Origin of the sequence: Glaciecola sp. MF2-115, from assembly GCF_047250385.1 — a bacterium.
Lineage (GTDB): Bacteria > Pseudomonadota > Gammaproteobacteria > Enterobacterales > Alteromonadaceae > Glaciecola.
The window spans coordinates 57,672-115,185 of record NZ_JBLBVM010000042.1; the positions used below are offsets into that span (position 1 = coordinate 57,672).

The following is a 57,514-nucleotide window of genomic DNA, read 5'->3' on the forward strand; positions in this document are numbered from 1 at the left end:
ACGAAGGTTCGTTCACATACATCATATGGCCGGCTGGATAATACGTCATCGTGACCTGAGATTTTCTTATACCGTGTCGCGCAAACGTATATTCAGCGTCGAAGAAAGGAGTAATCATATCGAAGTAGCCATTGGCAACAAGAATATTGAGGTCCTTATTGCGGCGCATTTGCTCACTCAGAATGCGTGATACGTTAACAAACTCTGGTTCACCATACGCATTATCTACAATCGGCGACCAATCCCAATGGCGCCCAACTTCTGGGGAGTTAATATTGTAGTTTCTTTCCAAATCAACTTTCAGCTTTGCTTGGAAGTACTCGTTAATTGCAACTGCATATGCACTGCTTATGCTTTCGCTGGCAGCATCACCAGAGGGTCTACCGGCAACTTGGTCAATTTCAGAGCTAACATATCGTCCATCCAAAAAGCCAACGGTTTTGCCTTGCTCCCTTAACAACTCTTTTGAAAAGCGTGAAGTTAAAACTCGTAAGTCTGAACGCAGAATATAATCTTTATTGAGCCCAATGAAAGTAGCCATTTTCTGCGCTATATCGTTTTTTTGCTGTTCGCTTAATTGGTTACCTTTAAATAGTGCAGGCAAATATTCGTCAGTAGCAAAGACTCTACTTTTATCAACAAAACTTTCCAGTGATTCACCAGCTCCTGCTTTTCCATGGTAATGCGCAATAGCAGCAAGTGTGGGGAAAAACGTAACGTAGGCAATTAAGTTATCATCGATAGGCGTACTGCCCGTATAGTCCATAGCTTGGGAGATCATAACGATGCCATTTAGCGCTATATCTATGCCATTTTTTCGAAGTGCTCTCGCAACGCCGGCCGCTCTAGGACTACCATAGCTCTCACCAACGATATACTTTGGTGAATTCCAACGTTTATTTTTCGTTATCCAAATTCGAATAAACTCCGCGACAGAGTCGGTGTCAGCTTTAAGGCTCCAATAGTCTTTCGGCTCCCCCTTACCGACTAGTCTGCTGAATCCAGTTCCGATAGGGTCAATGAAAACCAAGTCCGTTTGATCGAGCAGGCTGTCGGGGTTATTCGACATCGAATAAGGGGCCGCACCATCATCTTCGTCAGCGGTGCTATTTACATCAACTTTCATCGGCCCCAACAATCCCATATGTAACCACATAGATGATGAGCCCGGCCCGCCGTTGAATATAAACGTCACCGGCCTTTTCGAGCCTTGTTTATGGTTGGTACGTAGGTAAGTTGTAGAGAAAAGGTGGCCCGTTACATCCCCATCTTTGTTGGATAATGCAATTTCACCCGCTACAGCGTTATATTTAACCGATTGACCACCAAATGTGCCTTTGTGTTGGCTTTTAAATTCAACGAGTTTTGGTATTGCCTTGTCGCTAGTCGCTTTGCTTTCGTCTTTATTTGCGGCTGAAACCTGTAAGGCAACAAGAGAAAGCAACAGTATCGAGAAGCGAAAAAAACTTTGTTGAAAATGGCGCATGAAGGTGTTCCAAATCTGAGATTAATTAGCGTATTAATAACACACAAACCAAGCGTTTGCACCAGAGCCAAACACGGGTTCTCGCAATCATTATATTTAAACTAGCTAGCTTTATTGCTTCTTTATTCGTCTTAATTCCTTTCGCTTGAGTAGGTGCTCCGGTAGGGTAAAATTCTAAACAAGCCCTATCGCAGCCAATTTACCCATTTAATATCCTCATTAAGCCCTCAAGATATAGCTCTGGTAAATCCGGACCGTTAAATCGTTTAATCAAATCTTCTTTCTCAGTGACTAATTTACGCATCACAAAAAAGCATTGATATTCGACTTCATCAAGTACCAATGAAAATTCTTCAATTTCGATAAAATCCGGTTTGCGCAGATTTGTTTGTAAATGGGTCAACCAGTCATGCTGAGCTTTACTGAGCACGCCGGATGCAATTACAGTTTGTTCCAATTGATGCAGTAAGGATAATGGTTTGAAGTCGCTGGAGTCAGCCATTATGTCTTTGTGGTTTTTGTATATTTTAGCAAACTCCTTAAACCATAAATTTAGTCTTTCGCGTTTGAGAATGCATACCTGAATTAATTGCTTGAATTCATCTTCAGAAAAGGCAGGTTTATATTCAAGGGGAAAGCGCTTAAACAAACGCATGAAAGCTCTATGGATGTTGGGATCGTACGCGGAACTGGGCACTTGCATAACCGCTAAGACAGAAGTCCATGAATATGGGCCATTCTTAACCAGTTTGCGATAAAGAGCACTGGCTTGATCAACTATAGCAATGATTTTACCCTCTTCGCACAATTGGCTGCCTTGTTTTCCAAAAGGATAGCCAAATCCATCCAGTCGTTCGTGATGCTCTAATAATGCTCGGCTGACGATGCTGGGTAGGTTAGGCACCATATCAGCAAAATGTTTGGCGATCACAACATGCCCCTGCATCATTTTCCATTCCTGCTCGTTGTATTGACCCTTCTTGTTTACTACATTGGGATCGATATGCAGGAGACCAATGTCGGAGAGTAGGTTAGCGAGAAATACATTTTCTATCGTCGTTGTGGGCTTCTTAAGCTCTTTGCACAATGCAAAAGCGAGTACTGACGTAGATAAACAACGCCCAAATACATCTGGCAAGCGCTCCGCTAAAACCGTCAGTTTTTGTGTGATTAAAGGATAGCGATTTAGTAAATGGAATATATCCTGAGCGTCGCTCAACAGACCACTTTGGCGAACAATGTCTGATACTTGCATACTTTCTAAGTGCTGCTTAAAGAAATCAAACGAAGTTCTTTGGTTCAAATTTGATGAAAGGACGATGGACTGTTCTAAAGGCTTGAGTAATTTGTGTTTAGCAATTTTTTGAGCAAGGCTATAATCAAATTCAAGGCCTTTATTTGCAACAAGAGAGCCCCGCTGATTGTATATATTTTCAGCTAAAATAACTTTGTTATTTTTACTCACCGCAGATAAGTGATTTAAATAATGCTCGTCGAACGTTTCCTTTAATAGAAGCTAATTCAATTTAAGTTTGTCAAAGATAATAAAAGGAACAACCCGTTTTGTTAAACGTTTCTTGTAATAGGGAAAATTCTTGCAGAGGACCAAAGTACCAAGCAGGATCTAAAAACCGATGATAAACAAAATCCACGCGCTGTTTATCACCGGCTACAAAGACAACATCAAAGATGCCAGATCACTCTTCGAAATATTTATTCTGAAGTTGCTGCGCTAGACTGCTCATCCGGCTTTGTTTCAGACGTATTATTCTGAACATATTTATCGAGCCAAGTATATTGCTCCCATAGTAGATGTAAAAGCGACTCGCGCGCACGATAACCGTGCTGTTCGTGAGGCAACATAACTAATCTCGCGTTAGCTCCAAGTCCTTTAAGTGCGGCAAACATTCGCTCGGACTGCATTGGGAATGTACCTGAATTTGGATCATCACTACCGTGGATCATTAGCATAGGCTCATCGATTTTTTCAGCATGGAAAAACGGCGACATATTCGCATACACATCTTGTCCCTCCCAAAAACTGCGCTCCTCACCTTGAAAACCAAAAGGTGTCAGCGTGCGATTATAAGCGCCACTTCTCGCAATTCCTGCCTTGAACAAATCACTATGCGCCAGCAAATTAGCCACCATAAACGCACCGTAAGAGTGGCCAGCTATCGCGATTCGATCTTTATCTGCTATGCCACGTTCAACGAGCACATCAACCGCCGCCTGAGCGCTAGACACAAGCTGCTCTCTAAATGAGTCGTTAGGTAAGCTCTCTCCACTACCAATAATAGGCATTTTCGGATCGTCAAATACCGCAAAACCTTGGGCTAAATGCGGCATTGGTCCCCAATAACTTACACGCACAAACTCAAAGGGCGACTCTGTTACCTGACTGGCTACAGCCGCATCTTTATATTCAAGAGGATATGCCCACATTAATACGGGCAACGGCCCTTGTGATTTGTCATAACCAGGGGGTAAGTAAAGCGTTCCAGATAGTTCAACTCCATCCGCACGGGTATAGTTTATTTTTTCTTTTTCTATTCCTACAAACGCTGGCGAAGGGTGAGGAAATTGAGTGAACTGCTCAATCTCACCAGACGCGATATCACGAATGAAAAAATTAGGTTGCTGAGTTTGTGACTCTCTTATAGTTAGCACTTTACTCGCCATATCATTTAAGGGCTGAATCACTCTTTCATAGTACGGTGCTTCCGATTCCCATAGACGCGTCTTTTCTTGTTTATTGAAGTCGTATTCATCCATAAACGGTATATTGCCCTTAGGCGATGCTCCGCGCCCAGTTAACAATACTTTACCGTCGACCTCTTTAATCACATCTACGCCAAACTCGTTAGTGTGGTAGACAAAGTCACCCGGATCTTTGTAGCGGTCGTTGTAGGAGCGTTCCTGAAACAGCACTTTATCTTGCTCTGGCTGACTTGGGTTGAACTTCCAAGAGCGTAGTTTACGATCGCTGAATCGCCAGTCACTTACCATGGCAAAATCATCATCACCCCATTCAATCCCTGCAAAACGACGCTCAATTTTCATCATCAATTTTGGTTCTGCATTGAAGGGTGCTTGCAATGAGTAAAGCGCGTCATGAAATTCGACATCTGCTTCCATTGTCCCACCGTCTTGAGCTTCAGCCCATACTAAGGTTGCGCCTTTATCTGAGCGCCATCCAATACTCCGACGACCTTCTTGAGTTGAGTCGAAACCCTTTGGAATACTCTCACCAGAAGGCTGATCCGCAATGGTTTTAACGAGCTTACCTTCAGGTGTCCACACTTGTGTTAACAGTGGAAAGCGGCTCGCAGGCACTAAATAAGAGTAAGGTTTCTTGTACTGAGCGACGAGTAAATATTTGTCATTTGGAGAATATTGATACCCTCTGATTATGCCAGGTTTGCCTAACTTAGTTATCTCACCATTTAAACTGATGTCGGCTAGTTGTGAAGTCGTCAAAAACGTAAAAAGCGCTTCATCATACGGCGTTTTAAGTAAATTAGAATATGTACGTACCGCTGCTTTTTTGCCATCACTAGTTTGTATAATAGGCTGTGGTTTAGCTTGTGTCTGGCTAGGCTTATCCTCTGGTTTGGCTATTGCTAAACGAGTAATGAAACCGCTAGAGTCTTTTTTCCAAGTATAACGAGCACCGCCAAGCGACGCGTTGATAGCTGCCGAGCTTACTTGCATCACCTGCTTTTTTTGTAGATCGTAGCGCCACAGTGTTAGCTTATCCGGCGTTTCCAATATAAATGCGAGATGCTTTGCATTTGGTGAAAACGAAACGCTCATTATTTTACCTTCAGGTAAACCCTCGATATCTATTTTGGTGTCACCGTCCATAGATCTTAGTTCTATACCGGTATAGCCCGTGCTTCTTGCGGGCGAAAAGTTAGCAGGATTGATTCTAAGCCCGGCGAGTGTTTCTTCCTCCTGAGCAAGCTCAATGATCGACTGAGCGCCTGGACGTTTTAAGAAGGCTATCCATTTGCGATCATCAGATAAAGTTGCGCCAGGCTGCCGAGGAGCATCCACTAAATCAGCCATCATTTTAGGTGGTGTTTGATATTCCGTTGCGTAGGCAAGTGGGCTGAGTGCACTACTCAGGAGTAGAGCCCCAAAAGTAATAACAGACGTCGCTTTAAAGATAAGCGTTGAGGATTTTACGGACATGCAGACTTCCTTTTCAGTTATTTAACTAAACAAAGTAATATTGCGAAAGCGAATTTTCTAGCCCAATACTTTAAGGTAAATGCACAGATTACACAATGCGGTTTAATTGAACTGCTTGATGCCAATGCTAAATGTCTTTCTCACTTCATAAACAAGCACAGTCCAAGTAAAGAAGGGGCTAAACTGGAGAGATAAGGATAACCAACTGTACCTTTTTTATGGTTAAAATAAATACCTCAAAGTCACTCAACCTTTGTCTTAACCTGTCAATTTTGATAGTTTCACTTAAGTCCAACAATGTTTGCCTTTAAGAAGCCCTCTTGCATGAGTTCAGTTACGTTAATCCAACCACAAATCAAAGAACAAATCGAAGCGTGGTATCAGATCTACCAAAAACTACCTGAGTCTCAGAAAGCAGTTCTGATGATACTGGCTGTAATATATAAACCAATTGGTATTAAAAGGTTGGAGCAAGTTGTTAGCATTTTGAGAGAGCGAGAGTTCTTGCCAAAATCAGCCAAAGACTACCAATTAAACGCCGAAGAAAGGAATAAGCTAAGTAAGCAGTCACTATTGATAGTCACTAGAGAGGGATTGCAATTAAACAAAGCGCTCGCCAATCGACTGATTGCAGATATTGGTAGTTGGCAAGTACCTTTTGAATGCACTGCAAGAGAAAAGCTACTCGAAATTATCATGGTCTGCGAAGAAGTCGCACCAAATAGCATTGGTCACGCGTGGCAGCCGAGAATAGAAGATAAACAACGTGCAATCAGAGATCTATATGTTTTAGGCCACATAGCGCAGGTAGAAGAAGCACTGGCGTTCAACAAAAATCCACAGATTATTGATCACAGTCTCAACAATATTTTAGTTGAGCTACTGTTTCTGCCTTTCGACTTAGCTCAATTTCTAACTTTACCGAGAACGATCCAATATCAATCATTCGCGACGCTGTTCCGATCTTTCCAAAAGCACGGCCTGAGTTGTGATTATCCGATTCAACTATTGGAAGAGTTTTGCGTCGCGATGCAAAGCAAGAGTGATACATACAAAGGATTTTCATCGCCAAATTTAGAATGCCAACATCTACTTGCCGAGCAGTACCTATATCAGATGCGCTTTGATGATTTCGAGCGTGTGCAAGTCGATAACGATAACAGCACGTATGGTTTACAACTCAAGGGAGCTTATAGCTTTCTCAAAGGTGAGAACCTGCAATCGATTCGCTTTTTCGAACAAGCTATTGTTGCCAAAAACAAACTGACAAAACGAAAAAAACAATACCTAAACGAGACCTTAGGCTATTTTTATAAACTCGCATTGATGGTCCAGGGAAACCAAGACAATGTGAGCTACTTTTCAAGCGCGCTGCAACAAGTTGAGTTTGAAGATAGTGACCGCAAAGTCAGTAGTGATTTTTTTATCTTAAGTCGCGGCGTGGTGAAGCCAGCACAGAGTCTATTGCACGGCGAAAAATATAATATCCATATTGAATTCGCTAGCGCCGATGAAGAAATTGATTTTTTCTGTCATGCCTTAGGCTACTTCAATTATTTACTGGCGCATATTTGGTGCAACCAAAGTAAAAATGAAGGTATGGCTACATTGGCACTTAAATACCAAGCGAAATTTGATCAACTCGCTTACCCACTATTTGCGAAGATGTGCGAGCAAATGGCAAGCAATTTTAACAACCAGGCTGTTGTTACAGAATATGGCTTAGTTGATGTTACTGCACTAATAAAAATCAAATCACAATGGGATCTAGCCCTAGATAAACTGATTGCACTGAATCCTAATGCCGAAACGAAGCAGTCATCAGTTACAAACACCGCGTCAAAGCCCGTTCGATTGATCTGGGAACTCGTTGACCATTATGGTTACAGCTTAGTTGCGCGAGAACAGAAACTCAACAAATCTGGCTGGAGCAAGGGCCGTGTCGTATCACTAAAACGTTTAAAAGAAGAAACTGAACTCTTCGACTATTTAAGCGAAAGTGACAAACGTATTTGTCGGGCAATAGATGTTTACCAAAGCTGGGGCTACTACTCCAAAGTCGAATATTCCTTACAAGGACTATCGGCGCTAAATGCTGCGGTTGGCATAGAAAACCTATACAAAGAAACTGACGAAACGCATACTCAGCCAATCGAAATAGTGAAGCGAGAGCCTGAATTATTGGTTAGCCAACAAGGCGATCAACTTTGTTTAAGCATTGCCGATTTATCCTCTGATTTTGATAATTACGAGGATGAGGATGGACCTGAGCATCAAACGAGCTATAACCTAAAGGCAATTTCTGAGCACACTTATCAACTCACCGTTTTTTCTGCAGACCATCTCAAGGTCGCCAAGATTATTGGAGAAGGCGGTTTATTAATACCAGTGAGTGCAAAACAAAAAGCGCTGGATGGTATTTCCGCTGTAGCGCCATTTTTAAATATTCAATCAGATATAGCTGAACTTGATACTGGGCTTGAGAGCCAAGACTGCGACCCCAATTTAATTGTAAACATTCAACCTAGTCAGCATGGCTTAGCATTCACTTGCGTAGTGATGCCATTTGGTGAAAATGGACCGGCTTATAAACCAGCCGTTGGCAATGCAAGTTTGAGCACTGAAATTCAAGGAAAGCGTGTCGCCATACAGCGAGATTTACTACGCGAAGAAACCTTATTGGACATGCTCGATCAAACTTGCCCGGCCTTCTTAGAAATGCCCGATAACGTGTTGTTGTTGGATGACTTACAAAGCGCACTCAGCGCCCTTGAACAACTCGAAACTGCGGTTAGTCAAGAAGACTTTGACTTGGTGCTGCGTTGGCCGAAAGGTAAAAAAGTCACTTTGAGTAAGGCCCTTGAAAGTAAGCACTTACAACTAGCCTTCACTAAGAGTAGTGAGTGGTTTGATATTACGGGTGAGTTACAAGTAAACAACGAACAAGTCATTGAACTGCGTAAACTACTGGAACTGGTGAAAACGAGCCACGGTCGCTTTATCGCGTTAGACACAGATCAAATACTCGCCTTGTCAGACGATTTACGTCTTAAGCTCGATCAACTCAATCAAGTCACCGACGAAGGTAAATTCCATCCCCTCGCGAGCTTTCAAGTAGAGGAAGCCACCGCTGGTATGCGCATGAAAACAATTCACGCGTGGGACGAACAAACCAAAAAAATGCACCAAGCGAATACCATACAGCCGAGGGTGCCATCGACTTTTCAGGCACAATTACGCGACTATCAACTAGTGGGCTTCGATTGGGCTTCACGTTTAGCACATTGGGGAGCTGGCGCTTGTTTAGCGGATGACATGGGGCTAGGTAAAACTCTGCAAGCACTCGCAGTTCTGTTATCTCGTGCGAACGAGGGCCCAAGTTTAGTCATTGCGCCTACTTCTGTTTGCTTTAATTGGCAACAAGAAGCCTTGAAATACAGTCCAACGCTGAATATTAAATTGTTCGCAGACGCAATTAATACTGAACAACGAAGCGAATTATTAAATAATTTACAGCCCTTCGATTGCGTGATCATCACGTACGGATTGTTGCAGCGCGAAAGTGAAATATTAAAAGCGGTGCATTGGCACACAATAATTGCTGACGAGGCACAAGCCTTAAAAAACCCTCTTGCCAAACGAACGAAAGCGGCGATTGCCCTAAAGGGTGATTTTAAGATGATCACAACTGGCACGCCCATAGAAAATGATTTAACTGAACTGTGGAGTTTATTTCGTTTTATTAATCCCGGCTTACTTGGTAATTTAAAACGCTTTAGCGAGCGATTCTCCCAGCCAATAGAAAACGCCAAAGAAGATAAACTAGCAGCGCGCAAAGCTAGCCAGGCGCTAAAAGCTTTGATTCAACCTTTTATTCTAAGACGAATGAAAAACCAAGTGTTGACTGAACTTCCGCCACGCACCGACATTAATATTCAGGTAGAAATGAGTGCGAAAGAGCGCGATTTTTATGAAGCCTTAAGGCTCAATGCAATTGATAATATTAGTAAAAGTGGGCAGCAAGCCAATGCGGGAGAGCAACGCATTAGAATGCTCGCTGAACTTGTGAAGCTTCGCCAAGCTTGTTGTCACCCTAAACTCATTATGGCGGAGAGCGATATTCCAAGCGCTAAGCTCGCCGCTTTGAATGAGCTACTAGAAGAGCTTAAGTTAAATAATCACAAAGCGCTGATCTTTAGCCAGTTCGTTGGTCATCTGCAATTGATAAAGCAACACTTGGAAGATCACGGCTTTCATTATCAATACCTAGATGGTTCAACCCCGCAAAAAGAACGACAAAAACGCGTGAACGCCTTTCAAAGTGGGGACGGTGATATATTTCTTATTAGCCTAAAAGCAGGCGGTTCTGGTTTGAATTTAACTGCTGCCGACTATGTAATTCATATGGACCCATGGTGGAATCCAGCAGTTGAGGAACAAGCTTCTGACCGCGCTCACCGCATGGGGCAAACACGGCCGGTCACCATTTACCGATTGATTGCACAAAACACGATAGAAGAAAAGATTGTTGCTATGCATCAACATAAACGTGACTTAGCAGATAAATTGCTGTCTGGTAACGAAGTTGCCGCTACCCTATCCGTTGACGATATGCTGAATCTGCTAAAGGAAACATTCTAATGTGTCGAAACTGCCACCGTGAAATGCATTTTACGGCCGCGTAAATCCACACTCTTTAGCAAAACTGTGACACTGTCACCAATTTCATAGCATACTTTCTTATTCGCTATTTTTTGCTTACTTGCGTCAAAGCTAAAAGCATCACCCGGTAAACTAGTGATACTCACTAAACCTTCCGCGCCCGTGTTTTCTAAAGCCACAAAAAAACCAGAACTATTCATGCCTGCAATTGATGCCTGAAAAGTTTCACCAATAAATGGTTGCATGTATTTGCACATCAAAGCACTTTCAACTTCTCTACTTACCGTGTCTGCCAAACGTGACTGCTCAGAGCAATGCTTACTAAGTACTTCGACATCATCAACACTGTATGGATAAGCATTCTTAGACATCGCTTTTGACGCTAAAGTATTGAGCTTTAGATGCCGTAATACACTTTGTAAACTCAATGATTTTTTAGCACCACGTATTTTCGCACGTATCGCTCTATGCGTTAACAAATCAGGGTATCGTCTTATCGGCGAGGTGAAATGTGCATACGCATCATAAGCTAAACCGAAGTGGCCCTGGTTTTTGGGCGAATATTCAGCCTGACTTTGCGAACGAAGTAGTAAGGTTTGAATCACTTTCGCATCAGCGCGATGACTCACCTTCTTCAACAAATCATTGTAATGATGTGAACTTGGCTTATCTCCACCACCGAGTGTTAAGCCCTTTTCAGATAGAAAAGCACGTAGCGCTGTTAACTTTTTCTGCTGTGGTCCAGCATGAACTCGAAACAAGCTTGGAATTTTATTCGTCTCTAAAAACTGTGCTGTGGCGACATTCGCACACAACATAAATTCTTCTATCATACGGTGAGCGTCGTTGCGTTTTACCGGTGATATATTGGCAATGTTTTTATGCTTATTCAGTTTAAGTGCGAGTTCTCGCGTTTCAAACTCAATTGCTCCTCGTTGATTACGTTGCTTCAACAAGACTTTAAATAAGGAGTGTAGATTCTTAACATGCGGCGCAATTGCTGGATTGGATTCCAAAGCGGCTTTGCCTAACTTACTGCTTGGTTTGCAGACCATAGCATTTGCTTGATTATAGGTCAGTCGAGCATGTGATTGAATCAAGCCTTCGCTAAACTCAGACTGGGTAACCAAACCCTTCGCATTGATCGACAACTCACACACCATTGCCAAACGGTCTTCGTTTGGATTTAAAGAGCACAAACCGTTCGACAGTGATTCTGGCAGCATCGGTACGACTTGATCCGGAAGATAGATAGATGTTGCTCGCTGTTGAGCTTCAATATCCAGTGCATCATTTGGTAACACATAGTGAGACACATCAGCTATCGCTACCAACAATCGCCAATCACCGGCTTTTGTTTTTTCACAGTAAACTGCATCATCGAAGTCTCTTGCATCCGCACCATCAATGGTAACAAATGGTAGCTGGCGGTAATCAACACGCGAGGCTTTGTCGGCTTCAGCAACTTGAGTACCGTGGGTGCTGGCTTCTTCAAGTAAGCTTTTGTCCCACAAACCCGATATGCCATGGCGATGAAGCGCTAATTTGCTCTCGATACCTGCATCGGAAGGATCACCGAGGACTTCAATTATTTCAGCCTGCGTATCTTGACGAAAGTTAGGATAGCTTGTAATTTTTGCCGTCACATACTGACCTACTCGAGCATCGCATAGCTTGCTTTCATCAACTTCAATATGTTGTGAAACCTTGGTGTCGTCAGGTAGCAAAAAGTAAGATTTTCCTTCACGCTGAAGTACACCAACAATTTGTGTTGTATTGCGTTCTAGCACCTTTATAAGATTGTTGTAAGCGCGTTTTGCGTTCTTATCTGGTTCAATTAGGACTTGTACAAGATCACCATCAAACACATGTTTGAGTTGGTTCTTAGGAAGAAACAAGTCTTTTTCAGTATCACTATAAGTGACGAAACCGAAGCCATCTGGATGAATGCTGATAGTGCCACTCACAAGAGATTCTGGGTCAATGAGTTGATAGCCTCTGCGTTGAAACGACAGTTGACCATCGCGCTCCATTGCACGTAAGCGTCGTCTAAGGGCTTCTTTCTCTTCTGGGGAATTTAGTGATAATGCATCAGCGATTTGTTCGCGATTTAAGTGCTTTTTCAAGCTACTAAATAGGCTAAGAATAAATTCACGGCCTGGAATGGGGTTATCGTAAGTTTGGGTACTTGATAATTGTGCGGTTTGATTCAAATTAATAAAATTCTCTTTGAGCCGCCGGTCGCTTTGTAATGGGTATTGTCAAACTAGGGATAAAATATTCTTAAGGTTGGGAAAATAATACGAATTAAAGCACAGGGCGGAAGGACTCGGTAAGTGAGCCGGTATATTGAAACGAGTTAAGTTGATGATGACTCGTTTAAAATTGATCTGTATAAGTTACTTTGTATAAATTGTTTCACTCACATTTGCATATGAGTGAAACTATAATTCATTGTTGCTACACGTTAATTAAAACGTATTAGATGCAAACGATGTTTTCTGCTTGTGGGCCTTTTTGACCTTTAGTCACAGTAAATTCTACGCGTTGACCTTCAGCTAAAGTTTTGAAACCTTCGCTTACGATTGCGCTGAAATGAGCAAAAACGTCAGGGCCAGATTCTTGTTCGATAAAACCAAAACCTTTATCTTCGTTAAACCATTTTACTGAACCAGTTGTTGTATTAGACATAATAGATATCCTAGAAATAATTAAAAAATTGCGCCAAAAAAATTTGTGGCGATTGAGCATGAAGAAAACGAATATTTAACTGAGGATAACGCGAAGTATTAAAAATAAACTATTATGACTAGAGTACTACAAATAACAAACATCGAGGGATACACATAAAAAAGGTCTTCTCTCAAACCTTGGGGCGCATCTTAGGCTCTTTAAATGGTATGTCAAGTTAAATCGAAAAAGTAAATTTGTTTAAATTAAAAAAGTACGCTTTGAAAACGACTTAAAAAATAGCAAATTGTAAGTTGAACTCATTGCTAAACGAGCAGGATTTTGTGTTTAAAAACATAAAGATTCTTCGCCCAAAAACACCGTCGCATGTTAACATCCACCCAATAAACCAAGCCGAAATCTCATCCACTATGACTCATTTTATAATCGCACTGGTACCTGTGCTGATACTTATCTTCATTGGGTATTGCTTAAAGCGGATTAACTTTATAACCGATGATGTTTGGGCCGGTATCGAAAAACTCACTTACTACGTCATGTTTCCCGCCTTGTTAATTCAGAATATTGGTAGACAAAATATTCATGGCACCCCGTGGCAAGAGATGTTTTTAGTCGTCTTTATTGTATTACTTGTCGCAGCCGTTTCCTTGTTTGCCATGTATAAACTTCAGCCTGAAATGAGTGCAAAAACCTATACATCCGTGTTTCAAGGCGGAATTCGCTTTAACACGTACATCGCCTTTTCTATATCGGCCGCTTTTTATGGTAAAGAAGGCTTAGGCCTAGCGGCCATTAGTGCGGGCTTCATGATCGTCTTTGTCAATTTATTGTGTGTCGGTACCTTTGTATTTTTTGGAAATAATCCATCGTCCAGTGGGAAGGCCTTCGTTAAGCAAATTTTACTTAATCCACTCATTTTTGCCTGTATTATTGGTTGGTGTTTAAGCTTGTCGGGTGTCGGGCTACCCGGTGTTAGTGCAGACGTGTTCGAAATTCTCGGTCGAGCAGCACTTCCCATTGGCTTGATGGCCGTGGGCGCAGCTCTGAAGCCAAGGCTTATAAAAGGTCATACAAAAGCAATTGTTAGTGCAAGTACTATGCAGTTTCTACTCAAACCGGCTTTGGTCATCGTATTATGCAGCGCACTCGGATTATCTACCTTAGTCACCGGTGTGCTTCTAATCGCATTTATTTCGCCCACAGCACCAAGTGCCTATATACTTGCAAGGCAATTAGGGGGTGATATGGAAGCGATGGCGTCCATTATTACGCTGCAAACCATACTCGCGTTTGCCGTCATGCCCTTGTGGGCCTTTTGGTTCTTAGTGTAATCACCCTCGATATCTTTTCAGCTCTTAAAAGGAACAATATTTAGTATGCCGCAAACTGATTCAGCTGTGATATTCAAGAATGGCCAGCGCATGTCGAATAGATTTATGTTAGCTCCGCTTACCAATGGCCAAAGTCATGATGACGGAAAGCTATCAGATGAAGAATACCATTGGTTAACGATGCGTGCTGAAGGCGGTTTTGGCTTAACCATGACTTGTGCTTCACATGTTCAATTTATAGGTAAAGGATTTGCTGGCCAATTGGGAATTTATGACGATGCACATATTGATGGGCACAAACGTTTAGCAGCCGCAATAAAATCGAATGATAGTTTAGCCATAATTCAATTGCATCACGCCGGTATGCGCTCGCCTGAAGATGAAATTCAAGAACAGCCTGTATCCGCATCAGATATCGAAAAGCATAATGCCCGAGCATTGTCGTTGCTTGAAGTGCAGCAATTACGTGATGACTTCATTGCCGCTGCGCGCAGAGCTCAAATAAGTGGTTATGATGGCATTGAGGTACATGGCGCACATGGCTATATCCTTAGCCAGTTCTTAAGTGCTGAGATCAACAAACGTAACGACGAATATGGCGGTGATTTACAAAATAGAGCAAGGCTTCTTTTCGAAATAATCGATGGAATTAGAGTCGCGTGCGGAGCTGATTTTTTATTGGGTGTGCGCCTATCGCCTGAACGCTTTGGCATGCAATTGAGCGAAATGAAAACTCTGTGTCAGCAACTTGTTGATGAACATGATATCGATTTTATCGACCTTTCACTTTGGGATGTTTTTAAACAAACGGAAGAAGTGCAGCATCAAAGCAAAAGCTTGTTGGAACACTTTACTGAAATCGATTACAAAGACGTAAAGTTGACTGTTGCAGGCAAAATTAATACAGGTAAAGATGTTCAAGCAATATTAGATGCCGGTGTCGATTTCGTTACTATTGGCCGAGCGGCAATTCTGCATCACGACTTCCCAAAGTTAGTGATCAGCAATCTTGATTTTGAGCCTGTAAAACTCCCCGTTAGCGAGGCGTATCTAGCGCAAGAAGGTTTAAGTGAGAAATTCATTACCTATATGAAAAACTGGGATGGCTTCGTTGCCTCACCTTTTCATTATGAAACCACGTATACATTGGATAAAAGCCACTTTAGTGAAACCTTCGACGAATCAATGACCCAGAACAGAACCGGGAAGGCATATTTTAAATCTATAGGTTTAGCATTGGCAGGATTCGCCATTCTCCTATTCACCGATTTTAGCCCCTACGTAGCTTGGTTTCTTGTTGCTATAGGCGGCGTTGATGCGCTCGGTATCTACTACCGAAAACCTTGGTGGCTAGCAAGACAAATGGTCAGTCAGGCCGCAAATAACAAACTAAGCTTAAGCATCGACGAGAATGGCGTAATGAGTAAATCGTTCGCTGTTGAAAGTCGCTTAGCATGGTCAGAGATTGAGAGGATAGAGCGAACTAAACAGGGTTGGTTGCTTTATTATCCTGCGGGAAGAAGCTACCTATCGGCTCGTTGCTTGTCTGAAGAAGCGAATAAGTTTGTGAGTGAACAAGCTGCGTTGAAATTAAAACAATAGCAGCTTTCCCAGCCACTCCCTAACCGTCGTTCTTGCGCAGGCAAGAACCTCCCAAACCCCAAAGAAGAATCTCAAACACAAGCAAAATGGACTTTTCACCAATTCGACCTATGCTTAATATGAAGTCACTTAACGGAGTTTGCAGCTCGTTACAAAGCAGACAATAATACTTTTACCTCAAAGGACTAAGTATGAAACACAGCGGAGTGGATAAGCCAACAGCACAAGGCTTGTTGGCCTTAAAGCAGCGAATTGCCGATCATAAAATCGTTCCTTCAATTAAAGACAAAACTATCAACCTTGCCACGTGGAATATTCGCGAATTCGGCAGAAAAACACGATTAGATTCATCAATTCATTTTATTGCCGAAATTCTCAGTCAATTTGATTTGATTGCAATTACAGAGTTACGCAAAAACCTCGACGATTTAAAGCGTGTGATGAAAGTGTTAGGTCCCTATTGGGATGTTATCTATTCTGACTATGTTGCTGATTGGGGCGGTAACTGGGAGCGCATAGCTTACGTTTATGACAAGCGAAACGTCCGCTTCACTGGTTTAGCTGCTGAAGCTGACTCGCCTCGAAAAAAGAACAAACGAACGGGCGAATATGAAACTGAATTCGATTGGTGGCGAAAGCCTTATATCGCCTCGTTTAAATCGGGTAATTTTGACTTCGTGTTAATTTCAGCACATATTCGCTGGGGTAAAAGTGGGCGCGCTAGAGTAAAGCCGCTTAAATTGCTAGCTGAGTGGGTAGAAAAACGTAGATCAGATGTGCATACCGATGACACCGACCTTATCGTGATGGGCGATTTCAACATTCCCAGAGTGGGCGATTCATTATACAAAGCCATCACCAGCAAAGGGATGAAAGCCCCAGAAGCACTGCTTGGATTGAAACATGGTTCAAACCTCGCAAAAAATAAACGTTACGATCAAATCCTCCACCATCCTAGCTACACAAATTGTTTTACTAATCACGCTGGTGTACTCGACTTCTATGCCAATGACATCGCTTCGTTATTTCCTGAACAAAACATGTCTAAACGTGCCTTCACTTATCAACTATCCGATCATTTACCCTTATGGATTCAGATTGCAGTTGATACTGAGAAAGAAGAGCTGGAAGCAATTGTATTGAATGATACGGACAACTAGATTAACGCAAGTTATCCTGAATCTATCCCATAAAACCAAGCATGCCGAAAGCAAAAAAAGTTATTAATTATCGAAACCTCAGGGTCTTTGATTTATTGGCTTGCAATTTGCTACATATCCTTAGCAGTGTTTGTGAATCTAACATCGCAATACTCAAAACTATTGAGCGGATTTGAATTGTTATACAACGAAGTTCGATAGTGCATTTTGAAATGATTGAATACGACAGCAACTCAATTGAGCGTTTTGAATTCAATTATCATCAGTCGGCCTTGTAACTGAGGCCCTATTTTGGAGGCAGTATGTCATCAAGTAAAATATCAGCAGAGCGAGCGTTAACGGCATTTGCAGGGATTATGATTTTAATATCAGTTGCACTTACGGTATGGATTCATCCCAACTTTGTTTGGTTCACCGTTTTTATCGGCGCCAACTTATTTCAACAAAGCTTCACCGGTTTTTGCCCAGCGACCATTATTTTGAAAAAAGTATTCGGCTTCAAAACCGAAAAGGAACTAGCGACGAGCAGCTAGTTGTTACATGTTTCGGAGCCAAAACCAATCACCAAAACTGACATAAACGTCACAAATAGAGACAAATTTGTCAATGGAATCCAAACAACGAGATTTGTGCTATCCAGAAAATTCGTAATTTACCATTGTAAACATATGCTTGAATAAGTGGCACGAGTCTTGTTAACAAGTATTTCTCAAACTATAGATTACGCTCGTCTCATTATAAAAATAGGAATAATCATGGCTAAGATTGTTTTGTTAGGCGCGGGTACAGGCGGTATACCTGCGGCATATGAAACAAAAGAAATACTGGCCAACGATTATGTTCTGAAAGCGTTTGGTATTGAGCGTTTAGGATAGCAATAAGGTGAACTAATAATGAAAAATATACTTGTCTATGCATCGCTTTTTAGCGCCTTATATTCGCCAATTTCAGCTTATGCGGATACTGGTATTGGCGAGCAAAAACAGAAGGAAGAGCTAACTCAGCAAGCGAAGTTGAAAATGAAAGCGTTCGCATCTCAACTTAAAACTGAATTGCTTGCTGCCATCCAGACTGGAGGTCTAGAAGCCGGTGTGGAAGTTTGTCACTCCAAAGCACCTAAAATTGCACAGAGTCTGTCTACAGATAACTGGACTGTAGCACGAACCAGTCTTAAAACACGCAATTTGCAAAATAAACCCGATCAATGGGAATCCGATTCCCTAGCCTTATTTGACAAAAATTATAAGGAAGGTGTCAAAGCAGCAGACCTTGTCGTTAGTTCATTAGAGGAAGATCGTTTTCGCCTGATGAAAGCGATACCGATGGATAATGTTTGTCTTGCTTGCCACGGCAGCAATATCGATCCTAAACTACAAAAGACGATTCAAAAGTATTATCCAGAAGACCGAGCGATTGGGTTTTCTATGGAAGATATTAGAGGCGCATTTACCTTGCAAAAAGACCTTAGTCAAAACGCTGAATAAAATTGCGAGTGGTGAAGGTCTTGAGTTTTGAGAATGCAACTTTGCGTGGTCTGTTGCAAGCCTAGTGAAAACCAATAAAGTGCACTATTCGCTAGCAGCGATGTTTCCACTTCTTGTGAGACCATAAATAATTAAACGGCTGTTTTTGAATACTTTCTTCTAACAAATGATGATATTTGTGGATCAGTTCTAAAGGCGCAAAGCCCTCTGGATTGTCTGGTAGGATCCGTTCAACTTTGTACTGGTAGTGCCCAGGTTTTACATAAATAGACTCAATGTAAACGACGTTAAAACCTTTCTCTCTCGCAAGCTCTTCCCAGCCAGTTAATACTGCGGTTTTTTGATTTAAAAAATTAACAAATGCTTTAGGCTTCTTATACACTGCAGGGCTTTGATCACTCAAAAATAAATACAAAGATTTCCCATCGTTACCTTGCTGTTTAACCAGTTCCTTAGTCTCAAATGACGATATCAATTTAGACCCAGCTATTGCTCTACTTACCTTAAGTTTTTCATTCCAAAACTCATTTTTAATTGGATGATAGATACCATACAAATTTTCGTAGGGAGCTAAGTGACGAATACCTACCAACCACTCCCAATTGAATAGGTGACCGCATACTCCAATCGTGCATTTATTGGTAAAATCGGGGTCATCGAAAACTTCCGGATTAACTAAACTTGTTCTTCTTTTAAGTTCGCTTATATCTACCGAAAATAGTTTCAGTGTCTCCATCAGAGAAAAGTAAAAAACGCGATAAAATTGCCTAGCTATTTTATCGAGTTCCGCTCTACTTTTATCGGGAAAGCTATTCGCCAAGTTTTTCATAACCAGTTTCTTACGGTATGGCAGTATGTAGAAATTTAGGAAAGCGAGTATACGAGCCAAGAACAACAAAATAGGCATCGGTAAAAGCGAAAAACAGTAAATAACAGCGTATAAAATGTGGTTGCACATTTATTATGAATCTTGTTCTTTAGGAAGAGCTGAGTCTAACACTCGCTTTTTGCCATGGTCAACTTGCGAACAAACAATCTACCCTAGGTAAATAGCTTAAGCGCACTAAGTAATTGTGGGTGGGCTGTCACTTGTGCATCATGGGTATCCCAACCTCCTAAACTGACAAAGAAAAGCTGTCGTTGCTGCGATAAAGCAGACTGAACCGAAATCAAATCAGCGACCATCTTCAATTCATCCGCTAAGCTATTATTGCTCGGATATGCAGTGGTTCTTTGTGGCATGGTATCGAGTGCCGCTTGCACCAGTTGATTGTTAGCACGGGCCAAACCAGTGCAATCGTTACCCAGTGATGAATGCGAAATATTTATTGCTTATGTAGGAGGCGCTATGACAAATGTAGCGGCACAAGCGACACCTTGGCAAAACCGCGCACCCCACTTTACTATCAATGTGCACACTCGCTGGCAAGATGCGAAAGATGACGAAAGTTGTCAGCACTGGGCGCGGACATTACATGACGATTTAAGCGAGCACTCAATGGGTAGCGTTTATGTCAACTTTATCCCAGAGGGTGATAACGATAGTATTAGTGAAGCATACGGGGTTAACTTTGCACGACTCAAAAGGATAAAACAAAAAGTTGATCCGGCTAATTTGTTTAGAGTTAATCAAAACATCGTGCCCTAGCAGCTAGGGTTTTGAAGTTTCGTTGCTTTAAAACTGAGGTTTAGTTGAGTTTGCTTTACTGCTAAAAAGCCCGCAGATTATCAGACCTGCGGGCTTTAAAAAGTGTTCACATTGTGAGTTTATGCAATGCTTTGGACGGGATGGGGGGCTTGCATTATGCCGTCCACATAGAAGTTACCTACTTGTTTTTTTATTGCCTTTGTTAGATGGGAACTACTGCTGACACCCACCTTATACCCCTAAATTAATAATTAACTTTTGCATGTATAAAATTTTAATTGCATCTTAATTCCAATAACTCAATTTGCAATTCTCTCTCAACAAGTATCTCAGAGAGTTATTATTACCTACTGGCTGACTTATTTATCTCCATTAGCTAGGCTAGAATGCTAGGATCTTTATTAATCCAAATTCAAGTAAACTATTCTTGAACTAAGCGAAAACCGTAGGCATTTACGCGCTCTTTAAGTGTATCGTAAAGTCGATACCTTGACCGCATGCTATATGTACCGTCACTCCATGACCCACCTCTCCAAACTCGAAATTCGCAGCGCCCTTCAGTTTTAGCGCTTCCATCATTTTTAGGGTTCCACGGTAATGATTGTGGATACTCTGTGCTGTAACAATCTTGCGTTAGCTCCCACACATTGCCATGCATATCAAACAAACCAAATTCATTGGCATTGAACGAACCAACAGGAGCCGTCTCTTTGTTATCCCATTGACTGCCACAACCGTTACAATTTGCTTTGTTATTCCCTATTTCATCCCCCCAGCTATACTCTCCTAAACTGTTGGCTCTAGCAGCATATTCCCATTCCGTTTCAGTCGGTAATCGGTATTTTTTACTCGTAACTTTATTAAGCCAAGGGATAAATTCAGTAGTGATATCATTAAAACTAACGTTAATAACCGGACGCTTTCCGCGCCCCCAACCTTCATCATTGGGCAAGTATGTACACCCTTTTAAGGCATAACATGCATCCCATTGCGCAAAAGTAATTTCATACTTTGACATAGCAAATGCTGAAAGTATTGCCTCGTGTGCGCTGGCCTCATCTTCCGCACCCGTATCTGATCCCATCAAAAAACTGCCTGCAGGTATATTGACGACCTCTATCGAATGGTCAGTACTTTTTGCTTTTTCAATAAAACTTGGTGACTCCCTTTGCTCCAATTCAAGAAAAACAGTTTGTATTGAATCAGAGGATACGACTATAGTTTTTTCAGCATAAAACTCACGCGGTCCCCCGGTTGGCTTTATAGCACTGATTATATGCTCCCCTTCAGTTACTTTTAGAGAAAAAGCTGTAGCTTTCCCATTGAACGACGCCGAATTTCCTTTATTTACTCCATCGATATAAATCACAGCGTCAATAGGCGAGGTAGATATTTCAACCGTACCTTTTGGCAGCTCAGTACAACCATTGATAGCAAACAAACATAAAAAAACAAGTAGCCCTAACAATAATTTACTCATTTCAGTATTCTTCCTTTAATTTATTAAAATCATAAATAAACATTTTTAATGTCCAGTGACTCTGAAGACTATCATCAATAGTTTTTTTTATGTTTTCATCTTCTTTTAACACACTATCAGATACCCAAGTACGGAATTTAGCAACATATGAAACATAGTTTTCTAGTTTCTTTTCAACTTCAACAAGCTGTGAATGACTCGCCTTAGCAAGATTATTATCGTTTATACTATTTAAGGAAGCCCTAACTGAATCATATTTACGATTGAGTATTCTGAACATTAAGTTATGTTGGGTTATTGCTAAGTTTCTGATTCGCCTATTAATAGAAAATTTTTCTTTATACTCTTTACTGTCGAGTTTTAATTGCTCGATTAATGTTCCATAGACATTTTTCCACCCAAGTTTCATGCATCTCTCAAGTTCTATATCATCATCATTGCTATCGAGTAACGCACTGTTGGGCTTTATGGCTTCAATGCACTCCGTTCTCTCACTTATAGACTCAGTATATTTACTGTAAATAATAAATCTCTCAGAATTTTTATTTTCTGCATACTCATAATTAAGTGCCAAGTATTTCAGCGCCAATTTTTCATTACCTAACTTGGCATATGCATTACCTAAACTAAGAAGATCTAGATCCTTTAGGCTCTTTTTTTGCGATAGCTTTTTGTCAGTTAATTCTGACAAATAAAGCTCCGCTATAAATACATAAGATTCAGGGTTTTTTGTCCAAAGAATTTTGTACTCGCTTTTTGTATATAATTTAATTCTTTCAGATTGTGATTTTGTCAACCGTAAAATACGCCTAAAATATTTTTTTTGGCTGGCAATTTCTACTTTGGGTAAGGCATCTAGAAAGTCGTTATAAAAACTATCCAGATCGTCATCAGACATTTTATTGCTTGCTTCTAAAAGCATTTCATATCGTTTTACTAATACATCCATCAACTTGTCATAGCTGTTATTTGATTTATACGCCCAACCTAGCTGTTTAAATATTTTGGCTTTATCTTCTGGTTTTGTCCTTAGCTTGAGTGCTTTTTCGTAGAAATGTATAGCCGAAGTATCGTCATCTAGCTGATACTTTGCATAGGCGATATTTTCATAAGAAGAAGCCAATTTCATGCTGTCTTCACCTTCTAATTCTGTAATTACATCAATCCGCTTTTGCTCGACACCAACTCGCTCAAGGTAGCTTTTTTTTGCGCCGTATACCCAACCCATTTGTCTATAAATAAAGGCTTTTTTTTCAGGTTTAGTCGTTAATGAAATCGCTTTTTTGTAACTCTCAATGGCTTCGTCGTATTTTTCTATTCTATATTTTGCGTAGCCTATATTTTCATATGATGGAGCAATATTTTCACTACTATCGCCTTCTATGCTTATGATTAAATTAAGCCGCTTATTCTCGACTACAATCTGATCTTCGTAATTTTTATTTGATTGGTAAGCCCAAGATAATTTTTTAAACAACGAGCCCGACTCAAGAATGTTATTAGTTTTGAGAAATTGAATGTATTTATTTAAAACTAAATCGGCCTTAGACCATTCCTTTCTTTCAGCATAAAACTCTATCACTTGTTGCATAGTTTTTTGGGTTATAGCAAAAGATAAAATTTTGTTAAATTTTTCATCAAGTTGAGATGATGTTAACGAATCAATTTTTTTAATATTATTAAGTTGCGCAGTAACTTCTTTAACAACGACTCTTTCTAATGAAGAAAATGAACTATTGAAGTCGTACCATGCATCATCTAATTGGTACACGTAAGCATAAAACTTTACCTTATCATTTTTCGACACCGCTTTAATGTTACTCAATGCAGTTAGAAAGTTTTCATGATTAAGATTTACTTTATTAATGATTTTTTCAGAAATAGTATTTTTAAATTGAGAAGTTATCGAATTAATAATTGCAGCCTTGTTTTTTACCTGCTCAGTTTTTAAGCCTACTAACTTTTCAATACCTTCATAAGGCAAGAATAACTCTTCATCCTCTTTACAGGCGATATAATCTTCGATCAACAAAGATTTTTCGTCAGTATAATCTTCAGCATATGAGGAAATATATGTTGCTAATTGAGGTTCCAATACCGTAGTCACTGGCAGTAACTGTTTAATCACTAATGGAATGTTTTTTCTACGTAATAAAAATTTATCCGATACTTTCTTGCCCTTTCTTAGGCGTTCATTGATTTTCATTGATGTTGAAAAGTATATATTTTCTATAGCGGTTGAACCATCCGCATCTAGAAGATTTGGCAAACCACCATGATCTAATATTATTTGAATAATATCAGGGTGGGCTTGTCTTGCAGCGTGCATTAAAAAGGTTGTTTCCATGTGAGAGCTTGTAAGATTGACGGGAACGCCAAACTTAAAAAGCTCATCAACTAAAGAGGCATTGTTAGTAAAAATTGCCCACTTAACAATATGATAATTCAGTTCATCTTCAGATAATGCCAATATATTAGAAAAGTCTTTGAGACTAGGTGTTGGCGCATCTGACTTGAATTTATTACTAATTATTTTTTTATTACATATAAGGTCACAATCCATACTTTTGACTGATGCTAAGCTACAATAAGTTGTAAAACATAAAACGAACCAAAGCGTTAACTTTAAATAGCTTTTTCTTAATAGGTTATTATTCAAAATACACTCCATGATTATTTATTGTTTTTAATATGTTGTACACAACCACGCTCTTTCCATTGTTTTGGCGTTAGCTTAGGTAAATAATATTTTTCACGTTCCATTGGCGATAAACAGGTTCTATTTTTAGGTAGTGATTTTATCGCCCGATCAACAATATTACCTCGTTCAATAGGCCAATAAATAATACCTCCATTTTTTAATCCCAAAATAATTTCGTTACCATCAGGGTTAAAACTAGCGGTACTTATTGCAATAGGGTGGTTTATTTCAGTTAGCAGTTCCCCCGTTATGGCAGAGAATAGGCTTACACTTGATGGAGATTGATTGACCGATAAAACCAAAGTATCGTCAGGACTATATTTAACATCAAGAGCAGATGCATTGAGCTTTAACGTATGTAATATAGATTTTTTCTCTAGTGAATTAATGACTATTTGATTCGTCATGAACGACACAACGAATGCATTCCATTGCGAATTTACAGTCACTGTTTTTATCATCGTATCGAATTTGTATGACCTCAACAATTTGTCATTTTTTATGTGTCTTAGTTCAACATAAGAGTCGCCAACAACAAGGATTTTTTCACCATAGGGACTGAATATTACTTGTCTTGCTTTACCGATAGCTGAATCGTAAACTTTTTCACCCGATTCTATATTCCATATCGTCACGACTTCGTAAGATTCACTACGACTATAATCCGGGGCAACATTTGCTATAAAAAGACCGTCGGGGCTAAATGCGATAAAGCCGCCCTTCATCTTTGGCTTACTAAATATTTTTTCTTTTTTTTCCATAGACCAAACGTTTAATCCGCCCATATCTTCTTGCGTGGCAATGAGGTTGTTTTGACTATGAATAATTGCTTTATAAGCATGGGCATTTATTGGAATATCAAATAAAGAACGCCCTGTAGAGGTTGACCAGATATACAATTTCTTACTAACTGCCGAGATTAGCACTTTACCGTCACCGCTGAAGTTAACGGTATAGGGGTTAATTCCATAGTTGCTATATAGTTCAGACTGGTCTGTTTCAAGAATGGGAGAATCTGACTGATAAGGAACCAAGTTAAGACTTCGTTTCCCTATTACTGCCATTTGATTTCCTTCAGGGTTAAATATTATCTTTTGTATCGCCTCTCTTTCTGCGCTAACAAATTTAGGGCGAGTGATATCATAATCCCAAATATATATGTCGTTATCCCAGGTTCCCGTGATCAACAAGTTCCCTTTAGAAGAAAAAGCTTGCTGAGTTAAACCATCTCTTTGCTTGATGCAGCCTAGTTTATCTCCCGTTATTATATTTCGTCCACAAATTTCATCACCTTCTTTTGTTTCAATAATCACTGCTATTTCGTTATTAGGTAAAAACTGATATCGTCTGATTTTATCAGCATATTTCCACGATTGAATTTTCTTCCAAGTGTCTTTTGTGTAAATTTCAAGGCTATTATTCTTAGCTTTAACTGCTAGATACTTTCCACTATTTTCAAATTTTGCATTATCAAATCCATTTTCTATTTTTATGTCATACGCAGCAGAGGGTTGGGCTATCGTAAATACTTTACCTGCATCCGCAGAGCCTGCAGAAGAGCTTACAGTTAAAGCAACATCATAATTTTTGTTAGTAATCAAAAACAGACCTTCTTGGTCTAGTATTTTCTTGACTTGCTCCTTTGATTCCCAAAGAAACACGCGATATTCACTATTCTTAGAATACGCACTGGTTTTGATAAATAACTTGTCATCTGCGTTAAATGAAGCGGAGATTATGTTCTGCATAAAACTTTGACCGTCATTTTTAAGAGGGACTTCAAAGCTATGTTGCTTTATTTTTTTCGCATTAGTGGTAGCAAAAACAAAAATTTCATTACTCCCTTTTAATACGATTTCTTTACCAGAGCGGCTAAAAGGATTTTCACCACCAAAGGATAAATAACGAGATCGAGTTCGGATACTATGAATCACTTCTTTGGTAGCGGTAGAATATATATCAATGGTGTTTCCATTAAAATAGGACACTGCTATCTGTGTTCCGTCTGGATTGAATTTCACATTATTTATTTTTTTTCTTTTATTTTTTAAGGTCCATAATAATTTCATTTCATTTAAAGACCAAATTTTAACCTCTCCGTTATAAAAAACAGTCGACAATAATGCTTGGTTAGCGTCCTGCTCTATACCGCTTATGCCGCTACTAGTTAAGCGTGTTTCTTTTGAATTAAGGATAGAATGCAACATAGAACGATCAATGGCATTATTAACTGGTGATATATTTTGAGGAAAAGGACGTTCACCTCCATATACTCCAGGTAAGGCATTCAACCCAATCAAAAGTGCTGTATCAAAGTTTCCTTTTTCATTTTCTTGCTTTACTTGCTCTAGAAGGAATTGGCTTTGAGTAAGAAGCGCTTCATCTCTTTTTTCAATGGCTAAATGTTGATGTTCTTGAGCTACTACCTTCTGCCTATCAGCCTCGTCTTTCTGCACATAGGCAAATACTCCAGCCCCAACAGCCAAAATGGCTAACAGCGCTACTGCACCTAACCACTGTTGCAATTTTTTGGCTTTTAAACGCTCTTGTTCTAACTGATATTCCTTATCACGTTGAGTAAGCTCCCCTAAAGGCACGCCTAAAATACCCGCAATGATTTTAAGCAACATTAAATGAAGCTGTTGCTGATAAGTTTCTACCTTTTTATCAATCGCCTTTTTATCTAACTCTGTCGAACTTTTTAAATGCTCACGATAGGCCACTGGCGTGGTAAAGCCCTCTTCAGACTTACCATCATTATTAATTCTAAAATCAGCCGCTATAGGTTCAGCATGCTTATCGGTAGGGTTACCGTTTTGGTCGTATTCGAATTGTAAAGGGATTGGGAAACATTCATCTTCTTTCGTGAAGCCTAATTTAAGCTTACTGTCGTCCCAACTGGTGTTAGGTTCACCATCTATCATGGCGGCAATAATACGGTCAGAGCCACCTAGTTTTTTGAAGTAGTCTATTTCGTCAGCAACATATGTTGATGCAACCGCTCTCGGGGAACATAGAACAACTAACAGGTTAGTTTGTTCTAAAGCACTTACAATAGAAGTACCTAAATTAGCATGGGCAGGTAATTCTTCTTCATCACGAAAAATAGGATAAATACGTTGTGGGATTACATCTCCACGCTCGTTCTTTTTACCAACTAAGTCTTTGGGTACTTCATAGGTTTCAATCGCTTGATGTAACCACGTAGCCCACTGCCTACCTTGAACTTTATTATCAGCGTGGCGATATGAAATAAACGCATGATATTTGTATTCCTTGCCTTTCGATTGCTTACTCTCTTCCATGGAAAACCTATTATTATTATTGTTTATGTTGCTTAAACTTTTTGTGATTCAATTTGATCTATGATGTTGTCTATATAACCTTCGCAAGCGTGCACTTCACCTTGATTTGAAGGTAATAATATTTCCTTACCCAAGTGAAAGAGGTTCGTTATCTTTTCTAGTTTTGGTACTACATCATCAGAGTTGACTAAGCGGTAAATAGCTAATTTTTCTTTATAATAATTACAGTAATCAATAGCGCCAACGGGAGGTGCACCAAAGGTATAAACCTCAATATTTTCGCTTTTAATGCCCTGCTCCATAAGATAACAACTGGTTAATGTTGCGAGCGCGCCACCTAAGCTGTGACCAGTGAGTATTATTTTAGATGTTTGATTAAAAACGTCTATGTTGTCGAAAACGGTGTTAGGAATATTATTATTAGCATCTTTACTGTATTTACGAAGGGTTTGAAAAAACAATCGAAATCCTTGATAAAAACCTCTGTGAACATTTCCCCGCTTTAAAAAGTTTATGTCTTTAAAGCTTAAGTTAGTCATCCAATCTTGTGGCTCTTGAGAGCCTTGAAATACGATTGTTATTAGGTTTTTACCAGACTTTTCATCTTTCTTTTGCAAATACATAAATTGCAAATCTATGACGCTTCTTTTACCTCGAATGAACGCTATAAGCTGTGCTGTGAAGTTATTCCTAAACAGCTTTTTATGGCTAGCCATTGAATAATAGTAATAATCATCAAAGTTATAATGAGAATTTATTGTACTACTTATAATTGATTCATTTTCATAGACTAAGTTCGACAATTGGCAAAGATAAAGCGCCTTGTTAAAATCAAAACCAGTTTTAAAGTTTAGTTCTTGAGATGTAAGCCCACTTTTGCTCGTAAATTGAGTATGCCAGTCGATAAAAATTGGTCGTTTGAGTGTAATTTTTAATGTAGAAAATGGTGGTAAAGAAGAGTATATACCTGAAACACCAAAGGCGTTATTGAGGTATTTTACTGTTTCTTTATTTGACCAGTTGCCATCCGTCCCCATAATTTCTATGGATGAGCCAGACAACTCTTTAGGGAACAAAGTTGCAATACTGCATGGTACATTACTTGGTACCGCCAACACATGAGTACCAATGCCTAATTTTTTTCTCACGCACAAATCCTTTTATATCAACTACACTTGTTCCATCAATGCCAAAGACTCAGCAATATGATAAATATTTTTGTAATCATACTTGATTGTATCTGGTCTTTTTTCTTCTAAGTCGGCCCAACTCAACAAGCAATCATGGGTTTTCATTGCCTCACTTTTTGTTTCGCCATATCGCCAGTTATTAACAATATGAAATGCATTCCATCTATCATGCTCAGCTCTTGCCAAGTCGTGCATTCTTTGTGTGAGTTGCTGATTGTTTAGTCCTGTTTGTTCTTTGATGAACGTTACCCAGCGTTTAATAATATCGGTATTTAAATCTGAAAATTCATTTAGAAATGGCAAAAAATCTAGTGACTGTTGTTCTGCGTCCGTTGAGCCTTTCAATACCGTTTGTGGTATCGCTCCCCCTAACACTAATAACTTCATAGGGAAGTGTCGCTTTTCAGTAAAATTGGACCTGCGCTTAAAAAGAGGTTGATTGACCCAATGTAGCCATTTAGCAGAATCTAGTGTGTTTTTATCGTGCTCTTCTATTCGAACAGATAATTCTTCAGCCGATAAATCACTTAAATTAAGTTCCGCTTTTGCATATATATTATGGCTTCGCTGAGCAAGTACTTCGCTTTTGCTGTCCAACAACTGATCGAAGCTCAATATATGCTTTAACGCGCCAAATGATTTTATTTGTTGATGCTCTATGTCGTGATTTGACGCATTATAATAGTGGAACGTTGTTGTATTATCCGTTGTTTTAGATTGTTTTAAAGTGCACATATCATATAAGCGAAGTATGCTTTTTAGGGCAGTGTTTTGATCTTCATCAGATACAATTATATGGTTGAAATTGGATGGATTTTGAATCTGTTGTTCTGTTCCTATAAAAGTAATATCCCACAAATCTAAACCTTTACCATTACAATGCTCGGAAACTTGATGGTGAGTGATAAAAAAATCATTCTCTTGTTCTGATAATATCGTTATGTCGATTTTCTTATGATTACAAAAGTGTGAAAGTAATAATAACTCTCGAAGAACAGACTCCCCTACTTCATCAAAGCCAGAAATCAGAACTCTCACTGGCTCACTACTATCAGAGCTCGTATCAGTATTGCCACCTAAATTCATAGATTGCACTAAGTCGATAGCTATTTTTTCGCTTAAGTTAAATATATTAATCAACAAACCCGTGGACTGTTTTTTAATATTTTCAATTGAGTAGAAAGCACTTGGTTCAAACAACTTGTAACTCATTACATTGTCGATACCAATATGGCAGTGAAGTTGAGGCTTATGAGGCGACTCAACTAAGGTTTTTAGAATGGCTAAATTGTTTAAGTCACACCCAGTAATAGCCACCATTGCCTTAGCTTTTAAAATAGATGCTTTTTGTTGAATGGCGATATCAGAAGCATCCCCCATTATTAGTGTCACTTTTTTCTTTTTATACTGAATGAGCAATGGGTTGCTATGATCTTTTTCTACAATAACCACTTTTTCTTTTTTACTGATTAAGTCATCAATTAAATAAGTGCTTACCTTATTCAAACCAAAAACAATGTAATGATTCTTATAATATCTCACCAAAAGGTTGGCTTTGAACCAATTGCCCGCGGCAAAAAAGGTTGCAAAAGCTATTGAGAAAAACACCGAACAAACAGCCGATAACCTTGCTGCCGAAATTGCCCAATGCTTTATTGCTTCTTCAGCAGGCGAAGAAATTAATGAAAACAATTTAATAGTGCTGTAACACACATCAAACCAACGGGTTAATTCAGGGTGAGAGATATTCGCTTTAGCAACATAAACGGAGCTAAATCCATACAAACCTAAAACAAACGTAGCCATCACAAAACACGCCAAAATAATAATGCCGGTTATGTTTAATGGGGCTGAAGAAGCTTTATTAGGTTTCATTTATTTTCCTTTTGGGCGAACTATACTAAGTACACTATGCGTGTTTTATATTTATCAACATGTGGAGAATCTCATAATTTCCTACCTGACTCTATATCACTTGAGTAAGCCACTTCATCCGTAGAAGAGGTTTAAAAATAATTTCCATCCATAATGAGCTCGATATTATGGATAAAAGCACCTGTTTCTTATTATTAGTATTAGGATGTTCTTTAGGTCCTAACCGCCGCTAGCAGGCTTGTGTTGTCTGTTAACCCTGGTTGTATACCAGTTAAAGTTTTCTTGAGCGCATTCAATACAAAGTTGCTGAGTAATTTTGGCTATGTACTGTTCTGAATCTGTCGCATTTAACCAACGTTTTATCGACTGAAACTTTCTTATTTGATGGTGATAACGCATTTCATTTTCTTCTAGTGCAAAATTAAACACGAGTTGCTCAAATGCTAAACCTACCAGTGGTAAAAAACCGATAAGAAACATCATGATATGCTTAATGGGATAGAATTCATAGAATATACCAACCTTGAATGCGGTTAGCGTCACAATCAGCATTAACAGTGTACAAAACACAACAATAGAAACTCCTGTGAGACTAAAGCGATGCAGCAATTTTTCCAAAGCATCTAACTTAGGCTTGTGGTTTTTGTAACTTTCTTGATCTTTTTTGCCATGAAGTTTCAATTTAAAGTAATCAAGCTGATCATCAATAAGATGCATTAAAATTAGCTCTTTTCGTTGGCTTAGTAACAGACTTTCATTCACTTTATGAAGAGGAAAAGCCCTAACCATATGTGCTATCCATTGAGTATTTACATTGGCCATGCTGATCATTTTTTCAAACTGTAGGGCATTGGTTTTATTGCCGGAATAGCTTACTAATTGAAATAATTTAAGCCTTAATGCTTCAGCACATAATCGATAAACTAAGTGCTTTTTAAGCGATGCCTTTTTCTTCATTTTATAAAAGGTAAATATGCCACCTGTGTAGGCAATTAAGTAAATGATAAGTAGCCAGGGACTATGGGTGAACACTTTGGCGTAAAGTAAAAATGAAGCACCTAAAACGAGTGTAAGTGAGAAGAGCACAAAAAACCCAAGATTACTTTTAGCTTGGTGTTTACTTGCTAGCGCATCAAATTTACAACTGAAATCATAAAACTCGGCTAGGTTAGATTCGTCTTCTTTTTTTTCAGTGTTTAGTTTTTTTCTTAAAGTGCTATCTGCATATTGCACTGAAGCAACGTTCAGTTCAGAGGATATGTTTGTAAAATCAGCGATGAATGAGCTAAAATTTTGTTCTTCATTATCTCGAGCAAAATTCGCGTCAATTGCATTCTCTGAAACCTTAACTTCATATAGAAAAGGCAGGAATTCATCGCTATTAGAAAAGTATTCGGTTTGTTCGTTAAAGTGCTTTTCTGGGAATAGAAGCTGATCTGTTATAGCTTTTGTAGATGAATTTTGGTTTGATATCAATTCGTCAACATTGCTATGAACCACTATTACGACATTACATTTATTGATTAAAAAGTCTCGCCATTCGCTCGCTTCATTACTGGAGTTGTCTTCAGGGAGAGTCGTTTGTGTTATTTCTGTCGTTATATTTAGTTTCTTAGCCGCTGAGCAAATGCTTTGTTCGGTTGCCGTAGCGTGGTCCGTTAATAGTATGGGTTCAAAAGGCAGAGAAGTGACATTCTCAACTTGTGCGCTTTTAAGAATGTTGCGAACAAAATCATGAAGTTTTGAGCTTACCTGCTCAATAAGATCAGTGTCTTCTAACTTATCGCCAACGAGGCCAATATATAATTTAGGTTTCATTTAATCCTTTGAATCCAGAGAATATTGTAGCTATAAGGGTAATCCTAACATAAACCAAACTCATGGACGATAGACAGTAAAGGCGAGAGCCTTAATGGTGCTATACGAAAACTGATTAATATCGCTATTATTTGATTCCGGGGTATTTTAGAAAGCAATTGAGAACCCTCTCAAACACACAAAAAAGCCCGCGAAGCTAAGCAACGCGGGCCTTAAAGAACTTACTGAGTTCTTATGAACTCATTTTGGGCAGTTTACATCATACCGCCCATTCCACCCATACCGCCCATATCAGGCATAGCAGGAGCTTCTTCTTTCGGTAATTCAGCAACCATTGCTTCGGTTGTGATCATCAAGCTGGCAATCGACGCTGCAAATTGTAGTGCAGAGCGAGTCACTTTAGTTGGGTCAAGAATACCCATCTCTAGCATGTCGCCGTATGTGTCGTTTCCAGCGTTGTAACCGAAGTTACCTTTACCGTTTTTAACTGCGTTTGTAACAACAGACGCTTCAGCGCCAGCGTTAGATGCGATTTGACGTAAAGGCGCTTCCATTGCACGAAGTGCAAGTTTAATACCTAGCGTTTGGTCTTCGTTGTCGCCAGTCATGTCAGCTAGTTTAGCTGCGGCACGAACAAGTGCAACACCACCACCAGGGACAACACCTTCTTCAACGGCAGCGCGAGTTGCGTGAAGAGCATCTTCAACACGAGCTTTCTTCTCTTTCATTTCAACTTCAGTTGCTGCACCAACTTTGATTACCGCAACACCACCAGCTAGTTTAGCTAGGCGCTCTTGAAGCTTCTCTTTGTCGTAGTCTGAAGATGACTCTTCAATTTGTGCACGAATTTGGTTGCAACGACCTTCAATACCTTCTTGCTCGCCAGCACCATCAACAATCGTTGTATTGTCTTTAGTGATAACAACGCGTTTTGCTGTACCTAAGTCTTCAAGCTGAACTTTTTCAAGCTCTAAACCAATTTCTTCAGAAATCACAGTACCGCCAGTTAACGTCGCGATGTCTTGTAACATTGCTTTACGACGGTCACCGAAACCAGGTGCTTTAACAGCTGCTACTTTCACGATACCGCGCATGTTGTTTACAACTAATGTCGCTAGCGCTTCGCCTTCAACATCTTCAGCAATAATGAGTAATGGCTTAGATGCTTTTGCAACAGCTTCGAGTGTTGGCAACAACTCACGAATGTTAGTGACTTTTTTGTCTACTAATAAAATGAACGGAGCTTCAAGTTCTACTGAACCATTCTCTTGATTGTTCATGAAGTATGGAGAGAGGTAACCACGGTCGAACTGCATACCTTCAACAACGTCTAGTTCGTTTTGAAGTGCTTGACCTTCTTCAACAGTGATAACGCCTTCTTTGCCTACTTTGTCCATTGCTTCAGCAATGATCTGACCAACTACTTCGTCAGAGTTAGCAGAGATAGTACCTACTTGAGCAATGGCTTTGCTATCTGCACAGTCTGTAGATAATTTCTTAAGTTCTTCAACCGCAGCGATAACGGCTTTGTCGATACCGCGCTTAAGATCCATTGGATTCATACCCGCAGCAACTGATTTCAAACCTTCAGTAACGATAGCTTGTGCTAGTACTGTCGCAGTTGTTGTTCCGTCACCTGCTTCGTCGTTCGCTTTAGAGGCAACTTCTTTTACCATCTGAGCGCCCATGTTCTCGAATTTATCTTCTAATTCGATTTCTTTGGCAACTGAAACACCATCTTTCGTAATAGTAGGTGAACCGAAAGACTTTTCTAAGATCACGTTACGGCCCTTTGGACCTAGTGTTACTTTTACTGCGTTAGCTAATACGTTTACGCCTTTAAGCATTTTGTTGCGTGCGTCGATACCGAAACGAACTTCTTTTGCTGACATAATTAAATTCCTCTAAATTTTTGCTATTCGCTTTTCGTTGCAGTGGTGAAAACCAGTAGAACAAAAAGCGTCAATTAAATCGTTGTTTTGAAAACAGTGTTGCCTACTAACAAGTGCTAATTAGCAATTGTCATTCAGCGTTCACTATTCAACAATTGCCAAGATGTCGCTTTCACTAAGGATAAGCACTTCTTCGCCATCTAACTTTTCAGTTTTTACACCGTAACCATCACTAAAGATAACTACGTCGCCAACTTTAACGTCTAATGCTTTAACGTCACCGTTATCAAGAACGCGACCGTTGCCTACAGCGATTACTTTACCGCGAGTTGATTTCTCAGCAGCTGAACCAGTTAGTACGATACCACCAGCTGATTTACTTTCTTGCTCTTCGCGTTTAATGATGACGCGGTCGTGTAAAGGACGAATTGCCATTTTCAAATCTCCTGAAAATTCCAATGTTTTGGTTTAGGTTAAAACAGCTAAATAGCGAACTAATTAGCCGCGAAATTTTAGCAGCGATACTGCTATTAATTTTTGGATTGCGAGTAAAATGGGGTTGTCACTCAATAACTCAAGGGCGTTTGCTAAAAAAAATACTTTTTTTAACGATTTTTTTCATCATCCTTAGTTACCGAGCTATTTTCACTTTCTGATGTCTTACAATCAGCGCTACTTTGGTCTTGGTCTTTGTAATCTATATTGGTCACATTAGCACCTGATTTTGATGCCTCTGTCTTGTCTACATATTCAGCATCAAATACGCTTCCATCTTCATTTTTTTGATGGAAACTAGAAGATGTTGAACCATGAAATCCTTGCTGATGGAATGAGAAGCTAGCTTGGCCTTTTCCTGACTTCATGAACGATTTAACAAGAGACGCTGCTATAGGCGCTCTGGTAAAAGGTAAGGTAAATAATAAACCCACAATGTCCGTTATGAAACCTGGTGTTACCAGCAAAACACCCGCTATCAGCAGCAGTAAGCCTTCACTTAGTTCTTTACCTGGCATTTCGCCCTGTGCCATTTTCGTTTGCACATTTCGCAAAGTATTCGCGCCTTCTCTACGTACAAAATAGGCACCTAAAAATGCCGTGATGAGGACTAACGCAAAGGTATTCCAACCGCCTATGTTGTCGCTCACATTGATCAACAACATGATTTCGAGAATTGGCAGTATTGCAAAAAGTATAAATAGGCGTCCGAACATGCCGTCTCCCGATATATTAAGTTTCTGTTAATAAACTTATTCTAGTCTAGTCTGGTCTTATTCTAATCAATAATGTTTGGGCGAATGATATTTATTCAAGACCAGAGCGTAATTGAAATTGATGAGATAAAACGAGCAGCTCAAAAATAGTGAGTAAATAAAAAAAGTATACGAAAGAAGACTCGGTTACGGCAGGTCTCCTTGCATGCAATGACCATAACAATACATACTGCACATAATTGGAATAGGGGTTTTAAGGTTTTATGAAGTTTTTTCAGCAATTCAAAATGTCACTGAGGTCTTGGCTGTTGGTAATAATGGCTGTCGTTATCGCCTACCCGCAGGCTTGTCTAGCGCAAATTGATGAGACACCGCAATCTTTGTTCGATGATGTGCCTAGCTTTTTGAAAGTAGATCAAGCTTTTCAAATGGATTTCGAGCAATCTGAAAATCGCCTCATTGTAAAATGGGAAATTGCCCCCGAATACTACCTGTATAAAAAGCAGTTCATGATCGAAGCTGATGGCGCTGTTTTAGGCGAGGGCGTATTTCCAAAAGCGATTGAAATTGAAGATGAGTTTTTCGGGCTTTCCGAAGTCTACACTGAAAGCTTTGAGGTCGTTTACCCAATCCTTAAAGCTGAAAACGACGCCTTAGTGAAGGTCCAATTTCAAGGTTGTGCAAAAGCAGGTCTATGCTACCCACCAAAACAAAATGAAATTTACTTAAATGCTGTCGCCACTAACGATGGAGGTAGCGATGCATTTTCAAGTACGCCAAACAGTAAAGCATCTGCCAGCAAAGATTCTTTAAGCGATTTATTTGAAGAACAACCTACCTTCTTAAAAGTGGAAGAAGCCTTTGGTTTCTCATTCGAGCAAAAAGAAGGGAAACTGATTGTTGATTGGGACATTGAAGAAGGCTATTACCTTTACAAGAAACAATTTAAAACCGTCGTGAAAAATGGGGAATTAAGCGAGCCCACTTTCCCCACGCCAACGCAAATTGAAGATGAGTTCTTTGGTGTTTCAGATGTATTTTTAGAGGACATGAGTGTTGAATACAACATTATCAACGCCGCTCAAGACGCGGTTGTTAAACTCAGATATCAAGGCTGCGCAACCGCCGGGCTTTGTTATCCTCCCACTACAAAGGTTATTTATTTAAATGCAGTAGGCGATGCCTCTGGCGACAATGCTAGTGGCAGTAAGCCAGCTAGTAACGACGCTCCGCAGTCGGAACAATTCCAATTAGCTGACCGTTTGCTTTCAAACGAGAGTTTGTTAATTACACTGGGACTTTTCGTTCTGCTTGGCTTAGGACTCGCCTTCACTCCTTGCGTGTTCCCAATGTACCCTATTCTTTCGAGTATTATTGTTGGTGCGGGCAAAAATAGCTTAACGACATCCAGAGCCTTTTTCTTATCCTTCGTTTATGTGCAGGGTATGGCAATCACTTACTCCTTATTAGGCCTAGTTGTCGCTTCAGCAGGCGTTCAATTTCAAGCGGCTCTGCAATCACCAGTGATATTAGTCACCTTTATTGTCTTATTCGTCGCATTAGCAATTGCCATGTTTGGCGGATACGAAATTCAACTACCATCTAAATGGCAAGAAAAGCTTAATGGCGTTAGCAACAGCCAGAAAGCGGGCAATCCAATTGGTGTCTTTGTCATGGGTGTGATATCCGGTTTGGTCGCCTCCCCTTGCACCACCGCGCCACTGACCGCAATTTTATTGGTTATCGCACAAAGTGGTGATTTAACGCTGGGCTTCACTGCGCTGTATGCCTTGAGTATAGGTATGGGTATACCGTTGATACTATTTGGCATGACGGGTGGTAAGTTGCTTCCGAAAGCTGGGCAATGGATGAATGTCGTGAAAGCGAGCTTTGGATTCATGATGCTGAGTGTCGCCATACTATTTGTAGAACGATTTATTGTTAGTGATTGGACAATCTTGCTTTGGGTTGTCCTTGGCTTGGCTTTATTTAGCTACTGGTTTGTTGTTAATCAAGATACTAAAACCACCTTCTTTAAAGGCGTTCGCACTCTCTTTATCATGGTAGGGTTAGTATTGTCAGTTGTGGTTGGCATCAATAGCACTGCAAAACTTGGCTGGCATAACTTGGTGCTTTCATCTGCTTCACCGCATTCTTCTAATGCCGACGCGGGTGAAAAGGGCTTAAGTGAAGCAGGTCACCCCAAATTCTTAGTAGTAAAAAATCTTGAAGATTTGTATGGCAAAGTTGTAGCCGCAAGTGCAGATGGAAAGTCAGTTATGGTCGACCTATACGCAGATTGGTGTGTCGCTTGTAAAGAGTTTGAAACTCGAACCTTCCCTGATCCTGCAGTAATAAACGCGTTGAGCAACACCGTATGGATGCAGATTGATTTGACCGACAATACGCCGGAAGGTCTGGAATTCCAGGAGCATTTTGATATTACTGGATTACCTACTATACTTTTCTTTGATAAGAATGGTTACGAATTACCAAAGTCTCGCGTCACTGGATTTATGAAAGCGGCGCCTTTTGCTCAACATGTGGAGAAGTCTCTAAATCAAGGTTAAATGTTTTTGATTTCAGTACGATAACCTACATAGCAGCGAACAAAACTTTCATCTAAGCCACAGCCCATATAGGTCGCGGCTTAGATGTCAAATAAATGGCGTTATTCGCCCTGAATTTGTCGTTGATCCCTCGCTAGTTTAGGTTTATTTTGTATAAAATTATTAATTGGAACGCCATGCACAGCTTGTTAATGAAAGCCATCGCGGCGATTGCAGTTGTTGTCGCAATCAGTTTTATCCTTGTCATATTTAACTTCGCTATCATTGCGCTAGTGTTGAATACTGCTGGGTTCTTTGCCTGCATTTTCTATCTAAATACCCATTCAAGCGTCGACAAAGGCACGAATGACACAAATGTCATCGAGCAAGCCTCCCACATTGATTTACAGCAACACATCAAAGCTGTGAAAAACGAATTCGTTACCGCGTTTAATATGAAGAAGCGAAAGTTAATTATTCACAACCCCGTATCGGTAAGCATTATCGCTGCCCGAAAAATAGAACTGTTTTAAGAAGAGGCAAATATGAGCGAAAAAGCAATTCAGATCCCAGAGCGTTTTGACTTTGGTTATCACAAGGAATTTACAGACCAGTATCAAGCACTTCTATCAGATCCTGGCGTCACAGAAATTGCCTTGGATTTTAGTCATGTTGGCTATTTAGATAGCTCAGCACTGGGGATGATGGTTCTGTTTCAAAAGAAAGCCAAAGGGAAAAACATATCTGTGCGCATAAAAGATGCCAAAGATAGTGCTAAAGAAATTTTAGAAATTGCGAATTTCGACCGTCTATTCGAAATTTCATAAGTAGACTATCAAATGCGCGTTTTAATCATCGAGGATGATTCTCTATTCGCTGAAATCCTAGAAACATTTCTTGGTGAAAAAGAGTGTCAAACGATCATTTCAAAAGATTTACTGAGCGCGAAGTCTGAGTTACTACTTTCACCATTTGACTTTGTTTTACTCGACAATCACCTTCCTGACGGGGATGGCATTAATTTTTTGCACTTTATCAAAGAGCTCCCCTACAAAGTGCCGGTGATGATGGTAACTGCGGAAGATGATCAAAGTGTGATGTCCAATGCTTTTGATAAGGGCGCAGATGACTTTTTGATCAAGCCATTCAGTGTCAATTTACTCTGGCAAAAAATTCAACGAAATCGTGAGCTGTATGACAAAGAAGATGAGATTATTCGAAAAACAATACGCCTCGAAAAACTTATCAATCAGCAGGAACAAGAAGAGAAGCTCGCTCGCTATGTTTATGAGCATGTAGCCTCTTTAGAAGAAACTGAAACGGAATGTGTTGATACGTATATTCAATCATCGAGTTCCTTCAACGGCGACGTATTTATTTGTGACACAGCACCAAATGGCAATCGCTTCATGATCTTAGCCGATGCAACCGGTCATGGCTTAGCTGCAGCTATCAGTGTTCTACCCTTGGTTGCCACTATTCGGGCGATGATACGAAAAGGGCTAACACTTGCGCACATCGTTCACGAGGCAAACAAAAAGTTAAACAAAGAACTACCTGATGACAAATTTGTTGCGCTAATAGGCGTTGAAGTCAATTTCAACAAACAAAGATTGCAACTCTTCAATGGCGGCATGCCCGATGTCATCTCCCTAAGAACGGATAAGTCATTAGAACTTCATTCCTCTACCTCCATGGCCTTAGGTATTTTAGACCCGGAAGATTTTGACCCAGCTATCGTTACCCTAGAGACCGGACCTATCCGTAACTTGTTTTTTTATAGCGATGGCCTAATTGAACAACCAAACCCCTCAGGCGAGGTGTTTGGGATGTCCCGTCTGCTAGCATTATTTAAACGCTATGATTATCAAGATAGCTTGGTTGCCGAAATAATTCGTGAATTTACGGAATTTAATGATTCGGGTGAATTGCTTGATGACCTCTCAATGTGCGACCTTCAGGTTGAAGCTTTGATGGAGAAACACCTGAACGAGAAGAAGAAAGTTGTGAGGATTAACGAAGGTAAAATTACCGCTACCTTGGAAATAGAAGGGCCACTAATTGCTAGTACCGATATCGTCGGATGCTTAGATAGCATAATGCGCAGCGCCGACATGGTAGGTGACTTGAGACAACGAGCATTTACCGTTTTCTCAGAATTGATCAGCAATGGCTTAGATCATGGCATTCTCGACTTAGATTCGAAACTAAAGACTGAGGTTGACGGTTTTGCCGAATATTTTCAGCTGAAAGAAGAGCGATTAGAAAATATCGGTAAGGAAGAGAAGCTGAGTATGAAGTTTGCATACTCACCAGAAACATCAGAAATAGATTTTGAAATAGTCGATTCAGGTAAGGGCTTCGATTTAAATAAAGCAAAAGATACCGATGATAATGCCTTATCAGGTCGTGGTAGGGATTTAATAAATAAACTCTGCAAATCAGTAGATATTGTCGCACCGGGCAATAAAACCATAGTAAACATGAAGAGAGACTCTTAACGAAGGAGCAAACATCTTATTGTAGTGGACAATAGTAATGGACAATTCACCGCTTGCGCAGCAAACAATGAGTTTAGTAAACTTTGACGAATTCCCTACAAAGCATTACTTCTATTCACCATGCTGAAAAAGCGTAACCCTATTGCGTCCCGCGTCTTTTGAGGCATATAGCGCTTGGTCGGCTTGACTAACAGTTTGAGGCAAACTCGAATTATTCGCCAAATCAGCCAAACCCACACTAAATGTGCAGCGGAAAGATTTATCTTTAAATACGAAATCGTTGCTAGCAAACGCATCTTTTATGGAGTTTAGCTTTTGCAGCGACTCTACTGGGCTAGCGCCAACAAGTACTATCATAAACTCTTCACCGCCATATCGACCGATGAAATCAGTACTGCGAAGTGAGCGCGATAGCAACTGCCCTAGACCACTAAGCACTTTGTCACCAGCAGCATGTCCGTATGTATCGTTTACTTTCTTGAAATGAACTAGGTCTAACATTGCAATAGAGACATTAGTTTTTTGGCGTTTACTAAGGCGATAGCTATTCATGGCCGCTTCCATGATTTGACCATGGTTCAAAACACCGGTTAAGCTATCTTTGGATACAAACTCCCTAATTCCCATAGAACGTTGTAAACGTGTTAATAGGAGTTGGATAACCAAAGCTGGCGGTGTACTTTTTGGAATGACGTCCTCTGCACCACCTTGCAAAGCAAGAAGCTTAATATCCAATTGTTCATCGGCGGTTAAAAAGACTATTGGTGTAAAATCAAATTGCTTCTGCTGGCGAATCATTTTTGCCGCTTCCAGACCGTTTACATCAGGCATATTCATATCAAGCAAGAATAAGTCTGGGTGCAGGTCGTCAATGCTATTGAACATTTCTTCCACTGAATTCATGAAGAAAACTTCACAATCTGCACCTTCTAGCAAGGTTTGGTAAAACTCACCCATCGATTTCTGATCATCAATATAAACAATGCGATAGTCGCGAGATTTTCGAATATTCAACACACGATTAATTTTTTCAATAATGCTCAAAATGGAAGTTGGCTTCACTATGAAGTCGGCAACACCTGCTCGCACAGCTGCTAAACGCATTTCAAAATTAAACAAACCAGAATACGAAATTACTTTAGTGCCACTATCCGATAAGGTCTTGGCAAACTCGAACACCTCAGAGGTCGAAATTTTTGGCATCATAGTATCGAGCAAGACTAAGTCGAATCTTTGCTTGGACAAACCTTCTTTTAGTTGCTCTATACTTTCAAAATACTCAACACTAAAATCAAAGTCAGATATTAATGCTGAAACGGCCTCACCCGACGCTTTGTCGTGATCAACAACGCCTATGGAAACCTTGCGCGATTGTCTATCTCTTTGTTTGCTAACTTCTGGTATTGAATCGACCTTGTAATGTTCAGAATTTTCTACCAGAAGGGGATTAGGTGATGACTGAGCACTTGAAATAAGTTGGTTCATCAACTTGTCAATGCTTGGACTGACTGAATGAAAATTATCACCATCTGATAAGATATCGGAGCAAGCCTTATTGATGTCTGACAAAATTGTGTGCAATTGATGTAAGGATAGAGAAGATACAGATTTTGCAAAAACATCAATGTTGTTTTTAAAAGGCGTTAATAAATCTAAGCTTTTTTCCTTCCTCGCTGCGCCCCATTGTTGCACTAAAACTTTTAATTTAGATTTGAATTTCGCATCTATTCCGCTGGGTAAAGTAATGGTGACTCTCCTAAAAGCTCTGCTTTATCGCCAAAAAACGCAATAATCAAATTTTTTACTATAATGCATCGAGTAGGCAACGATTAAAGTAATACGCGCCACATAATAAGTACTTATGAGAAATATAATAGCGCCAGTGTGAAAAACATGCAAAAACTGTCTTCAACACTCGGCGTTGAATTTCTCAATTGATGGGTCAGCTCTCGCTAACTTCGCTGATTAGACCAGTAATTTGCTGAATCTTTGTAGCGATCTGTGTATATTTCAGCTATTAACGAATTAAATTACGATTTGTATTACAAATTGACAGCTAATTGGCACTTATTGAACAAAAATGTCAGAATATGGTCAATATAACGACTCGTTCACCGAAAATATAAGCATTTTAATGAATATTTTAGTTTTAAACGGACCAAACCTAAATCTTTTAGGTAAGCGTGAGCCAGAAATTTATGGCTCAAGAACGCTCCAGGCTATAATGGCTGAACTCACTGACTATGCAAATAGCCAGGATGCAATGCTGTTTCACTTTCAATCAAATGCGGAACACGAGTTAATTGAGCGTATACAGTCACTGCTAGTTAATGGCTCCGACAACAACGCGCCAATTGACGGCATTATTATCAATCCTGCTGCATTCACTCATACTAGCGTGGCATTAAGAGATGCCTTACTTGCAGTCAATGTGCCCTTTATCGAAGTTCATCTTTCGAATGTTCATAAGCGTGAAAGCTTTCGTCATCATTCGTACTTTTCTGATATCGCGCAAGGCGTGATTGTAGGATTAGGAGAGCAAGGTTACCGCTTTGCCGTAGACGCCTTAATTACAAAATTTCAACAAACGAATTAAATAGCTTAGGTAAACCTTACCTAAGTAAATAACGCAACTATCAATTATAAAAAAAAGAGACAGAGTATGGACATTAGAAAAATAAAGAAACTTATCGAACTAGTCGAAGAATCAGGTATAGCTGAATTAGAGATCACTGAAGGTGAAGAGTCTGTAAGAATTCACCGTGGCGGTTCATCCTCTTCAGTTCAATATGCCCCACAGATGATGCAAGCACCAATGATGCATGCCGCACCGGCTTCAGCGCCTGCAGCAGCCGCACCTGTTGAAGCAGCCGCGCCGGTTCAGACTGGCCATATCGTTAAATCACCAATGGTAGGTACTTTTTATCGCTCATCTTCACCAGAGTCGAAAGCATTTGTTGAAATTGGCCAAAGCGTTAACGTAGGTGACACTCTATGTATCGTTGAAGCGATGAAAATGATGAACCAAATCGAAGCCGATAAGGCCGGTGTGGTTAAAGAGATTCTCGTAGATAACCAAGAACCCGTTGAATTTGATCAACCGATGTTCGTTATCGAATAAGGCGGCAACTATGCTTGATAAAGTACTCATAGCCAATAGGGGCGAAATTGCACTGCGTATACTTCGCGCATGTAAAGAGCTCGGCATAAAAACGGTAGCAGTTCATTCCACTGCAGACCGTAACTTAAAACACGTTTTACTTGCAGATGAATCAATTTGTATCGGTAAGCCTTCTGCCACTGAAAGTTATTTGAACATTCCGCGTCTTATTGCCGCAGCTGAAGTGACAAACTCAGTAGCAATTCACCCCGGATACGGCTTTTTAGCTGAAAGTGCTGAATTTGCTGAAGCGGTCGAAAAAAGTGGTTTTGTATTTATTGGTCCAAAAGCAGAAACCATTAATCTAATGGGCGACAAAGTGTCAGCTATCGCAGCAATGCGTAAAGCAGGTGTACCATGCGTACCAGGCTCTGACGGTCCACTAGGTGATGACATCGAGAAGAATAAAACTGTCGCTAAACGCATTGGTTACCCAATGATTGTTAAAGCAGCAGGCGGTGGCGGTGGTCGCGGAATGCGAGTTGTTCGCAGCGAAGAAGAATTAGAAGAATCCATCAAAATGACCAAGGCTGAGGCTGGCGCGGCATTCAACAATGATGTGGTTTATATGGAGAAATTCTTAGAAAACCCTCGTCACATTGAAATTCAAGTGCTTGCAGATGGTCAAGGAAATGCGATTCATTTAGGTGAACGAGATTGCTCTATGCAACGTCGCCACCAAAAAGTAGTAGAAGAAGCACCTGCACCAGGTATTTCTGCTGAAATGCGTGCGAAAATTGGTGAGCGTTGTCGTCGTGCATGTATCGAAATCAACTATCGCGGTGCTGGTACCTTTGAATTCTTGTATGAAAATGGTGAGTTTTACTTCATTGAAATGAATACGCGTATTCAGGTTGAACACCCTGTATCAGAGATGATTACCGGCGTTGACTTGATCAAAGAGCAATTACGTATCGCAGCAGGCCAACCGCTTTCCATTGAGCAATCACAGGTTAAAGTGCGTGGTCATGCTATTGAATGTCGAATCAACGCTGAAGATCCAAAAACATTCGTTCCGTGTGCTGGTAAAATTTCGATGTTTCATGCGCCGGGTGGTTTAGGTGTTCGTTGGGAGTCGCATATTTATACTGGCTACACGGTACCACCTTTCTATGATTCGATGATTGGCAAACTAATTACCTTTGGTGAAAGCCGAGAAGAAGCAATCGTGAGAATGCGACATGCTTTAAGTGAATTAGTTATTGAGGGAATCAAAACAAATGTACCTCTACAGCAACTCATCATGGCAGACGAAAACTTCTACAATGGTGGCACTAACATCCACTATTTAGAGAAAAAACTGGGTTTGTCGAAATAGTAAGTCCTCAGGACTTATGCAAATACGCTTGTGTATTTGATTTAAACCAACATTACAAAACGCCTAGCTTGTCGAATGATAGCTAGGCGTTTTTATTTGTTTTCGTTTATCTAGTTTGAAGTGACAGTAATACGAAAAGCCTAGTTTTTAATTTTTACGTCTAAAAAAGTGCGCCAAAACGTTTACACCACGTATGAAGAAATTAATTTCAGAATTAAGGAATCACCATGTTCGGCATATTCAAATCCAAGCCATCAAAAAAGCTCCGCAAAAGTTACGATATGAAACTTGAACAAGCAATGCACGCTCAGCGCAAAGGCGACATCAAAACCTATTCGATGCTAACTGCAGAAGCGAAAACTTTATGGGCTGAAATTCAAAAGTTAGAGGCTGATAAAAAATAGTTAGCCAAACAAACCAAGTACGCTGCAAGTTCACGCCTCCAAATTATAGCTAATAATTCTTAATAAACGCCCGTCTTTAATGCAGTCGGGCTGAATATAGTCTAGAGTAATGCTTAAAAATACATCATCTACGTAAACTCAACTAAATGGAAAGTTATGAATAAATTTCTACTCATTTTGTGTATCGCTTTATCCTCTATTATTTTTAATTCTGCCGTCGCTAATAATGATAACAATACTGAAAACGTCATGAGTGACAAAGCATTGATGTCGAAAACGAGTCACAAGGGTGTTTTCAACGGTCAAAAAGTGACGTATCAGGTGTATTCGGGTGACACATTTATACTAGACAATGACGGCAATCAGAAAGCCTCTATTTTTAGTACTGCCTATTTCCGCACGGGAGTTAAAAATAGCGAGAAACGTCCACTTATTTTTGTTTTCAATGGCGGCCCTGGATCTTCAAGTGTTTGGTTACATATGGGTGTCTTCGGTCCTAAATATGTTGAGTTGCCTAGCGATGCTGATCCTGTCAGTGCAGCCCCGTTTTCAGTAATCGACAATCCCCATAGTTTACTCGACATAGCCGACATGGTGTTTATCGATCCGGTGGGAACTGGATATTCTAAGGCGCTTGGGGAATATAAGGGCAAGGACTTCTGGGGCGTGAAAGAAGACGCTGTTGTAATGTCTGATTTTGTGCGCGTATTTACCACCCAGCATGAACGATGGAACAGTCCAAAGTATTTGGCGGGTGAAAGTTATGGCACTACCCGTGCAGCTGCGATGGTGAAGGAGTTACAAGAGGGCTGGGGTTCTCTCGACTTAAACGGTGTTTTTTTGATTTCATCAATAATCGATTTTCAGACAGGTGACTTTACCCCTGGAAACGATATTCCATATGTTACTTTTTTGCCTACATACGCTGCTACAGCGTGGTACCACGATGCGATCGATAACAAGGATAAATGGCCAAATATTGAAGCTTTCCTTGATGAAGTCAGGCAGTTTGCATTAAACCAATACAATACATTTTTATTCAAAGGCGCTCTCGCAACAACACAAGAAACCCAATTTGTGATTGATCAGTTGCATGCCTACACAGGTCTTTCAAAAACATATATCAAGAATACAAATATGCGCATTAATGAATTCTATTTTATGAAGGAGTTATTGCGACACCGTGGTCAAGTCGTTGGTCGTCTAGACAGCAGATATTTGGGTACGGAAACTAACAACATTGAGCCAAGGTTTGAAGATGATCCTGCCGGTTACGCGATAGACGGCGCATATACTGCTGCTATTCAGCAATACTTAGCAAAAGATCTGAAAGTAAAACGACTAGAGCGATACAACATTTTGAGTGGTGAAGTATATAGCAACTGGAATTGGCTTTATGGAGGAACTGCAAGACAACAAGGATTTTTAAACGTCACTCCATATCTTGCTAAAGCACAACATCAAAATAGAGACTTTAGAATTTTTGTTGCAAATGGCTACTACGACCTAGCGACACCATTCTTTGCAACAGAGCATTCAATGAATCACCATGGAATTATTAAAGAAAAACTCACAATGAAGTATTACGAATCGGGTCATATGATGTATATTCACCACCCTTCGCTGAAGCAGCTGGCAAATGATATGCGAGAATTCGTAAAACAAGGCCAGTAAAGACAGATTTTTGAGTAATGTATTAAGGGTGATTAATGGCTTGGCAACAACTAAAAATTAACGTGAAAGCAGAGCATGCTGAAGCCGTGGGCGATATGTTAAGCGCTAATAAGGCCTTAGCAGTCACCTTTGTTGATGCTAAAGACACGCCAATGTATGAGCCGAAGCCAGGTGAAGTATTGTTGTGGCCTGACACACAGGTAGTAGGACTGTTTGATGCCAGTGACGATTTAAGCTTTGTAATAAAGCGCCTAGAAAAAGCCAAAGCACTTGGGAAAGACTTTGTTCATGTTGTCGACCAACTAGAAGATAAAGATTGGGAACGGGAATGGATGGAGAACTTTCACCCAATGCAATTTGGTGAGCGCTTATGGATTTGTCCTAGCTGGTTAGAAGCACCAGATCCTAATGCCGTCAATATTTTACTCGATCCTGGCTTAGCATTTGGAACGGGCACACACCCTACTACCTCACTTTGTTTGCAATGGTTAGATAAGGCTGATGTAGAAAATAAAACCGTTGTCGACTTTGGTTGTGGTTCCGGCATTTTGGCAATAGCAGCGCTCAAATTAGATGCCGCAAAAGTGATCGGCATCGATATTGATCCACAAGCATTGCAAGCCACCATGGACAACGCCTCACGAAACAAAGTAGAAAACCGACTGTCAGTATTCTTACCTGCTGACCAACCCGATTTACAAGCTGATATTGTTATGGCGAATATTTTGGCAGCACCTTTAAAAGAGCTCAGTGAAGTAATATCCAATTACTGTACAAAAAATGGACAACTTATTATGTCGGGGATTTTAGTCGAGCAAGCTGATGAAGTGATGTCTCATTATAAGGAGCAGTTTATTTTTCAAGCAGTTGAAGTTGAAGGAGAATGGGTGAGGCTATCAGCTACGAAAAAAAGTTAGACATAAGTATAATTAAACACCTTAGGCGTTTAAGTTCTGGCGGGTACTGAGGTTTCGTAGATAATTTTTTTTCGTTCTTAAATTATAAGATAACTAATTGACCTAAATCATAATATTTTTTTTGCGTTCATTTTTTAAACAATACGAACGAAATTTATGCTTTTTATTTGTACAAAAAATAAGTAATATACCGCTCAGATTAAGCCACATCTGACCAGTTACACTTTAATTATTTCTGAGTAGTCGTCGTCTTAAGTAAACATTTCTTAAGGATAAAGGAGTTACAGTGAAAATTGGTCCCTACACATTAGACAACAATCTAATGCTTGCTCCAATGGCAGGAGTAACCGACAGACCTTTTAGGCAGTTGTGTAAACAGATGGGTGCAGGTTTAGTAGTATCCGAGATGCTTTCTAGTAATCCTAGAGTATGGAACACAGCTAAATCACAGTTAAGAATGAACCATCAAGGTGAATCGGGCATACGCTCGGTACAAATCGCTGGATCGGAGCCACTGTTAATGGCTCAAGCAGCACAGTTTAATGTTGAGAATGGCGCACAAATCATTGATATCAACATGGGCTGCCCTGCCAAGAAAGTGAACAAAAAGTTAGCGGGCTCAGCCTTGCTTCAACAACCTGATTTGGTTGAGTCAATTGTGAAAGCAGTTGTCGAAGCAGTGCAAGTGCCGGTTACATTAAAAATCCGTACAGGATGGGACACCGATAACATTAATGGTGTTCAGATTGCCCAAATTGCTGAGGCAAACGGGATTCAATCATTAGCAGTGCATGGTAGAACACGTGCCTGTATGTACAAAGGGAATGCGGAATACGATACGATCCGGAAGATCAAAGAAACTATTAGTATTCCTGTCATCGCCAACGGAGATATTGTAACCGTAGATGACGCGAAAGCAGTTCTTAGTTTCACTGGTGCTGATGGAATAATGATTGGCAGAGGAGCCCAAGGCAACCCTTGGATTTTTCGTCAAATCGATTATTTCATGAAAACTGGGGAGTACTTATCAGAACCACCAATCGCTGAAAAGTTGGACGTGCTTACGAAGCACATCCAGAATGTTCAGCAATTTTATGGCGATACTATGGGAGTACGAATCGCTAGAAAACATGTTGGTTGGTACGTTGAAAAGTATGATTCTGATAGAACCTTTCGTCGAGTATTTAACGCTATCGAGGATGGTGAAAGCCAAATCGACGCTTTAAATGCTTATTTTTCATCGTTGTCTGAGCGTGAAGAAATTTCCATCACGCCTGCAGCTTAAGTATTTCATTTTAAAAAGAGCAGTAAAAGTATTATGTTCGATCAAAACCTAACGTCACCATTTACAACGACAGTAACAACACCAACCCAAGCGCAAACTCAAAAGCCTCTAAGAGCATCTGTAAAGCAAGCGGTTAATAAATATTTAAAAGAATTAGATAATCAAGACATTGATAACTTGTATGACTTAGTTTTAGCTGAAATTGAAGCTCCGTTATTAGAAGAAGTAATGACATACACACGCGGTAACCAAACAAGAGCAGCCAACTTGATGGGTATTAACCGTGGTACTCTGCGTAAAAAACTTAAGCAATATGGTATGAACTAATCTAGTAGACTTTGAATACTGTTTTCCTAGTGTTAGGTCTTCCTTTTAACGCTTAAAGTCTTTCAAAGTACTAGTTTTAAAAAACCCGATGTGTTTAACGATACATCGGGTTTTTTATGCCGGTAGAAAAGTGGTATTAGTTCAGAAGTAGTTAGCGAATGAAGCCTTAACATGCTCGTATTGTTCAATAGCCCGACTTTGCTCTTCTTGGTATTGTGGAATTTGCTCGATGAGTTCTAGCATGTTTATTTCCAAGGATTCTATCTGTTGGCGAATTTCCAGTCTTTCCGCTCGAACCAAACCGTCAGCTATCATTAAATTGTTTTTATCTACAATCAGTTCTTCGAAGTTTTCAATTCGTGCATATAAGCGTTGCAAATCATCATCTGCCGAATTCATCGCAAGCTGCGCTGAATAAATTTGCTTACCATCTGATAAGCCATATAGGAATGCTGGCGCGAGATCTTCAGGACAATTTCGATTGTAGCTTTGCCCTTTCATGCCAAGAAAGAAACCGTTGGTTTGCGTACAGTACTTTTTAGAACCTTCTACATGCCCTTCTAAGTACTCATTTATATTTGCCGTTACACCGTGTGCTGAACACTCTTTACGATGTTGTGAAAACTTTGCATCACGAGCACCAGAAACGCCGTCTTCATAGCCTATAGCCCGCCAGTTTGCCGTTTCGCATTCAGCCTGATTCATATTTGCACAGCCACTGAGATTAGATAATGAGAGTGCTACTATCGAGACTAAAACAGCATTTTTCATTGTCATGAAATTGTCCTTTTCTATTTTTTAACTACTGAAAATAATTGAGCTACTGCTAGCAATCAAACCCATTAAACTATTGCGACGAGGCGAGTATAGCAAAGCCCAATGCGTGCGAAAGTATCAAATTCAACAACATTGTTAGCTTTTGTTTCATTCAAGCAATATTTTTGGTGCTAAAAACAGCAAAACTTAGTATAATCCGCGCCCATCCAAAGACTGTTAAACCCCTTCAATTTGTTAGCATCAAGTTAATGTCTGCTTAAGTAGTGTGAGCTATTTTTGTTTTCAATAATTGTCGAACCCAATAACCGTAGAGAACACAATGCAAAAAGCTAAACCTATCCAACGAGCCTTATTAAGCGTTTCTGACAAAACCGGAATTGTCGAGTTTGCATCCGCTCTTGCTAAGCAAGATGTAGAGCTACTATCAACTGGCGGCACTGCTAAGTTGTTAAGAGAAAACTCAATACCAGTGATAGACGTGTCGGAGCATACTGGGCAACAAGAGATTATGGATGGTCGAGTAAAAACATTACACCCGAAAATTCACGGTGGCATTTTGGGTCGTCGCGACTTAGACCAATTAGTGATGCAAGAGCAAAACATTGCGCCAATCGATTTAGTCGTTGTCAATCTTTATCCGTTTGCAGCCACGGTTGCAAATCCGGACTGTAGTCTTGAGGATGCGGTTGAAAATATTGATATTGGTGGGCCAACGATGGTGCGTGCCGCAGCTAAAAATCATAACGATGTTACGATTGTGGTTAACGCAAATGATTACTCGAAGGTGCTACAAGAAATGCAAGACAACAGTGGCAGCGTGACTTTCGCCACACGTTTCGATCTAGCAATAAAAGCCTTTGAACATACTGCTGAATACGATGGCATGATTGCTAATTACTTTGGTGCAAAAATAGAATCCGTTAGCCAATCATGTGCAGATGAATGTGATCATAATCACAGCGAGTTCCCACGCACTTTCAATGTACAAATGACCAAGAAACAAGATCTACGCTATGGTGAGAACAGCCACCAGGAAGCCGCATTTTATGTTGAGAATGATATTCAAGAAGCCTCAGTAGCAACAGCTGTGCAATTACAAGGTAAAGAATTGTCATTCAACAACATTGCTGACACCGATTCTGCGCTTGAGTGTGTGAAAGAGTTTGAAGAGCCGGCATGCGTAATCGTCAAACATTCAAACCCATGTGGCGTATCAATTTCGGATGATATTTTCCTTGCTTATGATAACGCTTATAAAACTGACCCGACATCAGCCTTCGGCGGTATTATTGCCTTCAACCGTGAGCTTGATGCTAAAACTGCGCAAGCGATTATCGACCGTCAATTCGTTGAAGTCATTATTGCCCCCTCGGTTAGTGAAGAAGCACAAAAGGTTATTGCAACAAAGAAAAATGTACGCTTGCTTGCTTGTGGTGACTGGCAAGGTCAACTTACCGATGGTTACGATTTCAAACGCGTAAACGGTGGCATGTTAGTGCAAGAAAGGGATTTCGGCATGGTAGAAAAAGAAGATCTCGAAGTTGTTAGCGAAGTTAAGCCAACTGATAAGCAGCTAGACGACTTACTATTTACTTGGAAAGTCGCTAAATATGTAAAATCGAATGCCATTGTTTATTGTCGTGATGGCAAAACGATTGGCGTTGGCGCCGGCCAAATGAGTCGCGTCTATTCAGCGAAAGTGGCTGGCATAAAAGCTGCCGACGAAGGATTAGAAGTTGAAGGTTGTGTCATGGCTTCTGATGCATTTTTCCCTTTCCGTGATGGTATCGATGCAGCTGCAGCAGCAGGAATCAAAGCCGTTATTCAGCCGGGTGGGTCAATGCGTGATAACGAAGTGATTGAAGCCGCAAATGAACACGGCATCGCGATGGTATTTACTGGTATGAGACACTTTAAACATTAATATGTGATCCGTGCGACATGAGTGAATGAGTGAGCGAGTTAGTAGATCAGAAACCCTTGTTAAAAATTTAAGAAATAGAGAGTGCAAATGAAAGTATTAGTAATTGGTGGTGGCGGTAGAGAGCATGCATTAGCATACAAAGCAGCAGAATCAACATTAGTTACTGAAGTATTTGTTGCGCCCGGTAATGCTGGAACAGCGCTTGAGCCAAAGCTAACTAACGTGGCAATTAGCGCTGAAGACAATCAAGCTTTACTAGCGTTTGCTTTATCAGAAAAAATTGGTCTTACCATTGTTGGGCCAGAAGCGCCCCTAGTTGCTGGTATTGTAAATTTATTTCAAGAAAACAATTTAGCTATATTTGGTCCAACTGAAGGGGCAGCTCAACTCGAGGGCTCAAAAGCATTCACAAAAGACTTTCTAGCTCGTCATAAAATTCCCACCGCTGATTATGCAAACTTTACTGAAATAGAGCCTGCCCTCGCCTATGTTCGAGAAAAAGGTGCTCCGATTGTAGTGAAAGCCGATGGCTTAGCTGCAGGGAAAGGCGTTATCGTTGCAATGACACTGAGACAAGCTGAAGATGCCATAAAGGACATGCTAGCGAGTAACGTATTTGGCGAAGCTGGCAGTCGCGTCGTAATAGAAGAGTTCCTAGATGGCGAAGAAGCGAGCTTTATCGTTATGGTCGATGGCAAGAATATCCTTCCCTTCGCAACGAGCCAAGATCACAAGCGTGCATACGACAAAGATCAAGGCCCAAATACCGGTGGTATGGGAGCTTATTCTCCTGCGCCAGTAGTCACACCTGAAATATTTGAGCGAGTGATGAAAGAAGTCATCGAGCCAACCGTTTCAGGCATGGCAGAGGAAGGTCATCCGTATTCAGGCTTTCTATATGCAGGCTTGATGATTGATGCCGATGGCACACCGAAAGTGATTGAGTACAATTGCCGCTTTGGCGATCCGGAAACACAACCCATCATGATGCGCTTGCAATCCGATCTTGTCGCCTTATGTCTGCTAGCCTGCAAGCAAGAGTTGGACACTGCGCAAATCGAATTTGATGACCGAGCTGCTGTAGGGGTGGTATTGGCCGCTGAAGGTTACCCTGGCGCTTATCCCAAAGGTGATGAGATTCATGGACTTAGCGATGCTGCTTTATTGCCTGGCAAAGTATTTCATGCAGGAACGAAAATTGATGGGGACAAAATAGTCACTAACGGCGGTCGCGTATTATGTGCAACTGGTTTGGGTCAAACCGTGACAGAAGCGCAGCAAAATGCCTACTCCTTGGTGGATGCGATTGATTGGCAAGGTGTGATGTTCAGAACCGATATTGCTTACCGTGCAATAGCCCGTGAAAACAACAAGAACTGAAAAACACCTTGACCACCTGTGCTGGGTTGCTTATAACTAGGGTAATTCAATTACCCTAGAAGCCTATGTCTGTAAAACATCCGATTATTGCAATAACCGGTTCATCCGGTGCTGGAACAACTACCACGACGAATGCCATAAGGCATATATTCCGTAACCTGAAGGTAAATTCGGCGTCCGTTGGTGGCGACAGCTTTCATCGCTTTACTCGCCCAGAAATGGAAGTAGAAATCCGCAAAGCGCAGGAGCAAGGGCGTCACATCAGTTATTTTGGCCCTCATGCCAATGACTTTGAGCTGCTCTCAAAATTATTTGTCGAATACGGTGAAACAGGCAAAGGACAACACAGACAGTACTTACACACTTTCGATGAAGCGGTCCCTTTCAATCAGATGCCAGGTACTTTCACGCCTTGGCAAGATTTACCAGAGAATACAGACTTACTGTTCTACGAAGGCTTGCATGGCGGTGTAGAAACAGACACAGTCGATGTTGCCTCTCACGTCGACTTGCTCGTTGGTATGGTGCCCATCGTAAACTTAGAGTGGATCCAGAAGATCGTAAGAGATACCACTGACAGAGGACATTCTCGTGATGCTGTGATGAGCAGTATCGTGCGCAGTCTCGATGATTATTTTCAATATATTACGCCGCAATTCTCGCGTACCCACGTTAACTTCCAACGCGTACCTACCGTTGATACCTCTAACCCCTTTAGCGCGCGTGAAATTCCTACGCAAGATGAAAGTTTTGTTGTGGTTCGTTTCCGCCGTGAAATGAAAAGTGTCGACTACCCCTATTTGTTAAAGATGATTGATGGTGCCTTTATGTCCCGCGTAAATACTATCGTTGTGCCGGGTGGAAAAATGGGGCTTGCGATGGAGTTAATTTTAACCCCACTGATCGAAGAGCTGTTAGATAAAAAACGGCGAGCTGGCTATCAGATGGACTGGTTAGCCGACAATAAATAACGTAAAAATTAAATTGCTTTTTCGTACAATAAGTTAGTATATATTTTAACCTTTTTTTGCGTTTTGCTATTGTATAAACACAGCAAAATGCTATCTTAATAGGGTAGTGAAGAAAAACAGCTAATTCGTTGATTGCGTGGATTAGTTGTACCGCCGTTTATCGGCGGTTTTTTTTGCCTAAAATTCAAGTATTTCCCAGTTTTCCCTTCAAAATCCCCCTAAATTTAAGCACTAGACATCATTTGTAACAATCATCAACACATCCCCTCTTTCGAGTTTGCCAATGATGTCTTATAGTGTGAGATATAAATACTAATGTTGGATGAGATTGATGGGTCAGGAAACCTCTAAAATTCTAGTTGTCGATGATGATATGCGTTTGCGCGCCTTATTAGAGCGATATTTAGTAGAACAAGGCTATCAAGTTCGCAGCGCAGCAAACAGTGAGCAAATGGATAGGCTTTTAGAAAGGGAAAACTTTCATCTAATGGTACTTGATCTGATGTTGCCTGATGAGGATGGTTTATCAATTTGCCGTCGATTGCGCCAACAAGAAAATCAAATCCCTATTATCATGTTAACGGCTAAAGGTGATGAAGTAGATCGAATTATTGGACTCGAAATGGGCGCCGACGACTACTTACCAAAACCATTTAACCCCAGAGAATTACTGGCACGAGCAAAAGCCGTTTTACGCCGAAAAACAACCGAGGCTCCTGGCGCACCATCACAGTCAGAGCAAATTGTCAGTTTCGGTAGTTACAAATTGAATTTGGCTACTCGTGAAATGTCTGATAACGGTAAGCCTCTAACCCTAACTAGCGGCGAGTTTGCAGTACTAAAATCTTTGGTCACACATGCACGTGAACCACTTTCACGCGATAAGCTGATGAACCTAGCGCGCGGCAGAGATTATAGTGCATTGGAAAGAAGCATCGATGTTCAGGTTTCTCGATTACGCAGAATGCTTGAAGTGGATCCCGCTAGTCCGCGATACATTCAAACTGTTTGGGGCTTGGGTTATGTATTTGTGCCAGACGGTGAAATAGACGTTTAATTCGCGTGCGTTTTCTCCCTAAAAGTACATTCGGACAAACAGTCGTGTTGATCGCAGGTTTACTCCTGATCAACCAAATCGTGACTTATTTGTCCGTTATTAACTACTTTATACGCCCCAGCTATCAACAAATTAATACCTTGGTTGCCACTCAAGTTGAGCAAATATTCTTGCAAGGTCTAAACTCGCCCGACAACCCATTGCGCGATGAGTTTATGGAATCTACCGGCACCCGCTTTCATACTCCGGAATCGGCGATGCATGCAGGCTTGCGCGACGCGACATATTATAGCTTTATGTCCAAGCAGATCTCTAAAAAACTGGGTGGAGAAACAGACGTTAGAACCACCGGCGGTGTTAATTACCTCATGTGGATCAGGCCACCACAAGATCCAAATATTTGGATTTCTATACCGATGCAAGGCATTGAAGAAAGCGATTTCTCGCCACTCACTATTTACCTTATTGTTATTAGTATATTAAGTGTTGCTGGAGGTTGGTTGTTCGTTCGGCGATTAAACCGACCTTTGCAAGCATTGCAGCGTGCCGCTCGAAAAGTGGGTAAAGGGCAGTTCCCAGACCCCTTGCCACTGGAAGGAAGTAGTGAAATGGTCGCTGTAACCAATGCATTTAATAAAATGTCGCAAGGTATTCATCAACTAGAAAGTGATCGCGTACTTATGACTGCTGGTATTTCTCACGATTTACGCACTCCTTTAACGCGCATTCGCCTTGCCAGTGAAATGCTGCCTGAAGACCAAGCGTGGGTAAAAGACGGCATTGAGCATGATATAGAAGACATGAACGCCATCATCGATCAGTTTATTGACTATGCGCGTCAAGACAGACAAGAAGCTACGGAGAACGTCGACCTCAATCGAGTCATAAAAGAACTAGTTGAAGGGCGAATTCTTGAACCAGATCACAGTATAGAACTTCAGCTAGCACAGTTACCGAATGCCAAATTAAGGGTTGTGGGAATCAAGCGGGTTCTCGATAATCTAATTGAAAATGCATTTCGTTATGGCAGCGAGAGAATTTCCATTATTACCAATGTTGATCACAAAGCAAAGGTGTTGATCTGTAATGTGCGTGATTATGGCAAAGGCATTCCAGAAGCCGACATTCCAATGTTATTTGCTCCATTCGCGCAGGGTGACAAAGCCCGCGGCTCAGTTGGTTCAGGCCTTGGTTTGGCTATTACTAAGCGCATAGTCGAAAGCCACGGCGGCAAGATGCTCTTCACCAACCACTCAAGCGGCGGCCTCTCCGCTGGTTTTAGCCTTCCTTACAGCACGTAAACCCTTTTTGCTGATTGAGGTCCCCGCCTGCGCGGGGATGACGATTGTTGTATTAAATTGATAACTTTGGGTGTGCTGATGGAGGTCCCCGCCTGCGCGTAATGCTGTTCGGTTAAGGTTTTTTCCTTAGATGTTCGGCTTTCTTTAATGGGAATCTTGTTGGCTTTATCTTTACGGCTCTAGGATAATCCGGCCGGTCAGGCTCAGGCAGAATGAAGTCTTTGAGCGTTTCAGTC

General features: G+C 40.5%; 42 protein-coding genes (1 of these 42 running past the window's edge). 24 read left to right on the forward strand and 18 right to left on the reverse strand.

What is annotated here, in order from left to right:
• The 3 genes from ACKLNX_RS04800 to ACKLNX_RS04810 all read right to left on the reverse strand — a co-directional run.
• A protein-coding gene (locus ACKLNX_RS04800) for a S10 family peptidase (RefSeq protein WP_412971436.1) crosses the window boundary here: on the reverse strand, positions 1 to 1,486 show its 5' portion. It extends 41 nt beyond the left edge of the window; the window shows 1,486 of its 1,527 coding nt (coding positions 1-1,486); its start codon is at positions 1,484 to 1,486; its stop codon lies off the left edge, out of view.
• 199 nt (positions 1,487 to 1,685) lie between these two features.
• Positions 1,686 to 2,951 carry an HD-GYP domain-containing protein gene (locus ACKLNX_RS04805; protein ID WP_412971437.1) on the reverse strand — a complete coding sequence of 422 codons (1,266 nt, stop codon included), beginning with the start codon at positions 2,949 to 2,951 and terminating at the stop codon, positions 1,686 to 1,688.
• A 248-nt stretch (positions 2,952 to 3,199) separates the two neighbouring features.
• Positions 3,200 to 5,683: an alpha/beta hydrolase family protein gene (locus ACKLNX_RS04810; protein ID WP_412971438.1), complete on the reverse strand. Its 2,484-nt coding sequence runs from the start codon at positions 5,681 to 5,683 to the stop codon at positions 3,200 to 3,202.
• Positions 5,684 to 6,007: 324 nt separating this feature from the next.
• Between ACKLNX_RS04810 and ACKLNX_RS04815 the strand changes: the two genes are divergently transcribed.
• The gene (locus ACKLNX_RS04815) at positions 6,008 to 10,324 is read left to right on the forward strand and encodes a DEAD/DEAH box helicase (RefSeq protein ID WP_412971439.1); all 4,317 of its coding nucleotides are present in this window, start codon (positions 6,008 to 6,010) and stop codon (positions 10,322 to 10,324) included.
• Here the strand turns inward: ACKLNX_RS04815 and rnr are convergent.
• Both rnr and ACKLNX_RS04825 read right to left on the reverse strand, forming a co-directional pair.
• Complete coding sequence (gene rnr / locus ACKLNX_RS04820; RefSeq protein ID WP_412971440.1) at positions 10,321 to 12,558, reverse strand: ribonuclease R; 2,238 nt, start codon at positions 12,556 to 12,558, stop codon at positions 10,321 to 10,323. The genes ACKLNX_RS04815 and rnr overlap by 4 nt on opposite strands.
• 268 nt (positions 12,559 to 12,826) lie before the next feature.
• Complete coding sequence (locus ACKLNX_RS04825; protein WP_411694320.1) at positions 12,827 to 13,036, reverse strand: cold-shock protein; 210 nt, start codon at positions 13,034 to 13,036, stop codon at positions 12,827 to 12,829.
• 323 nt (positions 13,037 to 13,359) lie between these two features.
• Here ACKLNX_RS04825 and ACKLNX_RS04830 point away from each other — a divergent pair, with 323 nt between their 5' ends.
• The 5 genes from ACKLNX_RS04830 (at position 13,360) to ACKLNX_RS04850 (ending at position 18,613) form a co-directional block, all read left to right on the forward strand.
• On the forward strand, positions 13,360 to 14,367 hold the full coding sequence (locus ACKLNX_RS04830; protein WP_412971441.1) for an AEC family transporter: 1,008 nt from the start codon (positions 13,360 to 13,362) through the stop codon (positions 14,365 to 14,367).
• 45 nt (positions 14,368 to 14,412) lie between these two features.
• Positions 14,413 to 15,969 (forward strand): YcxB family protein, encoded by a 1,557-nt coding sequence (locus ACKLNX_RS04835; protein ID WP_412971442.1) that lies wholly within the window; start codon positions 14,413 to 14,415, stop codon positions 15,967 to 15,969.
• Positions 15,970 to 16,160: 191 nt separating this feature from the next.
• Positions 16,161 to 17,129: an endonuclease/exonuclease/phosphatase family protein gene (locus ACKLNX_RS04840; RefSeq protein ID WP_412971443.1), complete on the forward strand. Its 969-nt coding sequence runs from the start codon at positions 16,161 to 16,163 to the stop codon at positions 17,127 to 17,129.
• A 317-nt stretch (positions 17,130 to 17,446) separates the two neighbouring features.
• A complete protein-coding gene (locus ACKLNX_RS04845) occupies positions 17,447 to 17,662 on the forward strand; it encodes a DUF2892 domain-containing protein (protein ID WP_411694568.1) in 216 nt (71 codons plus the stop codon).
• Between the two features lie 360 nt (positions 17,663 to 18,022).
• Entirely contained in the window at positions 18,023 to 18,613 is a 591-nt protein-coding gene (locus ACKLNX_RS04850; RefSeq protein WP_412971444.1) for a DUF3365 domain-containing protein, read from the forward strand.
• A 91-nt stretch (positions 18,614 to 18,704) separates the two neighbouring features.
• On the opposite strand, the gene ACKLNX_RS04855 is transcribed toward ACKLNX_RS04850, so the two are convergent.
• Both ACKLNX_RS04855 and ACKLNX_RS04860 read right to left on the reverse strand, forming a co-directional pair.
• Entirely contained in the window at positions 18,705 to 19,571 is an 867-nt protein-coding gene (locus ACKLNX_RS04855) for a lysophospholipid acyltransferase family protein (protein WP_412971445.1), read from the reverse strand.
• 83 nt (positions 19,572 to 19,654) lie between these two features.
• Positions 19,655 to 19,900, reverse strand: a complete 246-nt coding sequence (locus ACKLNX_RS04860) for a hypothetical protein (protein ID WP_412971446.1) — start codon at positions 19,898 to 19,900, stop codon at positions 19,655 to 19,657.
• Between the two features lie 61 nt (positions 19,901 to 19,961).
• Between ACKLNX_RS04860 and ACKLNX_RS04865 the strand changes: the two genes are divergently transcribed.
• The gene (locus ACKLNX_RS04865) at positions 19,962 to 20,261 is read left to right on the forward strand and encodes a BBE domain-containing protein (RefSeq protein WP_412971447.1); all 300 of its coding nucleotides are present in this window, start codon (positions 19,962 to 19,964) and stop codon (positions 20,259 to 20,261) included.
• Between the two features lie 421 nt (positions 20,262 to 20,682).
• On the opposite strand, the gene ACKLNX_RS04870 is transcribed toward ACKLNX_RS04865, so the two are convergent.
• From ACKLNX_RS04870 to ACKLNX_RS04910, 9 genes are all read right to left on the reverse strand, one after another.
• Positions 20,683 to 21,741, reverse strand: coding sequence for a formylglycine-generating enzyme family protein (locus ACKLNX_RS04870; RefSeq protein ID WP_412971448.1), 1,059 nt, complete (start codon positions 21,739 to 21,741; stop codon positions 20,683 to 20,685).
• 1 nt (position 21,742) lies between these two features.
• Positions 21,743 to 24,400: a tetratricopeptide repeat protein gene (locus ACKLNX_RS04875; protein WP_412971449.1), complete on the reverse strand. Its 2,658-nt coding sequence runs from the start codon at positions 24,398 to 24,400 to the stop codon at positions 21,743 to 21,745.
• A 14-nt stretch (positions 24,401 to 24,414) separates the two neighbouring features.
• Complete coding sequence (locus ACKLNX_RS04880; protein ID WP_412971450.1) at positions 24,415 to 27,747, reverse strand: toll/interleukin-1 receptor domain-containing protein; 3,333 nt, start codon at positions 27,745 to 27,747, stop codon at positions 24,415 to 24,417.
• A gap of 32 nt (positions 27,748 to 27,779) precedes the next feature.
• The gene (locus ACKLNX_RS04885) at positions 27,780 to 28,895 is read right to left on the reverse strand and encodes a lipase family protein (protein WP_412971451.1); all 1,116 of its coding nucleotides are present in this window, start codon (positions 28,893 to 28,895) and stop codon (positions 27,780 to 27,782) included.
• Between the two features lie 21 nt (positions 28,896 to 28,916).
• Positions 28,917 to 30,812, reverse strand: a complete 1,896-nt coding sequence (locus ACKLNX_RS04890) for an NAD-binding protein (RefSeq protein WP_412971452.1) — start codon at positions 30,810 to 30,812, stop codon at positions 28,917 to 28,919.
• A 219-nt stretch (positions 30,813 to 31,031) separates the two neighbouring features.
• The gene (locus tag ACKLNX_RS04895; RefSeq protein WP_412971453.1) at positions 31,032 to 32,630 is read right to left on the reverse strand and encodes a hypothetical protein; all 1,599 of its coding nucleotides are present in this window, start codon (positions 32,628 to 32,630) and stop codon (positions 31,032 to 31,034) included.
• Between the two features lie 254 nt (positions 32,631 to 32,884).
• Positions 32,885 to 34,522, reverse strand: a complete 1,638-nt coding sequence (gene groL, locus ACKLNX_RS04900) for a chaperonin GroEL (protein WP_412971454.1) — start codon at positions 34,520 to 34,522, stop codon at positions 32,885 to 32,887.
• A 144-nt stretch (positions 34,523 to 34,666) separates the two neighbouring features.
• Positions 34,667 to 34,957 carry a co-chaperone GroES gene (locus tag ACKLNX_RS04905; RefSeq protein WP_411694281.1) on the reverse strand — a complete coding sequence of 97 codons (291 nt, stop codon included), beginning with the start codon at positions 34,955 to 34,957 and terminating at the stop codon, positions 34,667 to 34,669.
• Between the two features lie 170 nt (positions 34,958 to 35,127).
• The gene (locus tag ACKLNX_RS04910; RefSeq protein ID WP_412971455.1) at positions 35,128 to 35,733 is read right to left on the reverse strand and encodes an FxsA family protein; all 606 of its coding nucleotides are present in this window, start codon (positions 35,731 to 35,733) and stop codon (positions 35,128 to 35,130) included.
• 263 nt (positions 35,734 to 35,996) lie between these two features.
• Between ACKLNX_RS04910 and ACKLNX_RS04915 the strand changes: the two genes are divergently transcribed.
• The 4 genes from ACKLNX_RS04915 (at position 35,997) to ACKLNX_RS04930 (ending at position 40,783) form a co-directional block, all read left to right on the forward strand.
• The gene (locus ACKLNX_RS04915; RefSeq protein ID WP_412971456.1) at positions 35,997 to 38,303 is read left to right on the forward strand and encodes a protein-disulfide reductase DsbD; all 2,307 of its coding nucleotides are present in this window, start codon (positions 35,997 to 35,999) and stop codon (positions 38,301 to 38,303) included.
• A 176-nt stretch (positions 38,304 to 38,479) separates the two neighbouring features.
• A complete protein-coding gene (locus tag ACKLNX_RS04920; protein ID WP_412971457.1) occupies positions 38,480 to 38,815 on the forward strand; it encodes a hypothetical protein in 336 nt (111 codons plus the stop codon).
• Between the two features lie 12 nt (positions 38,816 to 38,827).
• Entirely contained in the window at positions 38,828 to 39,109 is a 282-nt protein-coding gene (locus tag ACKLNX_RS04925) for an STAS domain-containing protein (protein ID WP_411694277.1), read from the forward strand.
• A gap of 12 nt (positions 39,110 to 39,121) precedes the next feature.
• Positions 39,122 to 40,783 (forward strand): SpoIIE family protein phosphatase, encoded by a 1,662-nt coding sequence (locus ACKLNX_RS04930; RefSeq protein ID WP_412971458.1) that lies wholly within the window; start codon positions 39,122 to 39,124, stop codon positions 40,781 to 40,783.
• A 111-nt stretch (positions 40,784 to 40,894) separates the two neighbouring features.
• Here the strand turns inward: ACKLNX_RS04930 and ACKLNX_RS04935 are convergent, their stop codons facing one another.
• Entirely contained in the window at positions 40,895 to 42,475 is a 1,581-nt protein-coding gene (locus ACKLNX_RS04935; RefSeq protein WP_412971459.1) for a diguanylate cyclase, read from the reverse strand.
• Between the two features lie 442 nt (positions 42,476 to 42,917).
• On the opposite strand from ACKLNX_RS04935, the gene aroQ reads away from it, so the two are divergent.
• The 8 genes from aroQ (at position 42,918) to fis (ending at position 49,868) form a co-directional block, all read left to right on the forward strand.
• A complete protein-coding gene (gene aroQ / locus ACKLNX_RS04940; protein ID WP_412971460.1) occupies positions 42,918 to 43,379 on the forward strand; it encodes a type II 3-dehydroquinate dehydratase in 462 nt (153 codons plus the stop codon).
• Positions 43,380 to 43,445: 66 nt separating this feature from the next.
• A complete protein-coding gene (accB, locus tag ACKLNX_RS04945; protein WP_412971461.1) occupies positions 43,446 to 43,904 on the forward strand; it encodes an acetyl-CoA carboxylase biotin carboxyl carrier protein in 459 nt (152 codons plus the stop codon).
• Between the two features lie 10 nt (positions 43,905 to 43,914).
• Positions 43,915 to 45,261, forward strand: a complete 1,347-nt coding sequence (gene accC / locus ACKLNX_RS04950; RefSeq protein ID WP_411694272.1) for an acetyl-CoA carboxylase biotin carboxylase subunit — start codon at positions 43,915 to 43,917, stop codon at positions 45,259 to 45,261.
• Between the two features lie 227 nt (positions 45,262 to 45,488).
• Positions 45,489 to 45,665 (forward strand): DUF6435 family protein, encoded by a 177-nt coding sequence (locus tag ACKLNX_RS04955; protein WP_412971462.1) that lies wholly within the window; start codon positions 45,489 to 45,491, stop codon positions 45,663 to 45,665.
• Positions 45,666 to 45,821: 156 nt separating this feature from the next.
• Positions 45,822 to 47,339: a S10 family peptidase gene (locus ACKLNX_RS04960; RefSeq protein WP_412971463.1), complete on the forward strand. Its 1,518-nt coding sequence runs from the start codon at positions 45,822 to 45,824 to the stop codon at positions 47,337 to 47,339.
• A 35-nt stretch (positions 47,340 to 47,374) separates the two neighbouring features.
• On the forward strand, positions 47,375 to 48,256 hold the full coding sequence (prmA, locus tag ACKLNX_RS04965) for a 50S ribosomal protein L11 methyltransferase (RefSeq protein WP_412971464.1): 882 nt from the start codon (positions 47,375 to 47,377) through the stop codon (positions 48,254 to 48,256).
• A gap of 286 nt (positions 48,257 to 48,542) precedes the next feature.
• Complete coding sequence (dusB, locus tag ACKLNX_RS04970) at positions 48,543 to 49,541, forward strand: tRNA dihydrouridine synthase DusB (RefSeq protein WP_411694268.1); 999 nt, start codon at positions 48,543 to 48,545, stop codon at positions 49,539 to 49,541.
• A gap of 33 nt (positions 49,542 to 49,574) precedes the next feature.
• A complete protein-coding gene (gene fis, locus ACKLNX_RS04975) occupies positions 49,575 to 49,868 on the forward strand; it encodes a DNA-binding transcriptional regulator Fis (RefSeq protein WP_014110420.1) in 294 nt (97 codons plus the stop codon).
• Positions 49,869 to 50,009: 141 nt separating this feature from the next.
• On the opposite strand, the gene ACKLNX_RS04980 is transcribed toward fis, so the two are convergent.
• Complete coding sequence (locus tag ACKLNX_RS04980) at positions 50,010 to 50,645, reverse strand: DUF2799 domain-containing protein (RefSeq protein WP_412971465.1); 636 nt, start codon at positions 50,643 to 50,645, stop codon at positions 50,010 to 50,012.
• A 319-nt stretch (positions 50,646 to 50,964) separates the two neighbouring features.
• Between ACKLNX_RS04980 and purH the strand changes: the two genes are divergently transcribed.
• From purH to envZ, 5 genes are all read left to right on the forward strand, one after another.
• A complete protein-coding gene (purH, locus tag ACKLNX_RS04985; RefSeq protein ID WP_412971466.1) occupies positions 50,965 to 52,569 on the forward strand; it encodes a bifunctional phosphoribosylaminoimidazolecarboxamide formyltransferase/IMP cyclohydrolase in 1,605 nt (534 codons plus the stop codon).
• An 87-nt stretch (positions 52,570 to 52,656) separates the two neighbouring features.
• Entirely contained in the window at positions 52,657 to 53,949 is a 1,293-nt protein-coding gene (purD, locus tag ACKLNX_RS04990; protein ID WP_412971467.1) for a phosphoribosylamine--glycine ligase, read from the forward strand.
• Between the two features lie 65 nt (positions 53,950 to 54,014).
• Complete coding sequence (locus ACKLNX_RS04995) at positions 54,015 to 54,920, forward strand: phosphoribulokinase (RefSeq protein WP_411694264.1); 906 nt, start codon at positions 54,015 to 54,017, stop codon at positions 54,918 to 54,920.
• A gap of 331 nt (positions 54,921 to 55,251) precedes the next feature.
• Positions 55,252 to 55,977 (forward strand): two-component system response regulator OmpR, encoded by a 726-nt coding sequence (ompR, locus tag ACKLNX_RS05000; RefSeq protein ID WP_411694263.1) that lies wholly within the window; start codon positions 55,252 to 55,254, stop codon positions 55,975 to 55,977.
• 5 nt (positions 55,978 to 55,982) lie between these two features.
• Complete coding sequence (envZ, locus tag ACKLNX_RS05005; RefSeq protein WP_412971468.1) at positions 55,983 to 57,278, forward strand: two-component system sensor histidine kinase EnvZ; 1,296 nt, start codon at positions 55,983 to 55,985, stop codon at positions 57,276 to 57,278.
• The last annotated feature ends 236 nt before the right edge of the window (positions 57,279 to 57,514 follow it).

Bases quoted from the DNA above. Each gene is read 5' to 3' on its own strand.
- ACKLNX_RS04850 (WP_412971444.1), top strand. From the start codon at position 18,023: ATGAAAAATATACTTGTCTATGCATCGCTTTTTAGCGCCTTATATTCG.
- ACKLNX_RS04835 (WP_412971442.1), top strand. From the start codon at position 14,413: ATGCCGCAAACTGATTCAGCTGTGATATTCAAGAATGGCCAGCGCATG.
- accB (WP_412971461.1), top strand. From the start codon at position 43,446: ATGGACATTAGAAAAATAAAGAAACTTATCGAACTAGTCGAAGAATCA.
- ACKLNX_RS04810 (WP_412971438.1), bottom strand. From the start codon at position 5,683: ATGTCCGTAAAATCCTCAACGCTTATCTTTAAAGCGACGTCTGTTATT.
- prmA (WP_412971464.1), top strand. From the start codon at position 47,375: ATGGCTTGGCAACAACTAAAAATTAACGTGAAAGCAGAGCATGCTGAA.
- fis (WP_014110420.1), top strand. From the start codon at position 49,575: ATGTTCGATCAAAACCTAACGTCACCATTTACAACGACAGTAACAACA.
- ACKLNX_RS04930 (WP_412971458.1), top strand. From the start codon at position 39,122: ATGCGCGTTTTAATCATCGAGGATGATTCTCTATTCGCTGAAATCCTA.
- ACKLNX_RS04855 (WP_412971445.1), bottom strand. From the start codon at position 19,571: ATGTGCAACCACATTTTATACGCTGTTATTTACTGTTTTTCGCTTTTA.
- ACKLNX_RS04865 (WP_412971447.1), top strand. From the start codon at position 19,962: ATGACAAATGTAGCGGCACAAGCGACACCTTGGCAAAACCGCGCACCC.
- ACKLNX_RS04880 (WP_412971450.1), bottom strand. From the start codon at position 27,747: ATGGAAGAGAGTAAGCAATCGAAAGGCAAGGAATACAAATATCATGCG.
- ACKLNX_RS04995 (WP_411694264.1), top strand. From the start codon at position 54,015: ATGTCTGTAAAACATCCGATTATTGCAATAACCGGTTCATCCGGTGCT.
- groL (WP_412971454.1), bottom strand. From the start codon at position 34,522: ATGTCAGCAAAAGAAGTTCGTTTCGGTATCGACGCACGCAACAAAATG.
- ACKLNX_RS04980 (WP_412971465.1), bottom strand. From the start codon at position 50,645: ATGACAATGAAAAATGCTGTTTTAGTCTCGATAGTAGCACTCTCATTA.
- purH (WP_412971466.1), top strand. From the start codon at position 50,965: ATGCAAAAAGCTAAACCTATCCAACGAGCCTTATTAAGCGTTTCTGAC.
- ACKLNX_RS04825 (WP_411694320.1), bottom strand. From the start codon at position 13,036: ATGTCTAATACAACAACTGGTTCAGTAAAATGGTTTAACGAAGATAAA.
- ACKLNX_RS04925 (WP_411694277.1), top strand. From the start codon at position 38,828: ATGAGCGAAAAAGCAATTCAGATCCCAGAGCGTTTTGACTTTGGTTAT.
- purD (WP_412971467.1), top strand. From the start codon at position 52,657: ATGAAAGTATTAGTAATTGGTGGTGGCGGTAGAGAGCATGCATTAGCA.
- ACKLNX_RS04920 (WP_412971457.1), top strand. From the start codon at position 38,480: ATGCACAGCTTGTTAATGAAAGCCATCGCGGCGATTGCAGTTGTTGTC.
- ACKLNX_RS04905 (WP_411694281.1), bottom strand. From the start codon at position 34,957: ATGGCAATTCGTCCTTTACACGACCGCGTCATCATTAAACGCGAAGAG.
- ACKLNX_RS04840 (WP_412971443.1), top strand. From the start codon at position 16,161: ATGAAACACAGCGGAGTGGATAAGCCAACAGCACAAGGCTTGTTGGCC.
- ACKLNX_RS04960 (WP_412971463.1), top strand. From the start codon at position 45,822: ATGAATAAATTTCTACTCATTTTGTGTATCGCTTTATCCTCTATTATT.
- accC (WP_411694272.1), top strand. From the start codon at position 43,915: ATGCTTGATAAAGTACTCATAGCCAATAGGGGCGAAATTGCACTGCGT.
- ACKLNX_RS04815 (WP_412971439.1), top strand. From the start codon at position 6,008: ATGAGTTCAGTTACGTTAATCCAACCACAAATCAAAGAACAAATCGAA.
- ACKLNX_RS04915 (WP_412971456.1), top strand. From the start codon at position 35,997: ATGAAGTTTTTTCAGCAATTCAAAATGTCACTGAGGTCTTGGCTGTTG.
- ACKLNX_RS04910 (WP_412971455.1), bottom strand. From the start codon at position 35,733: ATGTTCGGACGCCTATTTATACTTTTTGCAATACTGCCAATTCTCGAA.
- ACKLNX_RS04870 (WP_412971448.1), bottom strand. From the start codon at position 21,741: ATGAGTAAATTATTGTTAGGGCTACTTGTTTTTTTATGTTTGTTTGCT.
- ompR (WP_411694263.1), top strand. From the start codon at position 55,252: ATGGGTCAGGAAACCTCTAAAATTCTAGTTGTCGATGATGATATGCGT.
- ACKLNX_RS04890 (WP_412971452.1), bottom strand. From the start codon at position 30,812: ATGAAACCTAATAAAGCTTCTTCAGCCCCATTAAACATAACCGGCATT.
- aroQ (WP_412971460.1), top strand. From the start codon at position 42,918: ATGAATATTTTAGTTTTAAACGGACCAAACCTAAATCTTTTAGGTAAG.
- ACKLNX_RS04955 (WP_412971462.1), top strand. From the start codon at position 45,489: ATGTTCGGCATATTCAAATCCAAGCCATCAAAAAAGCTCCGCAAAAGT.
- ACKLNX_RS04895 (WP_412971453.1), bottom strand. From the start codon at position 32,630: ATGAAACCTAAATTATATATTGGCCTCGTTGGCGATAAGTTAGAAGAC.